53 protein-coding genes (1 of these 53 running past the window's edge) are annotated in these 56,973 nt (G+C 56.9%); 24 read left to right on the top strand and 29 right to left on the bottom strand.

Annotated elements, in window-relative coordinates:
- Positions 1-204 precede the first annotated feature (204 nt).
- Positions 205-408: a cold-shock protein gene (locus AC1Z3O_RS24745; RefSeq protein WP_483518502.1), complete on the top strand. Its 204-nt coding sequence runs from the start codon at positions 205-207 to the stop codon at positions 406-408.
- A gap of 459 nt (positions 409-867) precedes the next feature.
- Here AC1Z3O_RS24745 and AC1Z3O_RS24740 read toward each other — a convergent pair whose 3' ends face one another.
- Positions 868-1,914, bottom strand: a complete 1,047-nt coding sequence (locus AC1Z3O_RS24740) for a hypothetical protein (protein WP_483518501.1) — start codon at positions 1,912-1,914, stop codon at positions 868-870.
- A 500-nt stretch (positions 1,915-2,414) separates the two neighbouring features.
- Here AC1Z3O_RS24740 and AC1Z3O_RS24735 point away from each other — a divergent pair, with 500 nt between their 5' ends.
- Positions 2,415-3,080 carry a glutathione S-transferase family protein gene (locus AC1Z3O_RS24735; RefSeq protein WP_483518500.1) on the top strand — a complete coding sequence of 222 codons (666 nt, stop codon included), beginning with the start codon at positions 2,415-2,417 and terminating at the stop codon, positions 3,078-3,080.
- A gap of 81 nt (positions 3,081-3,161) precedes the next feature.
- Here the strand turns inward: AC1Z3O_RS24735 and AC1Z3O_RS24730 are convergent, their stop codons facing one another.
- Entirely contained in the window at positions 3,162-3,938 is a 777-nt protein-coding gene (locus AC1Z3O_RS24730) for an alpha/beta fold hydrolase (protein ID WP_483518499.1), read from the bottom strand.
- A gap of 420 nt (positions 3,939-4,358) precedes the next feature.
- On the opposite strand from AC1Z3O_RS24730, the gene AC1Z3O_RS24725 reads away from it, so the two are divergent.
- Together AC1Z3O_RS24725 and AC1Z3O_RS24720 are read left to right on the top strand one after the other, a co-directional pair.
- Complete coding sequence (locus AC1Z3O_RS24725) at positions 4,359-5,057, top strand: CoA transferase subunit A (protein ID WP_483518498.1); 699 nt, start codon at positions 4,359-4,361, stop codon at positions 5,055-5,057.
- 24 nt (positions 5,058-5,081) lie between these two features.
- Positions 5,082-5,720: a CoA transferase subunit B gene (locus tag AC1Z3O_RS24720; RefSeq protein ID WP_483518497.1), complete on the top strand. Its 639-nt coding sequence runs from the start codon at positions 5,082-5,084 to the stop codon at positions 5,718-5,720.
- 707 nt (positions 5,721-6,427) lie between these two features.
- Here AC1Z3O_RS24720 and AC1Z3O_RS24715 read toward each other — a convergent pair.
- On the bottom strand, positions 6,428-7,417 hold the full coding sequence (locus tag AC1Z3O_RS24715) for a GlxA family transcriptional regulator (RefSeq protein WP_483518496.1): 990 nt from the start codon (positions 7,415-7,417) through the stop codon (positions 6,428-6,430).
- Positions 7,418-7,626: 209 nt separating this feature from the next.
- On the opposite strand from AC1Z3O_RS24715, the gene AC1Z3O_RS24710 reads away from it, so the two are divergent.
- From AC1Z3O_RS24710 to AC1Z3O_RS24690, 5 genes are all read left to right on the top strand, one after another.
- Positions 7,627-8,322 carry a M24 family metallopeptidase gene (locus AC1Z3O_RS24710; RefSeq protein WP_483518495.1) on the top strand — a complete coding sequence of 232 codons (696 nt, stop codon included), beginning with the start codon at positions 7,627-7,629 and terminating at the stop codon, positions 8,320-8,322.
- A gap of 165 nt (positions 8,323-8,487) precedes the next feature.
- Positions 8,488-9,285, top strand: coding sequence for an NAD(P)/FAD-dependent oxidoreductase (locus AC1Z3O_RS24705; protein WP_483518494.1), 798 nt, complete (start codon positions 8,488-8,490; stop codon positions 9,283-9,285).
- Complete coding sequence (locus AC1Z3O_RS24700) at positions 9,260-9,643, top strand: hypothetical protein (RefSeq protein WP_483518493.1); 384 nt, start codon at positions 9,260-9,262, stop codon at positions 9,641-9,643. The genes AC1Z3O_RS24705 and AC1Z3O_RS24700 overlap by 26 nt, the downstream gene beginning before the upstream one ends.
- A 309-nt stretch (positions 9,644-9,952) precedes the next feature.
- On the top strand, positions 9,953-10,765 hold the full coding sequence (locus AC1Z3O_RS24695; RefSeq protein ID WP_483518492.1) for a metallophosphoesterase: 813 nt from the start codon (positions 9,953-9,955) through the stop codon (positions 10,763-10,765).
- A 26-nt stretch (positions 10,766-10,791) separates the two neighbouring features.
- On the top strand, positions 10,792-10,989 hold the full coding sequence (locus tag AC1Z3O_RS24690) for a DUF1289 domain-containing protein (RefSeq protein WP_483518491.1): 198 nt from the start codon (positions 10,792-10,794) through the stop codon (positions 10,987-10,989).
- A gap of 128 nt (positions 10,990-11,117) precedes the next feature.
- Here the strand turns inward: AC1Z3O_RS24690 and AC1Z3O_RS24685 are convergent, their stop codons facing one another.
- The 3 genes from AC1Z3O_RS24685 to AC1Z3O_RS24675 all read right to left on the bottom strand — a co-directional run bounded on the left by AC1Z3O_RS24685 (position 11,118) and on the right by AC1Z3O_RS24675 (position 13,413).
- The gene (locus AC1Z3O_RS24685) at positions 11,118-11,519 is read right to left on the bottom strand and encodes an NlpC/P60 family protein (RefSeq protein WP_483518490.1); all 402 of its coding nucleotides are present in this window, start codon (positions 11,517-11,519) and stop codon (positions 11,118-11,120) included.
- Positions 11,520-11,525: 6 nt separating this feature from the next.
- On the bottom strand, positions 11,526-11,873 hold the full coding sequence (locus AC1Z3O_RS24680) for a C40 family peptidase (RefSeq protein WP_483521967.1): 348 nt from the start codon (positions 11,871-11,873) through the stop codon (positions 11,526-11,528).
- Between the two features lie 310 nt (positions 11,874-12,183).
- On the bottom strand, positions 12,184-13,413 hold the full coding sequence (locus AC1Z3O_RS24675; protein WP_483518489.1) for a class I SAM-dependent methyltransferase: 1,230 nt from the start codon (positions 13,411-13,413) through the stop codon (positions 12,184-12,186).
- 516 nt (positions 13,414-13,929) lie between these two features.
- Here AC1Z3O_RS24675 and AC1Z3O_RS24670 point away from each other — a divergent pair.
- The 5 genes from AC1Z3O_RS24670 (at position 13,930) to AC1Z3O_RS24650 (ending at position 18,651) form a co-directional block, all read left to right on the top strand.
- A complete protein-coding gene (locus AC1Z3O_RS24670; protein WP_483518488.1) occupies positions 13,930-14,913 on the top strand; it encodes a GlxA family transcriptional regulator in 984 nt (327 codons plus the stop codon).
- Positions 14,914-15,508: 595 nt separating this feature from the next.
- On the top strand, positions 15,509-16,177 hold the full coding sequence (locus AC1Z3O_RS24665) for an SLAC1 family transporter (protein ID WP_483518487.1): 669 nt from the start codon (positions 15,509-15,511) through the stop codon (positions 16,175-16,177).
- Entirely contained in the window at positions 16,161-16,499 is a 339-nt protein-coding gene (locus AC1Z3O_RS24660; RefSeq protein ID WP_483518486.1) for an SLAC1 family transporter, read from the top strand. Before AC1Z3O_RS24665 ends, AC1Z3O_RS24660 begins: the two co-directional genes overlap by 17 nt.
- Positions 16,500-16,689: 190 nt before the next feature.
- Entirely contained in the window at positions 16,690-17,649 is a 960-nt protein-coding gene (locus AC1Z3O_RS24655) for a GlxA family transcriptional regulator (protein WP_483518485.1), read from the top strand.
- Positions 17,650-17,682: 33 nt separating this feature from the next.
- Positions 17,683-18,651 (top strand): hypothetical protein, encoded by a 969-nt coding sequence (locus AC1Z3O_RS24650; protein ID WP_483518484.1) that lies wholly within the window; start codon positions 17,683-17,685, stop codon positions 18,649-18,651.
- Between the two features lie 671 nt (positions 18,652-19,322).
- Here AC1Z3O_RS24650 and AC1Z3O_RS24645 read toward each other — a convergent pair.
- The 4 genes from AC1Z3O_RS24645 to AC1Z3O_RS24630 form a co-directional block, all read right to left on the bottom strand.
- Positions 19,323-19,565, bottom strand: a complete 243-nt coding sequence (locus tag AC1Z3O_RS24645; RefSeq protein ID WP_483518483.1) for a hypothetical protein — start codon at positions 19,563-19,565, stop codon at positions 19,323-19,325.
- Positions 19,566-20,169: 604 nt separating this feature from the next.
- The gene (locus AC1Z3O_RS24640) at positions 20,170-20,925 is read right to left on the bottom strand and encodes a DsbC family protein (RefSeq protein ID WP_483518482.1); all 756 of its coding nucleotides are present in this window, start codon (positions 20,923-20,925) and stop codon (positions 20,170-20,172) included.
- A 60-nt stretch (positions 20,926-20,985) separates the two neighbouring features.
- A complete protein-coding gene (locus tag AC1Z3O_RS24635; protein WP_483518481.1) occupies positions 20,986-22,236 on the bottom strand; it encodes a dicarboxylate/amino acid:cation symporter in 1,251 nt (416 codons plus the stop codon).
- 260 nt (positions 22,237-22,496) lie between these two features.
- Positions 22,497-23,456 (bottom strand): GlxA family transcriptional regulator, encoded by a 960-nt coding sequence (locus AC1Z3O_RS24630; protein ID WP_483518480.1) that lies wholly within the window; start codon positions 23,454-23,456, stop codon positions 22,497-22,499.
- A gap of 1,506 nt (positions 23,457-24,962) precedes the next feature.
- On the opposite strand from AC1Z3O_RS24630, the gene AC1Z3O_RS24625 reads away from it, so the two are divergent.
- Entirely contained in the window at positions 24,963-25,409 is a 447-nt protein-coding gene (locus AC1Z3O_RS24625) for a CBS domain-containing protein (protein ID WP_483518479.1), read from the top strand.
- Between the two features lie 95 nt (positions 25,410-25,504).
- Here AC1Z3O_RS24625 and AC1Z3O_RS24620 read toward each other — a convergent pair whose 3' ends face one another.
- Both AC1Z3O_RS24620 and AC1Z3O_RS24615 read right to left on the bottom strand, forming a co-directional pair.
- Positions 25,505-25,891 (bottom strand): hypothetical protein, encoded by a 387-nt coding sequence (locus tag AC1Z3O_RS24620; protein ID WP_483518478.1) that lies wholly within the window; start codon positions 25,889-25,891, stop codon positions 25,505-25,507.
- Positions 25,892-25,907: 16 nt separating this feature from the next.
- Positions 25,908-26,273, bottom strand: coding sequence for a hypothetical protein (locus tag AC1Z3O_RS24615; RefSeq protein ID WP_483518477.1), 366 nt, complete (start codon positions 26,271-26,273; stop codon positions 25,908-25,910).
- A 369-nt stretch (positions 26,274-26,642) separates the two neighbouring features.
- On the opposite strand from AC1Z3O_RS24615, the gene AC1Z3O_RS24610 reads away from it, so the two are divergent.
- On the top strand, positions 26,643-27,446 hold the full coding sequence (locus AC1Z3O_RS24610) for a TSUP family transporter (protein WP_483518476.1): 804 nt from the start codon (positions 26,643-26,645) through the stop codon (positions 27,444-27,446).
- 130 nt (positions 27,447-27,576) lie between these two features.
- Here the strand turns inward: AC1Z3O_RS24610 and AC1Z3O_RS24605 are convergent, their stop codons facing one another.
- Together AC1Z3O_RS24605 and AC1Z3O_RS24600 are read right to left on the bottom strand one after the other, a co-directional pair.
- Positions 27,577-28,473 (bottom strand): alpha/beta hydrolase, encoded by an 897-nt coding sequence (locus AC1Z3O_RS24605; RefSeq protein ID WP_483518475.1) that lies wholly within the window; start codon positions 28,471-28,473, stop codon positions 27,577-27,579.
- Between the two features lie 435 nt (positions 28,474-28,908).
- Complete coding sequence (locus tag AC1Z3O_RS24600; RefSeq protein ID WP_483518474.1) at positions 28,909-29,652, bottom strand: MOSC domain-containing protein; 744 nt, start codon at positions 29,650-29,652, stop codon at positions 28,909-28,911.
- Positions 29,653-30,059: 407 nt separating this feature from the next.
- On the opposite strand from AC1Z3O_RS24600, the gene AC1Z3O_RS24595 reads away from it, so the two are divergent.
- Positions 30,060-30,386, top strand: a complete 327-nt coding sequence (locus AC1Z3O_RS24595) for a DMT family transporter (protein WP_483518473.1) — start codon at positions 30,060-30,062, stop codon at positions 30,384-30,386.
- A gap of 407 nt (positions 30,387-30,793) precedes the next feature.
- Here the strand turns inward: AC1Z3O_RS24595 and AC1Z3O_RS24590 are convergent, their stop codons facing one another.
- From AC1Z3O_RS24590 to AC1Z3O_RS24580, 3 genes are all read right to left on the bottom strand, one after another.
- Positions 30,794-31,396, bottom strand: coding sequence for a hypothetical protein (locus AC1Z3O_RS24590; protein ID WP_483518472.1), 603 nt, complete (start codon positions 31,394-31,396; stop codon positions 30,794-30,796).
- A gap of 110 nt (positions 31,397-31,506) precedes the next feature.
- Complete coding sequence (locus AC1Z3O_RS24585) at positions 31,507-32,427, bottom strand: tripartite tricarboxylate transporter substrate-binding protein (RefSeq protein ID WP_483521965.1); 921 nt, start codon at positions 32,425-32,427, stop codon at positions 31,507-31,509.
- Positions 32,428-32,486: 59 nt separating this feature from the next.
- On the bottom strand, positions 32,487-33,116 hold the full coding sequence (locus AC1Z3O_RS24580) for a DJ-1/PfpI family protein (protein ID WP_483518471.1): 630 nt from the start codon (positions 33,114-33,116) through the stop codon (positions 32,487-32,489).
- A gap of 165 nt (positions 33,117-33,281) precedes the next feature.
- Here AC1Z3O_RS24580 and AC1Z3O_RS24575 point away from each other — a divergent pair, with 165 nt between their 5' ends.
- Entirely contained in the window at positions 33,282-34,319 is a 1,038-nt protein-coding gene (locus AC1Z3O_RS24575; protein ID WP_483518470.1) for a GlxA family transcriptional regulator, read from the top strand.
- Between the two features lie 150 nt (positions 34,320-34,469).
- Here AC1Z3O_RS24575 and AC1Z3O_RS24570 read toward each other — a convergent pair whose 3' ends face one another.
- Entirely contained in the window at positions 34,470-34,925 is a 456-nt protein-coding gene (locus AC1Z3O_RS24570; RefSeq protein WP_483518469.1) for a carboxymuconolactone decarboxylase family protein, read from the bottom strand.
- A 10-nt stretch (positions 34,926-34,935) separates the two neighbouring features.
- A complete protein-coding gene (locus AC1Z3O_RS24565) occupies positions 34,936-35,376 on the bottom strand; it encodes a cupin domain-containing protein (protein ID WP_483518468.1) in 441 nt (146 codons plus the stop codon).
- Between the two features lie 411 nt (positions 35,377-35,787).
- Between AC1Z3O_RS24565 and AC1Z3O_RS24560 the strand changes: the two genes are divergently transcribed.
- From AC1Z3O_RS24560 to AC1Z3O_RS24550, 3 genes are all read left to right on the top strand, one after another.
- A complete protein-coding gene (locus AC1Z3O_RS24560) occupies positions 35,788-36,489 on the top strand; it encodes a response regulator (RefSeq protein WP_483518467.1) in 702 nt (233 codons plus the stop codon).
- Positions 36,490-36,495: 6 nt separating this feature from the next.
- Positions 36,496-37,791: an ATP-binding protein gene (locus AC1Z3O_RS24555; RefSeq protein ID WP_483518466.1), complete on the top strand. Its 1,296-nt coding sequence runs from the start codon at positions 36,496-36,498 to the stop codon at positions 37,789-37,791.
- A gap of 106 nt (positions 37,792-37,897) precedes the next feature.
- A complete protein-coding gene (locus AC1Z3O_RS24550) occupies positions 37,898-38,698 on the top strand; it encodes a MipA/OmpV family protein (protein ID WP_483518465.1) in 801 nt (266 codons plus the stop codon).
- A 424-nt stretch (positions 38,699-39,122) separates the two neighbouring features.
- Here AC1Z3O_RS24550 and AC1Z3O_RS24545 read toward each other — a convergent pair whose 3' ends face one another.
- On the bottom strand, positions 39,123-40,013 hold the full coding sequence (locus AC1Z3O_RS24545) for a LysR family transcriptional regulator (protein WP_483518464.1): 891 nt from the start codon (positions 40,011-40,013) through the stop codon (positions 39,123-39,125).
- Positions 40,014-40,251: 238 nt separating this feature from the next.
- Between AC1Z3O_RS24545 and AC1Z3O_RS24540 the strand changes: the two genes are divergently transcribed.
- The 3 genes from AC1Z3O_RS24540 to AC1Z3O_RS24530 all read left to right on the top strand — a co-directional run bounded on the left by AC1Z3O_RS24540 (position 40,252) and on the right by AC1Z3O_RS24530 (position 43,185).
- Complete coding sequence (locus AC1Z3O_RS24540) at positions 40,252-41,253, top strand: ornithine cyclodeaminase family protein (RefSeq protein WP_483518463.1); 1,002 nt, start codon at positions 40,252-40,254, stop codon at positions 41,251-41,253.
- Entirely contained in the window at positions 41,250-42,068 is an 819-nt protein-coding gene (locus tag AC1Z3O_RS24535) for a phosphate/phosphite/phosphonate ABC transporter substrate-binding protein (RefSeq protein ID WP_483518462.1), read from the top strand. Before AC1Z3O_RS24540 ends, AC1Z3O_RS24535 begins: the two co-directional genes overlap by 4 nt.
- Before the next feature lie 112 nt (positions 42,069-42,180).
- Positions 42,181-43,185: a Bug family tripartite tricarboxylate transporter substrate binding protein gene (locus tag AC1Z3O_RS24530; protein WP_483518461.1), complete on the top strand. Its 1,005-nt coding sequence runs from the start codon at positions 42,181-42,183 to the stop codon at positions 43,183-43,185.
- A gap of 424 nt (positions 43,186-43,609) precedes the next feature.
- On the opposite strand, the gene AC1Z3O_RS24525 is transcribed toward AC1Z3O_RS24530, so the two are convergent.
- From AC1Z3O_RS24525 to AC1Z3O_RS24485, 9 genes are all read right to left on the bottom strand, one after another.
- Positions 43,610-43,933, bottom strand: a complete 324-nt coding sequence (locus AC1Z3O_RS24525) for an H-NS histone family protein (protein ID WP_483518460.1) — start codon at positions 43,931-43,933, stop codon at positions 43,610-43,612.
- A gap of 1,794 nt (positions 43,934-45,727) precedes the next feature.
- A complete protein-coding gene (locus AC1Z3O_RS24520) occupies positions 45,728-48,226 on the bottom strand; it encodes an Hsp70 family protein (protein ID WP_483518459.1) in 2,499 nt (832 codons plus the stop codon).
- Positions 48,223-48,579, bottom strand: coding sequence for a hypothetical protein (locus tag AC1Z3O_RS24515; RefSeq protein ID WP_483518458.1), 357 nt, complete (start codon positions 48,577-48,579; stop codon positions 48,223-48,225). The genes AC1Z3O_RS24520 and AC1Z3O_RS24515 overlap by 4 nt, the downstream gene beginning before the upstream one ends.
- Positions 48,580-48,582: 3 nt before the next feature.
- A complete protein-coding gene (locus tag AC1Z3O_RS24510) occupies positions 48,583-50,685 on the bottom strand; it encodes a tetratricopeptide repeat protein (protein ID WP_483518457.1) in 2,103 nt (700 codons plus the stop codon).
- A 1,268-nt stretch (positions 50,686-51,953) separates the two neighbouring features.
- Positions 51,954-52,199: an AbrB/MazE/SpoVT family DNA-binding domain-containing protein gene (locus AC1Z3O_RS24505; protein ID WP_483518456.1), complete on the bottom strand. Its 246-nt coding sequence runs from the start codon at positions 52,197-52,199 to the stop codon at positions 51,954-51,956.
- Between the two features lie 35 nt (positions 52,200-52,234).
- The gene (locus AC1Z3O_RS24500) at positions 52,235-52,366 is read right to left on the bottom strand and encodes a hypothetical protein (RefSeq protein WP_483518455.1); all 132 of its coding nucleotides are present in this window, start codon (positions 52,364-52,366) and stop codon (positions 52,235-52,237) included.
- A 1,495-nt stretch (positions 52,367-53,861) separates the two neighbouring features.
- Positions 53,862-54,107, bottom strand: coding sequence for an AbrB/MazE/SpoVT family DNA-binding domain-containing protein (locus AC1Z3O_RS24495; RefSeq protein ID WP_483518454.1), 246 nt, complete (start codon positions 54,105-54,107; stop codon positions 53,862-53,864).
- Positions 54,108-55,587: 1,480 nt separating this feature from the next.
- Positions 55,588-55,926 carry a hypothetical protein gene (locus tag AC1Z3O_RS24490; protein WP_483518453.1) on the bottom strand — a complete coding sequence of 113 codons (339 nt, stop codon included), beginning with the start codon at positions 55,924-55,926 and terminating at the stop codon, positions 55,588-55,590.
- Positions 55,927-56,329: 403 nt separating this feature from the next.
- A protein-coding gene (locus AC1Z3O_RS24485) for a hypothetical protein (RefSeq protein WP_483518452.1) crosses the window boundary here: on the bottom strand, positions 56,330-56,973 show its 3' end. Its footprint extends 1,111 nt past the window's final position; only the last 644 of its 1,755 coding nucleotides appear in the window; the start codon falls outside the window, past its right edge — the gene reads right to left on this strand; the stop codon is at positions 56,330-56,332.

Raw genomic sequence — 56,973 nt, 5'->3', positions numbered from 1 at the left:
GCTACCAAGCCTGTGACGAGCGGAGCCCCCCGGCCCCTCTCGCAACCGGCGCTACGCCATCCTCATCTCTCTACCCAGAGGTAACCGCCTGCGTTCCTCTTCAGCTATGCTGGCAGTTCGGAGCGCCATACTGCAATCAACCGTATTGTGCCGGCGCTGGGATTTTGGGACCGGGTGTCTCATGCACCATATTGAGAGGACGAAATGGCGACTGGCACTGTGAAGTGGTTCAACAACGAAAAAGGCTTCGGATTCATCACGCCTGACGAAGGCGGACCGGACTTGTTTGCCCACCAATCGGAAATCCAAGGCTCTGGATACCGCTCGCTCGATGAAGGTGCCAAGGTCGAATTTGAAATCAAGCAGGGGCCAAAAGGCCCGCAAGCCTCACAGATTCGCAAACTATAGTCGACTACTTCCCTGCTCAGCCTGAACGACAAAGCCCTCCGCCAATGCGGAGAGCTTTTCTGTTTTCAGACGCGTGGTGCTCTGGGACGACATCATAGCGTTAGCTAGTTGGAGTGCCAGCGCCTGGCGAACTAAGACACTCCTTGCAGGTAACTTGGTCGCCTTCCTCCAGTTTCGGTGCCGGCTGAGGCCTGCTAGCTTGCCGAGCCCTGCGAGCGCCAGCTTTGAGAGCCCTTCGAGCCCCCGCCCCCGTCAACGCTTCCACCAACTCCTGCTTCGCTTTGGTCACAAACACAGTCGTATGCCTACACGCAATTGTAAGTGCGGGACTGTGTCCGGCGTTTCAGGAGGCCAGTGACCGCTTTGTATCCTTTCATTTCGCAGAGGCGCTGTCCGACGCCATGAATTTGGTTACTTGACGGCTGGAGCACCTAGTCTTGCGCCCGCCATGGCTCCGCATCAAAGTCGAATTCCCACCATGCCGGCTGTGATTAATGCGGCCCAGACGGTCGACGCGCAAATCAACGCCCATGTCAGACGGTCAGCGCGTCGCTGCGGCCATTCGTGGGCAAGCAGGACATTGCGCAACCCACAGGCGACATGGCAAAGAAGGAGAAACACGCCCAGGGAGTAATGGGGTATCAGGCGTACATTCCACGCGTCGTGAACCAGACCGATGGGCAAGCCCGTTGCCCACGCAAAGTCTGTTTCCGTCCCGAAGTGCCTCGCGAGTGTAAAGACAGCATTGATATGCGAGGCAACAAAAACTACGAGGTATGCGCCGGAGGCTGTCTGCACTGCCCCCAAGAGGTCCGAGCGCTGATTCAACTTTGGGCCCAAGAGACAAATTCCGGAGACGACGAGAAACAGCATCAGACCGATGATTGTGGGTTCGACGACTCCCGCGCGGTAGAGATTCCGAAGCACGACCATTACTGCCCTGTGCTCTGCAGGCCCGAGCAATCCCACCACATGGTTGCCCAGGTGTGGAATCAAAAAGGCGAGCAGAACCACCAGCGCCGCCACGCCATGCAAGACACGAGTGAGTCCAGTCGTGGCTCGTGGAGGAACCCAGCCGCCGCCGCTCGGCCTCTGGAACCAAACGAGCAGGAAACCGACCAGCACAGCCGCCCACGTTCCAAGCCAGACCTTCCTATCGGCCCCTTCTACCTTCATCAAGAACAGGAAGACGCCGATGATGACATAGAGCGGCGGCGACGCAATCGCAATATGGGCCAGCCGTCGAAGCAGCACGGCGCGCGGTGTTACAGGAGACCGCGCGAGGCACGCCAGACTCACAAAGGCAACGACGGGCACGCTGAAGACAAGAAGAACTTCAGCGACCGACAAAAGGAACTGGCGCTTCTCAACGGCTTGATAGAAGAACTCAAGGAACCATGGATATCCGAGCGCGAGCACTACGGGAACAAGGTGCCAGGCACTCGGCGCCCTTGAGCGAAAGTCACTATCTGTCACAGCCTTCATCTGTTCGGATTTCTGCGCCAAAAGGTTGGAGTTGGTATGAGCGCGAACTCCTCCCGCGGCATCCTCACTTCAAGAGCTGAAGCGAGTACCTGAGCCGCTGGAAAGGAACGTATGAATTATGGGAGTGGAAGATGCTTGGTTGAACGGTCGGAGATGCTACAGTTCCCGCCAACGTGCTAGTCGATGTCCGCCAATGGCTACTTTATGGCCGGATTCCGCATGATGCGAGCTCACCATGCGGAACGTTTCGACGATAAGTATGAGGAAGGCATCAAACTTCTGCGACGCGACCAAGAAATAGTCTCTTGAGTTGGTGGGCCACTCGTTCTTGTCTGCTGCGAGACGCTGATTTCGCTTCAGATTTCGGGCACGATGTCATCAGTCAACTCGCAGCAAGATGCATGTCCCTCTATGACTCCGATTCTTGAGGGTCACACGATTGTTCAACTGAAGCGGCGCGGCGGTCGTCCCAGGCCATTATCAGGGTATCTCCACGCGCTCATTTCCAATCGAAGCCAACTATGGTCAAGCTCTATCATTGTGTCAGCGCTCGCTCCTTCCGTCCTCTGTGGATGCTGGAGGAACTGGAATTGCCCTATGAGCTCATCATGCTGCCATTTCCGCCACGGGTACGCTCTCGGAGTTACCTGGACATAAACCCCTTGGGCACGATTCCTCTTCTCGTCGACAAGGAAACACGCCTAAGCGAGTCTGCGGCGATTTGCCAATACCTGTGCGCGATGAACGCGCCCTCTCCACTACAAGTCGAACCAGGTGAGGAAGGCTTCGGAGCCTACCTTAACTATCTGCACTTCGGCGAGGCGACGCTGACCTTCCCCCAAACCCTGGTATTGCGCTACTCTCGGTTCGAGCCGGATGACCGCCGCCTGCCGAGCGTGGTTCAGGACTATTCGAAATGGTTCCTAGCTCGACTTCGCACCCTGGAGCCTGTGCTTGCTTCACAACCGTTCCTGTGTGCCGGACGCTTTACTGCTGCAGACATCTCTGTGGGCTATGCGTTGATGCTGGCAGAACACCTCGAACTCAGTTCCGGTCTCACAACCGCTGTGGCCGCTTACTGGGAGCGGCTCAAGGGGCGCGCAGGCTATCTCCGCGCATTGCAATCGCAAGAGGCAGCAGCAATTGCTCAGGGGGTCCCCACGACCCCAGCACCACACACACTATAGATGGCGAACGGTTGAATCCATGCGTTGAGGCGCCTTGAGCATCAACGCGCCCGACATGGACTCCAAGGTCCATCAAAACAACTACGCAAGGAGACTATCGAGCGCCTGAAAATAGGCGCTTGGTTGCTCCACAACAGGGAAGTGCCCCGAGCATGTCAGCTCAATGAAGTGACTGCCCGAAATCTGCGACGCGCACGCCGAGCCTTCCGACGGAGGATTCATGCGGTCATGAGTCCCCGATATGACCGCCGTCTTTGCTGTAATCTTTGGCAATACGCTGCGAAAGTCAAAGCCCGCGAGCGCACCAGCCGCTGCAGCCATTTCCTCCTCCGACAGCAGAGAGCTCATCAGCTTGCTGATGTGGGCCTGCTTCTTCCTGGGTTCAATGAACGGGCCAAATGTGTACCCAAGGAGAAACTCTTGCCGTTGCCTGTGGGTAAGTGTCCCCAACTCATGCTTATGTTCTTCCAGGATTCGCGCAGACGATGATGTAGTGCCGTGGCTCTTGGTGACGACTAGAGCCAGTTCCCTCACTCTTTGCGGATAGGCACTCGCGAAGCCTTGCGCAATGTAGCTTCCCATTGAGGCCCCCACTACCGCGCAACGTTCAATGCCCAGGATGTCCAACATACATCGCAGGTCTTCCACATGGTCATCGAGGCTGTACGTCCCTCCGCGCGTTGACTTTCCGTGGCCTCTGGCATCGTATGCAATCGTGCGAAACCGTTTGGAGAAGCACATCACCTCCTCGTCCCAGCTTCCGAGGTTTGCTCCCAACCCGTGGATGAAAACAACGGGCTTACCTTCTCCTTGGTCATCAAGGTTCAGGTTCACTCCGTTTACGGCGATGCATTTCACTGGTGTCTCCCTGGACAGCTCGTCTATCGGTGGGTGTTCAACGAACTCCCCGTAGAGGTGAATTCTAGGGTCCGGATAGTGAGGATTCGTCGACCTGTCTCGGACTGACGACTCTTTGACCGAGTTTGCAAGAAGATTGAAGACTGGCATCTCAGAGTGCTTGGACAGTCTCGAGCCTGCTCCATAGCTGCCCATCACAAGACGCTGCACAAGCGCGAGAACCAGTGTCCGTAATCGACGCCACTTTGACCGAAAACAGCGTCGCGCCAGCCTTCAAGCCCTGGAGGGCTCGAATCATAATCAGTTAAGTGGTCGCAGAATTGAAGGGGGACTCGGCCCAGGAAGCCGGCTGCTTGCCGCGCTCCGCCCCAAAGTCCCTCGTCAAGGCCACATCTCAACGAGGTTAAGTAAGGAGCGGCAATGAACAAGTTATACCCCTCCGCCGCGGCTGCACTTGATGGAATTCTCAAGGACGGCGTCAGCATCGCTTCTGGGGGTTTTGGTCTGTGTGGCATCCCGGAAGCGCTCATCGGAGCGATTCGCGACAGCGGAGTTAAGAATTTGACGGTGGTGTCGAATGGTTGTGGCGTCGACGACTTTGGCCTGGGCATCTTGTTACCAAACAGGCAAATCCGGAAGATGATTGCTGCGTATGTTGGGGCCAATAAGGAGTTCGAAAGACAGTATCTTGCCGGTGAAATCGAGCTGGAGTTTACGCCGCAGGGCACGTTGGCAGAGAAGATGAGGGCCGGCGGCGCGGGTATCCCTGCGTTCTTCACTCGCACTGGGGTCGGAACGCTGGTGGCTGAGGGCAAGGAGCACCAGGAGTTCGATGGTGAGACGTACGTAATGGAAAGGTCCTTGCGTACGGACATCGCCATTGTCAAGGCGTACAAAGCCGACAAAGCCGGCAACCTGGTGTATCGCCGCTCGGCCCGCAACTTCAATCCCGTGTGTGCAATGGCGGGACGGATTACTGTCGCTGAAGTGGAGATTCTGGTCGAGTCCGGAGAACTCGACCCAGACGAGGTCCACACACCAGGCATCTTCGTGCAGCGCGTGATTCATAACCCGAGTCCGGAGAAGCGCATCGAACAGCGTACGGTGCGTGACAAGTAATCGACTACTGCAAGGAGATTCATCATGGCATGGACACGCGACGAGATGGCTGCGCGTGCAGCAAAGGAGCTACAAGACGGCTTCTACGTCAACCTGGGAATCGGCTTGCCTACCCTGGTGGCGAATCACGTACCTGACGCCATCGAGGTGTGGCTTCACTCTGAAAATGGCCTGCTGGGTATCGGCCCCTATCCGACTCAGGAGGACATTGACGCCGACCTCATCAATGCCGGCAAGGAGACAATCACCACCCTACCCGGCTCCGCCATCTTTCACTCTGCAGATTCGTTTGCCATGGTCCGTGGCGGGCATATCAACGTGGCCATCCTCGGCGCGATGCAAGTGAGCGAAGGCGGAGACCTTGCGAACTGGATGATTCCAGGCAAGATGGTCAAAGGCATGGGTGGGGCGATGGACCTGGTCGCAGGCGTCGGCCGCGTTGTGGTGCTCATGGAGCATACCGCGACACTCAAGGACGGCCGCGAAGAACTCAAAATCCTTCCACAGTGCAACCTCCCGTTGACCGGCAAGGGCGTGGTCGACCGCGTCATCACTAATCTTGGTGTGATGGACGTGACCGAAAAGGGCTTGGTCCTCGTGGAGACAGCTCCCGGGGTAACAAAAGCACAGATTCAGGAAAAAACTGGCGTGCCTCTGCACTGAGCCTTCATCAGCGCACAGCAAGGCGGCTCACGCAGAGAGAATCCGAGAGGCCTTTGGCGCCTGCGCTCCTCCCTCGCGCAGGCGCGTTTTGGCAACCATAGGGCCTGCTCTTTCACATGGTCACCCAGCAACTCCATTCCCCTTTTTCCGGCGAGTTACAGGTCAGCTCGCACGGCATGCCGCCCGGCCATCTCCGGCCCCCTGTCCAACCGATGAACAAGATTGTCCGCAAACGACCGGTTGGACTGATTGTCCAGCCCTTGTGGCCTCGGCAGACTTAGAGGTCAGCCACGTGCTAATCAGCGCATGCAACGCACACCACGAAAGCTACTAGTACTACTCCTTGCGCTCATAGTGAGCGTATTGCTGGTAGTGGCGTCGGTCGACACAACCCCGAGCGAGCCGCAATGGGTTTCAATGGACAAGGCCCCTCAGACTTCAGCCGCGGCAAGGCCGACGAATGTGGTCGAAATCTGGCAGTCGAACGTTCCAGCCCGGTCCTACCGCGAAATTACGCGTCAGCGAGTGATAGTGAGCGAGTCTGTTTGGGGAGGTGACGCGCTCCAACGAAATATCGCAAAACGTGTTCGCCTGGCCAAGGGCGACGCGGCTATTGTTCTCTCAAGTACCAACCGGACGGAAACCCGGCAGACGGAACAGCACATCTACCAAACGGTTACCCGCGAGGCTCACATTGCCATTGTCCGCTATCTATAGCCAGCTGAGACATCTCTGCGCCGGACTCTTCTGAAGTTCTCACGATACTGCTGCGCGGTAACTCCGAATCGCCGCTGGAACACCAGTCTCATCTGGTCTGGACTGCCGAAGCCACACCTGAATGCGACCGTCTTCATGGGCTCATCAGAGCTTTCGAGGAGCACACGTGCTGCGTCCAGTCTGGCACCCTCCACAAAATCCGCCGGCGTAATTCGAGCATCACGAACGAACACACGAGCAAAGTTCCGAGGACTCATCGACACCACGGCAGCAAGCGCCTCTACCGACAGCTTCTCTGTGAGGTTTTCCAATACGTAACGTTGCGCAATGCTAACCGGCGAATCCTCAGCCACATAATGCGTCAGATATGGGCTGAACTGGGATTGCCCTCCGCTGCGCTGCGTAAACACCACGAGGCGTTTGGCAACGTTCAGAGAAACTTCAGCGCCAACATCCTCGCTAAGGAGGAAGAGCGACAAGTCAATGCCAGCGGTAACACCTGCCGACGTGTAGAGCCTTCCATCGCTCAGGTAAATTCTGTCGGATTCGACCCTTGCCTCTGGAAAGCATTCCGACAGCCGACACGCGTCATTCCAGTGCGTCGTTACCCGCCTTTCCTTCAGTAAGCCTGCGTGCCCAAGTAAGAACGCGCCGTTGCATATGGAGCCGAATCTCTTCGAACGCTCCGATGCCGCTGCGAGCCACTTCGAGAACTCCGGGTCCTTAGCTCGCCGCGGCAAACAGGGCCCGCCAGCAACCAGAAGGAGGTCAAAACACTCCTTTGACTCCGGGTAGTAAAGATGCGGAACGATAGTTGCCCCATTGGAGCACTGCACCGAACCAGGCTCAGCACCCACAATCTTCAAGCTGTAATGCTCGGCCGGCATCAGGAAACGATTCGCCTCTGCGAAGACATCAAGTGGCCCGAAAACATCAAGGGACTGCACGCCTTGGAAGACGACTAAGGCTACCTCTCTCATGACATTGTCACCAATCTCGTTCGTTGCACCCACTGCTTCACTCGAATAGTGTCATGTGACGCGACTCCCGGAGCACCGTTGGCAGCATCCCCACTCATCTTGACCGGAATTGGTCGCAATGACTGCTGGAACGGAAGGCATCGTCTTCCCATAATTCCCTGCCATGAATGCGTTGCCATGGGGCTGCGCACCATTCCTGGGGAACGCAGATGACAGCAGTACAGGCAACTGAAGCGGAACGAGTCGGCCCATCCTTCTCTGTCGATGGGATGCTGCAAGCACGAACAAAGACGCGGCAGGCGATTCGAGAAATCTCCGCTCGAATTCGACCGGGTATGGTTGAAGAGGACGCTGTGGCTATGGCCAAGCAGGTGCTCACCGATTCGGGCCTCTCCTTGACCTGGCACCCGACTCGCGTTCGCTTCGGAACAAATACGACTCGGGCGATGAAACAGCAGTCGGAAGCAGGCATTGTTCTCGACGAGAACGATATCTTCTTCATCGACATGGCTCCGCGCTTCGACGCATGGGAGGGCGACGGTGGCGCAACTTTTACAGTCGGCAACAACGAAGAGCACGCGCGCTGTGCAAGGGACGCCGAGTCCCTCTTCCACGACGTCCGCCACTACTGGGAAGCGACAAAGGCAACAGGCCGAGCCTTGTATGCCTATGCAGAGAAGCGCGCCCGGGAGATGGGATGGGAACTCAACTTTGACCTTCCTGGCCATCGCGTTTCTGATTTCCCGCACGCAGCTATCCACACCGGCGCCCTGGCAGACGCGGATTTCACGCCATCTCCGATGCGCTGGATTCTCGAAATCCACATCCGTCACCCTCAGAAGCCCTTCGGTGCTTTCTACGAGGACCTCCTGTTGGCCGACGAGTATTACCCGAGCCAACGGTAAGACGGCCCAGCCAGCGGTTCCCCTTTGCTGACTTGCGGTCCGAACCGACAGACGGAATTTCTCGGCGGGTGCGAGGCCAGAAAGCGCGGTTTCGTATCTGCATTCTGACGTGCACCCGCGGGCAACAATCCCACAACCGCGTCATGCATTTGAGGAGGATTAGTGATGGATTCCATCATCATCATCGGGAGCGGCCTGGCCGGCTACTCGGTTGCCCGTGAAATCCGGCGGATATCACCAGAGCAACGCATTCTCATTCTTACTGAGGGCAGCGGTGAGTACTACTCGAAGCCCGCTCTCAGCAACGCCTTGGCTCACGGAAAGACCCCCGACCAGCTCGTCCTGGCTTCCGCCTCTGCAATGACGAAGCAACTCAACCTTGAGTTGATTCCTAATGCGAGGCTCACCGCTATCTATGCAGACGAGCACGCCATCGAAAGCACGGCTGGCAGGCTGACCTATAGCAAGCTTGTCCTTGCACAGGGTGCAACGCCCGTTCGCCTCACAATCCCGGGAGACGGAGCTGGCCATGTCATTTCGGTCAACAACCTGTCCGACTACAGACAACTGCGCGACCTCCTTCCTGGCGCAAGGTCCGTCCTGATAATTGGTGCGGGGCTGATTGGTTGCGAGTTCGCCAATGACCTCCTACATCAAGGCATCGAACCAATAGTAGTGGACTCATCCAATCGACCGCTGTCCAGTCTATTACCTCGCAAGGCTGGCGAGCGCGTAATGGACGAGCTCTCCCGGAGCGGAGTCGTATGGCGACTTGGTACTACCGTATCCAGCATCCACAAAAGAGAGGATGGCTACATGGTCAAGCTCTCGGACCACTCCGATTTGACCGTGGACCTAGTGCTTTCCGCCGTCGGCCTTCAACCAAGGACCGTGACCGCAGTCTCAAGCTGGGATGCTTGTAAATCGGGGAGTCGTGGTGAATCAATTCTGCCAAAGCTCTGAGCCGGATATCTATGCAATTGGCGACTGCGCAGAGTACCAAGGCGGTGCCGTTCTCCCTTACGTCGCGCCGATTCTGGCCGCGGCCAAAGCCATCGCAAGGACGATTTGCATCAAGCCAACCCCACTCGTGCTGCCGGCCCTGCCGGTAAGCATCAAGTTGACCTCTCATCCAGTCTCTGTCTACAACCCCAAACCAGACTCTTCCCTCTCCTGGGATGTAGATGACTCTGAGTTTGGTCTAAAAATGCAGGCTCGAGACACCACAGGAAGGCTCCAGGGCTTCGTGTTGACCGGCGAGCGTACTGAGGAGCAATCCGGCTTCATCAAAGAAATATCGACAACGCCCCCTGCCTGCTGACCAACCACGCGAATGCCAACGGGGAGCGTAGCTGGGTCAATGGCACAGTCCAGCTCATCGCGTCTCAACGCTCCCGCAAGTTTAGCAACAAGGTCGAAGCAATCGGCAACAAGCTTTCGTTCTGCACGACGCTCCGAGCTATGACAGAAGGGGTCAAAGACTGAAACGGCGCAAATGGCTGTATTTTGACCAACTTTGGCTCAATCCTGCGCTGACAGCCGGTCGGCGTGTCGGTATGCTGGATGTAGAGGCTACTTTTGCCGTGGGTAGCCACATCGACTAGGACTTACCTACCTCTGGCGCCCCAACATGAAACTGGCACTGCTCTCCGACCTTCATCTATCCGTGCATCCCATGCCAATGCCGGACACGGACGCTGATGTTCTGGTACTTGCGGGGGACATCTGGCGACCAGCCGAAGCAGTTGCGTGGGCGAAGCAAAGTGCGATTCCGTCAATCTATGTGGCCGGACACCACGAGTTCTATGGCAGCGACCTGGTTTCGACAATGAAGGACCTACGATGCCTGGCACAGGAAAGCAGCGTCCGAGTTCTTGAACAGGGCGAATGGCACTATAAAGGTGTTCGGTTCCTGGGATGCACGTTGTGGTCAGACTATCGCTTGTTCGACTCGGAGGAAGAACGCCTGGACGGATTGGTCGAGGCCCAAGAGATGATGCGCGACTTCTCCCGCATTCGCATCTCCCCAGAGTTTTCGGACAGGTTCACTCCGGCTGTCTCACAGATGCTCTTCGATTCGAGCGTGGCCTGGCTCGACCAACGCTTCCGCGAACCGCATGAAGGTCCAACTGTTGTGGTCACTCATTTCGCACCGAGTCGCAAGAGCATTAGTCACAAGTTCAAAGGCTCGTCGCTGAACGCCTGCTTCGTCTCTGCCCTGGAGGAACGAATCCAACGCTGGCAACCTAATCTTTGGTTGCATGGCCATACTCATGACAGCTTTGACTATGTGATTGGGCAGACCCGCGTTGTTTGCAACCCCCGTGGATATGCACGCAACGGCGTAGTCGAGAACCCGTCGTTCAATCCTCAACTCGTTATCAACCTAGACGACACCCTCCCCTCAAAGAAAGCGGCCGAGGGCGGCGTCTGCATCAATTGAACGCAACAGCCTTGCCGACGAACGACATGGACAAGCTTCATCAAGAACCAGATAGCCCGTGTATAGGATTGTGTACGACCTTGTTTGACCCAATTTGCAGGGGCTGCGGTCGGACCGCGTTGGAGGTCAGTCGATGGGTACTTATGAGTCCAGAAGCTAAGACGGAAGTTTGGAATCGGATTCGCAGCGAAGGGAAAGCTGAGCGCTTTCAAACCGTGCCCTAGCGCGCGGAGGCCCCTACCGGCCTTCCTTCTTCAACATGGCCGCAATGGCAGGCCATGCAGCATCTTCGTCCTACGGATTTCCTCAGTGTTGGTTAGTCTCCTACGCGCACGGAGATGGACAAGCCCTGTTACCTTGCCATCACCGATTGGGGGAGTCGCCTTACTCCACTGAGTATTGAGCGCCATCTGAAGGTGCGAATCGCCCCGTACTCGACGGTGCCGCATTTGCCGAGCACGTGGACAAACGCACCCCCGGACAACAGTACGCCGACATGTGAATATGATTTCATCTCGGTGTTGAAGTACACCAGGTCGCCCGGCTCTGCCTCGAAGAACTCCACGCTTGGGAGTAAGTCCGCGGCCAAGGCCCAGTCGGCGGGAACACGCCATTGTGACGAACGTTCCACCACGTGGCGAACGAAGCTGAATGCGCCAAAGCCCCCTTCAAGAGTTCCGGAGCCTGTCACACAGGGATGGCCGACCAAGCTTTCCGCATAGGCGGCAATGGCATCATTAGTCTGCAGAATCATTGAGTACTACGTCGAGCTAGCTACGCGCCTGGCTTGGTCGAAGCGCCCCTTCCAGTAGGAAGCTTCCATGCTGTCGACCCTGACGGCACCTCCGCGGGCCGGTGCGTGTACGAAACGCCCTTCCCCTAAGTAGACGCCGACGTGAGAGTTCGCTCTCCCAAGCGTATTGAAGAAAACCAGGTCCCCAGGAAGAAGGTCCCCACGATGCACAGATGTGCCGGCCCGCGCAATCTCCGCAGTTCTCCGCCCCACATCGAGTTGATACACTGACCGGAAAACGTACGCCACAAGACCACTGCAATCGAAGCCGGACTCTGGTGCGGCTCCACCAAACCGGTACGGAATCCCTATCATCATGAGAGCCAGGTCTTGTACTCGGTCAGCTGCGGCCGTTGCAATTCTCCTAGGCAGCGTTCCCTGATTTTCCTCCGCCTTCGCCTTTCCCGGCATCGAAATGCTTGCGACCGTCGCTACAACCACGCCGGCCCTCATGGCCCGTCGCATTGATACAAGCGACATCCCCGTGGCCAGGCGACGGCCATCTTGTTTAATCCATTGGCGCACGAAACTTCCTTTCTAGCTGCTCGATGGCAAGGGCCGATGCGCTTCGCGGTACCGTCTCGGTTGCCATCCGTCCCGAACCTACATCGCCGGCCATACACCATTAGCTCGATTGCCGGTACATGTACTTCCGCGACCAAGGAATGGAGGAGCTGTCGCGCCGCGCCTTTTGCCCAACGACCTGGAAGATGGCCACATTGTCGACGTGAAATGCGTACGAGCAGCCGGCCAAGTAGACACGCCATACCCTGTACGTCTTCTCGTCGACGAGTGAGCGAATCTCTCCTCGCTCCTCAAACCTCTTCGTCCACATTGCGAGTGTTCTCGCGTAGTGGCGACGCAGGTTCTCGACGTCAAGCGGCTCGATGCCTCCCTCCTGCATCGCCCTCAAGGCGAGGGAGATGTGAGGAAGCTCGCCATGAGGAAAAACGTACTTGTCGATAAACGTGCCCCCACCGTGGGGCGAATCGCCACTGCCAGCGTCGCTCGACGTTATGCCATGATTCATCACGACACCGTCGTCTGCCAGCAGCGAGCCGACCTTTGTAAAGTACGCTGGCAGATTAGCCAGTCCAACGTGCTCGAACATTCCGACACTAGTAATGCGGTCGAACGTGCCTTGCACATCCCGGTAGTCTTGCAGTCGAATCTCAACCAGATGCTCGAGGCCAAGCATCTTCACGCGTTCTCGCGCTAGTTGGTACTGATTCTCTGAAAGAGTAATGCCGACACATTTCACGCCAAACTTCTGGGCGGCGCGTATCACGAGGGCGCCCCAACCGCAACCAATATCCAGAAGCGTATGTCCAGACTGAACACGAATCTTGGTCAGAATATGGTCAATCTTCTTAAGTTGCGCTGCGTCCAGGGATTCGTTTCCGTCTGCGAAGTAGGCACAGGAGTACACCATGCGCTCATCTAGCCAATGGCTGTAGAACTCATTGGAGACATCGTAATGGTACTGAATGGAGGCTTTGTCTTCCTCCTTAGAATGTCCGAACTGGCGAACCGCCTGAGCGACCTTCTCCCACTTTCCTGGCTCCTCGGGGCTGAACTCCGCGAGGCGGTAGCCAACATCGATGATGTCGGCAATCTTCCCTTCTACGTCGATTCGTTCCTGGACATAGGCCTCTCCCAGCGTATCCAAGCTTGGTGACATCAGATATGGGAGCGCTTTGGCATCACGAACCGAAAGTGTCACTTTCGGATTCTGAAACTGACCAAGGTCGAATGAGCTTCCGGTCCAGAGTTTCAGGCGCACTGGTAGGTCCGCATCCCGCCTTACTCGCGAAATCCACTTCTCCAGCCCTGCATCAACCACCGCTTTTAGCATACAACGTCCTTCCTAGACCGAGGCACGTTCTGCATTTCCGAACAGAATTGCCCGCTATTTCCAACGGTGTTCACGCTCTGGGCGTGAACATTCGTGGCATGAGCCCTCGTAGCCAGGCATCAACAACGGCACCACAAGTCCTATCGGCTGCCAGCACATGCCACGTCTTGAGTAAAGAATTCTCGAGGGTGACGCGGTTCGGGTAAAGGTCGCTTATGCGGCGTGCTCCGCCAACCTTGAAGCAATATGTGCCACATGCCTGAGGTTCCACTTTGAGGACACATCGGCCGGGCCATACACGCCTTCAATTGCGGACTGAATCCAGGTCACGCTCCACGTCAGGAGCGCCTAGTTGGAACTGCAGCGGCCTTGCTCTCGCACGGCTTTACGACCTGCAGAAGACCGGTCTTGCAACCGTTGCAGACATTGAACGCTGATATACGGCCATAGTGGCCACAATGCTCGCTTTGGATAATAGACTCGTTATGCCAAATTCCTGAGCTGGAGTTAATAACTATGCACGTTGCGATTCTGGTATTTCCTAATGTCCAGCTACTCGATGTCGTTGGGCCGATGGATGTCTTCAGCGAAGCAGCAAAGCAGGCGAGGAGTAGCACCGCATACAGAATCAGCCTAGTTGGACTGAGCAGAGATGCTGTAATTGCGTCAAGTGGCGTACGTATCGTTCCCGACCTAACCATCGCGGATGAGTTGTCCGACGTGGACACACTCCTGGTACCTGGTCAGCAGGACCGCAGCGCTCTCGATGAACGCGACATGCCGTTAGGCTGGTTAGTTGAGCAATCCCGCCACATTCGACGCTTGGGTTCCATCTGCTCCGGTGCCAGCATCCTCGCGGCCGCCGGCTTGTTAGATGGCCGACGCGCAACAACGCATTGGAATCTGTATCGCCAACTTGCAGCACGGTACCCGCGTGTCCATGTCGTACCTGATAAGACTTGTATCAAGGACGGCCAAATCTACACATCAGCGGGGGTGACTGCGGGCATGGACCTCGCGCTTCAGATGGTGGAAGAAGACTTGGGAAAGTCAGTCGCAATACAGGTTGCACGGGCGCTCATCATCTTCCCTCAAAGATTGGGCGGCCAACTCCAGTTCAGCGACACCTCTTGCGGGATGCTGTCCCCAGTCCGCAATAGCATGCAGCAGTTGCAACAATGGGTGCAGCAGAATCTCGACAAGCCATTGACAGTGGAGCAATTAGCGCTCCAGGCTGGCATGAGTCTGCGAAATTTCATGGCAGCATTCGAAGACTATTCGAAGACAAGCCCTGCGGAGTTCCTTGAGACCACTCGAACCATAGAGGCAAGCAAGCTACTTAGGGAGACATCCTTCTCCGTCGCCAAGATTGCGTCGCTATGCGGCTTTCACGATTGCAGAGAGCTACGCTTCGCGTTCCGACGCCGTTACGGCACATCACCCTTAGCCTATCGCAGGGGTCTCATCACCAGCACCGGTTCGGCAGGAGCCCCGGACTAGCGCCATTGGCGGTGACGCGCACTAACCGCATAGGAACTGACGTCGTCCTATAGCAGGCTCGGACATCCTGTGACCAGTTTCCGTGCGTGATGCCAACTCCCCCTGTGCAGTGGTTCGTGAAGCTTCCGACGCGAGGTGAAAGCGTCATCTAAAGCGCGTCGTTCGACACATCCACACATACTCAGTTCTAGCAATTTCAGCCAACTCGGCTACCCGGCCTGGCGCGAGGCGTTCTCGCAAGAGCACCCTTGAAACATGCCGTATCAGACATGCGTCATTGTTACTCGACCCAGTATCACGGGGCAAAAGCGTGCCGGTGCGGCGTCGAGGTCCCTTGTCCGCTGGGTGCTGACAGCCAACACGTCGCGCTCAGGACGCACAAAGCGGCATTCTCAGCCACAAACGGTTCAATGACCGAAATGACCCCGCAAGTTGGCCGAAACTGACGCGCCGCCCACCTTTCAGTCGTACCACACCCCTCCCATAATTCAGCCAACCCCGCTGAGTAGCGCCGAGCACAAACCCAACCGAATTGTGCGAGGGGCCTCCCCCGGGGTAGCCAGCAGAAACCGACATATTTTCCTGGAGCTTCAAGATGAGTACAGCAGTGAGCCACTCGGCCGGGGCAGAAGTCAAAACGCACTCCGTCAAGTTCTTGCCGGTCAATCTATTCGGTGCCGTGATGGGGATTTCCGGCCTATCCCTCGCCTGGCGGCTGTCTCACCATGTGTTTGGCACATCTGCTGCCATCGCGGAAGGAATTGGGGTTGTAGCCATCCTCACCTTCTTGGCTCTCGCTATTGGCTACCTAGTCAAGCTCGCAAAGTACCCTGCAGCCGTGCAAGGCGAGTTTACTCATCCAATCGCAGGGAACTTCTTCGGCACCATTACCATCGGCATCCTCCTGCTTTCATCGGTTCTTGGGTTCTACAGTGAGACCCTGGGTCAGGTGGTCTGGGGAATTGGCACGGTCCTTACCATCGTTCTGAGCTTCATCATTACTTCCCGCCTGTTCAAGGGAAAACAGGACCCCACGCACGCCGCGCCCGCGTGGCTCATTCCCGGTGTGGCGACGCTGGATATTGCAGTCGCCGGTGGAACCATGCCTATGACCTGGGCGCATGAAGTCAACCTGTTTGCTGTGGCGGTAGGCACGATGATTGCCCTTGTCTTCTTCACGATGATTTTCTCTCGTGTCGTGCATCACGAGACCGCTCCCCAAAGGCATGGTGCCTTCACTCATCATCATGATTGCGCCGTTTGAAGTGGGCTTCTTGGCCTACGTGAATATCGCCCACCACGTCGACATGTTCGCCTCCCTACTTTTCTACTTCGGCCTGTTCCTGTTTATTACCCTATCGTTCAAGGTCTTCCGTCGTTCGATTCCGTTTGCTGCGTCGTGGTGGGCAATCAGCTTTCCGATGGCCGCACTGGCGAATGCAGCCTTGAAGTATGCAATGTTCGCGAACACCTGGCCTCTGACCGTTATCGCTGGCATCATCCTCGCCCTCCTGACGATTGCGATTGCCATCCTCTTCGTTCGCACACTGCACCTTCTCTTTAGCGGTCAACTTCTTCTCGGCTGACTCTCTACAGGTAGCGAAATCGGCGGGCCATCGGACTTAACCGTATGGTCTGCCGGAGAGAAATGGCACCCCAATCTTCATCCAAGAGACTCTTCTCGTCGCCGACCAGAGGTTCTTGAGCTGACACCGCGACCTTCGGCTGACGTGTTCATGACTAGACCGAAGCATTAGCCGTTACCCAAAGAAGACTATGAAAGTAGCTGTTCTTGCGTTTCCGGGGGTACAGATGCTTGATGTAGTGGGCCCGATTGACGTCTTCAATGAAGCGGCCAAGCAAGCAGGAAATCCCTGTGCGTACAACTTCGAAATCATCGCCCCAGAGAAAGGAGAGGTACGAGCTTCCAATGGAATGGTGTTCGTCGCCGACTCCAGCATCGCTTCAGCCAGCCAAGATATCGACACGCTTCTTGTCGCCGGCAGTCCAAAGATGAGAGCAATCGAGGAGCAAACTGACCTCCTCAATTGGCTCATTCACCAAGGCAAATGCGTCCGTAGGCTCGGTTCCGTCTGTTCTGGCGCATTTCTCCTTGCGCGGGCGGGTCTGCTGGATGGCAAGCGAGCGACCACCCACTGGAACGCCTCCGCGCGATTGGCCACAACCTTCCCTGCCGTGTCTGTTGAACCCGACCGCATATACATCAAGGACGGCTCCATCTATACGTCTGCTGGTGTTACTGCAGGCATGGACCTGGCATTGGCATTGGTGGAGGAGGACTTCGGGCGGGGCGTCGCATTGAAAGTCGCCCGTGAGTTCGTCATGTTTCTCAAGCGTCCTGGCGGACAATCACAGTTTAGCGCCCACCTTGCTGCTCAAACCGCAGAGAAGAGCGTAATCCGGGATGTACAGAACTGGATACTTGAGAACATCAGTAGACCTCTTTCCGTGGACCACCTTGCACAGCACGCAGGGATGAGCACTCGGAACTTCGCGCGAATGTTCAAGCGCGAGACAGACACGACCCCGGCCGATTTCGTCGAAGGCGCTCGATTAGACGCTGCGAGACGCATGCTCGAGGAAACGTCAAATCCACTAAAGAGAGTCGCCGCGCTCTGCGGCTTCGGTGACCCTAACAGCCTGCGACGTGCGTTCACTCGGAGATTAGGTGTAACGCCCGCGGACTACAGACGCCGCTTTCGCGCTCTTCCTTAAGAAGAGCCTTCAAGGCTGACGCGAGAATTGTATATGGTCAAGCATAAGGTGTTCATAGACGGAGTTGACACTCCGATTGGTCTTACGGTGTGGGAGCTTTTGTGGAATCGACCGGATGTTGAGCTGTCGTGCTACGAGCCCCTCGTCCACGACGGAAGCGTATCTCGCATCGACTTAGCCCGGGACGCCGACTTCGTTTTCCTCTGCGCGGATGTCGGCACCTCTATCGAACTGATAAGAAATCTCCACGTTTCGACCAGGGTCATCGACACCAGCGGCGCCTATATGAGCGGAGCCGATGTCGCGTGCGGACTTCCGGAGCTCTTCAGAGAGAACACCGCGCTTATATATAACGCACGGGTGGTAGGGATACCGAACGCCGTTGCGACGGCATCCATCGCGCTCCTACACCCTTTGGTTGAATCGGGGTATCTGGACCCAAGCGCACCTATCAGCATCCATGCGGTTCAGGGATTCAGCGCCATGGGTGCAAGTGGGAACCAGATTGGTTCTGAGTCTTTGTCCGCACGCGAACAAGCCGTACTGAGAACACTCCAAACGACCTCGTTCGACCGTGTCCTAAGGGAGCTTGACAGGTGGACCCGCCCACCTCGCGCCATACAGCTTGTCGCCAGCATCGGCAACTTCGCGCGTGGCACAGCTGTTCACATTCCCCTCTTCCAGGCCAACCTGGCCGCGGGCAATACGCTGGAGAACGCCTACTTGCTGCTGGAGCGCTGGTACGTGGATTCGTGTCACGTCAAGGTGAAGCGGGGCAACGCCTCTGCGGAGGGCATCACTGTCGGGGACACGAATCACACAAACCTTCTTGAACTGTTCTGCATGCCAGGCAGCTCAATTGAAAGCGGGCTGCTTGCAGCGCGTCTCGACAATCTTGGCCGTGGGTCGGCCAGAGCGGCGGTTCAAGCCTTGAACATCATGCTTGACAAGAGAGCAGACTTCTCCCTGGACGGCTGCTTGCCGGCGGAATGCAAGCGATGAACCATCCAAGTCCGTACCCAAAGGGTTGCGACTGCCGTGGTAGTGGTCTTGCTGTAGCAAACGGAAGCGGGCTAGCACCCCGGATAGCCCAGTGGTTGAGCGTGGATTTCTAAGTATGGGTCTACAACTACATTTAACGGAGAACGAATCAGACTCGCCCGGCTACAACCGTCTTAGCATCTGTGCTACGAGAATCGTTACCGAGAAAGAGTATCGACTGATTACGCAGGGGGTCAGAACGGCAACGGAGGTCATGCATCTCGAGGCGTTGCCTCTGTCCTCAGATGGCTGCCTGTTCCGTTGGCGTATTTCATCAGACTACCGGCTCGCCTACGCACACGCCTTCCAATCCGTGTTCGAGTTCTTGGGCATTGCCTTAGTTATTCGTTCAGCCCCGTTGTGAGATTCCCAAAGAATGGCCTATTGGCAATCCGAATGACGCCGAGCGTGCAATACTAGTGTTGCCGACAGAGCCTACCGTGGACGGCCAGGTATTCAACGAAAGACGCAGAACTTTGAGGAAGTGAGTACCCGCCGAGCTTAGGTGTCTCGGACGAGAGATGCAGGTGGCAAAGCCCGCCTGCGAAGCCGCCTCACTGGGACATGGTGTGCCCATGTGAAGCGGCTCTGGCTAGCCAATGCCTACTGCGACGTCGCCGCAAGAAGTACTTCTAAGCCTGCCGGAACTCAGCGATTGGGGCATGCGGCTGAATTTCTAGCACTTTGCCATCGATGACGAGGCTCGGCAGTCGCTTCACACCCATATCCTCTACTGTGGCAACCAGCTCGCGTTGTTCTTCAAGGTTGATTACCGTCAGCGAGTACCTATCGTTGTCAAACAGCCCTAACATGGTGTCCACCACCGAGAGGCAGACCTTGCAGCCGTCGTGGTAAAGCGTCGCTTCGCGTTTCATTATGTTCTCCAGATTTCGTACCTGCCAGGCGTCCACACCGCCAATGAAGTGCGAGCCCGCCGACCACTCCATTATGGGTGCCCCAGACCATGGCGCGAGACGCCATGCTGATACCTTTCACGCCAAATCTGCAGCAGATTCCGCCTCCTGTAGGTGTCGCGACTCCGCCGCGCCCCACGGTTGGGGAAATGCAGTCGATATTCGGAGTAGAAGGAAGGTTCCCAGTTCTTTGGGAAGGAACGGCCGCGCGAGTGAAGCGTAGTGTGGTCCCAAACGGCACAGGAGCCATCTTCGGCAATCGATGGCCCCTGTTCGATAGAGACTGCTCGACGCGGACTCGCGAGTATCCAGTTAAGTTGGACTGCAAGGTACCCACGAGCGCGATGCTGCAATGAGTGCGCCCCGTCTACGTCGGTAGACAACACACTGCCACAAGAGATTAAGACAACGAATAAGCCCTACTACGACTAAGAACTACAGATTGTTGCAGCACTCTTCTCTTGGACCAGGAGTTTTTTCCAATGTAGCAAGACGAGTTTATGCCTTCGGGTACGAGCACGCGCAACCAGGCTTTGGAGGCGCCCACTCCTCTACACCCCACAGCTCACTTCTTGGCCACCTCGGCCAGCTTCTGCTCAATCGCCCCCGAGTCCGCGGCACCAGACAGCCTACTCCCGTCAGCAAAGAACACTCCCGGAGTACCTGTCACATTCAGCTTTACCCCCAATGCGAGGTTCTCCTCCACCGGAGTCTTGCACGTCGTCTTCCCCTTTGGGGGCGTCTTCGAGAGCATCCAGTCCTGCCACGCCTGAACTCTATCCGCCGAGCACCAAATCTGCTTCGCCTTAGTCTCAGAATCTGCAGACAGCACCGGGAAGAGGAATGTGTAGACCGTTATATTGTCCAACTGCTGAAGCGTTTTCTCCAGCTTCCTGCAGTATGGGCAGTTTGGGTCGGAGAAGACTGCAATCTGCCGGCTGCCGTTCCCTTTCGTCCATCTTATGGCGTTTGTCAGCGGCAAGGATGACCAATTGATGCGGTTGAGCTCATTCACCCTGGCGTCCGTCAAGTTCACGCCCGTCTTTGTATCAATCATGGCGCCATTGATGACGTATCGAGCCGATGCGTCCGTGTAGACAACTCCGCTACCGATGCTGACCTCATAAAGACCTTGAATAGGCGTAGTTCGAACACTATGCAGTTCCGCACGGTCGCCCAGCATCTTCTTCATGGCCTCCGCAATACGGTCCTGGTCCCGTTCCGGACCCGCTGACGCATTTTTGGTGAGCAGCGTGCTGGCCACGGCCAGACCCAACGCCAACAGCCAAACCATCTTATATCGTGAAGTAGATGACACCATTCTCGTAGACCTTTATTGACTGATATCTAGGCAGCTTCTCGGGATTGGAACAGTTGCGGTTCACCTGGACGCTGGAGGCCATCCGCGCTTGAGGTCACCCTCGCTCTTGGCGACCACCGCAGTCGCAAGCGTATTCCCCAAGACGTTCGTTGCCGTGCGCGCCATATCGAGAACCTGGTCGACGCCAAGCACCAAGAGAATCCCAGCCTCTGGCAGCTTGAACATTGGAAGAACCGCCGCGACCACGACCAGCGATGCACGGGGAACCCCCGCCATCCCCTTGCTAGTCACAAGGAGAACGAGAAGCATCGTGATTTGCTGCGTGAGCGAAAGTTGAACACCGTACACCTGGGCTACGAATAGCGCAGCGAACGACGTGTACATGATGGAACCATCGAGGTTGAACGAATATCCGAGCGGCAAAACGAAACTCGTGATTCGCTCCCCCACTCCAAAGTTGCCAAGCCCCTTTACCAGATTCGGATAGGCAGATTCGCTGCTCGCGGTAGCAAATCCAAGCAGCAAGGGGCCACGGATTTCCCCCAGAAGCCGAAAGACACCGCGCCCGAGAAACAGGTATCCCGCCCCAATCAGCAGTACCCACAACAGAACCAGGGACAAGTACACACTGCCCAGCAGCTTGGCATAGACGACCAGCACCCCAAGACCCTGAGTCGCAACGACAGCCGATATCGCACCAAACACACCGACCGGCGCAAACTTCATGACATAGTTCGTGACCTTCAGCATCACCCAGCCAAGGCCTTCAATAGCGTCAAGAACTGGTTTTCCAACTCCATGCTTCAGCGCCCCCACGCCCACTCCGAAGAAGACAGAGAAGATGACAATCTGAAGAATCTCGTTCGCCGCCATAGACTCTACGACGCTCTTCGGGAACATGTGGCTGATGAAGTCGCGCAGGTTCAACGAACCGGTCTTCAGACTCGTTGCGGCAGTAGCCTCAGGCAGGGGTAGGTTCATCCCATGACCCGGTTCCAAGAGGTTTGCCATGACCAAGCCTAGGAATAGCGAGACGATGGAAGCCACGAAGAACCAGACCATCGCTTTGACTCCTATGCGTCCGACTGTTTTCCCATCGCCCATGCCCGCGATGCCCGCCACCAGCGTAGCAAACACTAGAGGCGCAATAATCATCTTGATAAGCCGCAGAAAGACATCGCTAAGGATGGAGAGGTAGCCTCCAATCGCTTTAGCTACTTCGCCATCGTAGCAATAGTGAATCAACGCTCCGACAAGAACACCCAGCACCATCGACGCGAAAATATACAAAGCCAGCCTGTTAGATTTCATAATGGCACGACACGAAAACGCTTGACACACGCAGTCAGCACGCGTCAACGTCTCAGATAGACGAGAAGATTCTGAATTGGACCGTTGGAAGGACTTGATTGGCTTGCCCGTGACCGGAGCACGAGGCGCCTCATTGCTCGAGCTTCGATACTCAGAGCATGTGGTGCATTATTAGGCCTCTACCACCAATCCGAAACCCCGTTAGCCACACACTCTCTGCCAAACGAGACGCAGCTTCCGCCAAGCCGTCATGGAGGGCATCAGGCCGCGGTGCGGAATCGACTGCGATAGTCGGTAGGCGACACGCCAAGTCGGCGCATGAATGCGCGCCTGAGGCTATTGGGGTCTCCAAAACCTGAAATGGCGGCAACTCGCTTTAGCGGATTCCGGGTCTCCTCGAGGAGGCGCCGTGCAGCATCGAGACGCGCCCCCTCGACAAAGTCGGCCGGCGTCATGCTGCATTCCTGCTTGAAGAGCCTGGCAAAGTTGCGAGTGCTCATGCCGGCGTGAGCCGCTAAAGCATCTACTGAGAGCCGCTTGTTCAGATTCTCGAGTACCCAGTTCTGGACGTCCCGAATCGCGCTCTTCTCCGCGGTCTGGGCAGCGAGATGGGCGCTGAACTGGGATTGTCCTCCCGGGCGCTTCAGGAACATGACGAACTCCCGAGCTACCTTCAGAGCCGTTGCACGCCCGAAATCCTCTTCGACCATTGCCAGGGCCAGGTCCAGCCCCGCCGTGACGCCGGCAGATGTATAGATGTTTCCATCCTTCACGTAAATCATGTCGGGCTCGACTTTGACGTTTGGGAACATCCTGGAAAGCCGCGCCGTCGAGTTCCAGTGCGTCGTCACTCTTCTGCCATCCAACAGACCGGTATGAGCGAGAAGCAGCGCACCTGAGCAAACCGAACCCATTCGGCGTACCCTCTTCGCGTACTTGAGAATCCAATCCTTGATGGCCACGTCATTCTCGACGAGGTTGACCATCGGGCTTCCCGCAATCAGCAGGGTGTCGATATCGGGGCTACTTGTTTCGAGCGTCGCATCGGGTGTGATTTTCATCCCGTTAGATGCTGTAAGCGGCCCCCTGGTCGCCGACACAATCTCGAACTCGTATGCTTCCGGACTGCCGGCTTGCCTGGCGGCTTCGTGAAACACGTCGATAGGTCCCGCAAGGTCGAGCATCTGGACGTTGGGGAACACGAGCACGGCGATTTTCATGGCACATCACGTCTGGGGGGAACCTGGCCGAAGTTTAGGCAATCCGCGAATCAGTGCCATCGTCTTGGCTCAGGATGCAGCCAAAATGGCCGATTCTGCCGCCCAGCGACGCCGACAGCCAACACCCCAGATTCTGCTCTCCGCACATCTTGAGCCGACGCAGGGATAGGGAACCACCTCACACCCGGCTTTTGGACGCTCCCCCGATACGAAGCGTCACAAATATGCCTTACGCCACACAATCCTGTGTTCGAACGAGTGGCAGAATTTGCGTAACGACGCAGAAGGCGACGTGAACCGTACAACAGCCCATCGCCCGCGGCGCAGTTGCATACGAGGCGACGTTCGCAAACTCATCGTCACGCGCTGAGTCACAAAATGATGTCGCAGATGCCCTGGCGTCAAAGCAGACAAGTAACGTAGATGCGACACGCCGCGAAGAAGGAGCCGCACCAGCATACGCCGGCGCCAACCGAAAGTAGGCACCAGTTGTACGAGCGGGATAGTAAATCAGAGAACACGAGAACCGGCGCGCACTACAGCGGAGGAGCTGCAAAAGCTATATGCGTTCTTCGGCATCACTTGAGGTACCACACCGCGGGACGGCCTACTAACGATACCGGACGACCGCAATCTGGACCACTCGGCGACTCTCTGAAATCGTGCGGTCACGGTACCCTTGAACCGAGCCAAACGTGGAGCGCTCACTTAGGAACACCGCTGCATCACCTCCGGCCTCTCGGACACGCGACGCCACTCTAGATAGCAGTATCCGTTTACCTAGCCAGTCATCATCTGGGCTCACGACTGTCGTGTAGGCAATGATTTCATACGGGCCAGGCGGTTCACCTTGGGTCCATACATCAACCCCGTCCACGGACTCACGAGCACCACCTGCTCCATACCGTACCGCCGAGGCTCCTTCGTACGGAGTTAGCGGCGCCTGAATGCAGGCAGAAAGAACCAGCGATGCCATACCCAGCAAGAGCGCCAGCGTCATACCAGGACTTTTGAAACTCAACATATCTTCTCGTTGGATAACCACCGGATGCACAGCGACCACGTAGCTTTCGCCGTCGCACCATTCGCTCGCGGGGTGCCATCAGGCGCCGTCGCCGGAGAGACGAGTCTGCCTGGCAGCCACGTCGCCATGCCATAACGAAGGTCGCCTTCTGTCCGACTTTCCCAGGGTCCCTCTATCGGAACTCTCCGGCTGCACCACGCTAAACAGAGCGTCTTCATTCTTGCATTCCAGGCCTGGCACGTAAACGACGGCAGCGTGACGCAACCTGCCAACCATGACACTTATGCGGACAGACGGAGCGACCGCCCTGGCCTGCAATCTGAGAGCGACGCATATGCGAGTTTGCGAGCCAATTCACATCAACTTTCGGACGTGTGAACTCCAGGCGTGACGTTCATTTCTATACTGAAGGCCCTTCTGCGCTAAGCCAAACCTTAGTGGAATGAGCGCGCGCAGCTTATAACGTTTCAAAGGCAAGTAAGATGAAGGTAAGAGACCTACTGAATGGAAAGCCGGATGTCGTGACAATCGATTCCAGTGCTTCGCTTTCCACGGCTCTGTCACTGATGTCTTTTCATAAGATTGGAGCACTGGTTCTACGCAGCGAACACGGCTGCCCGGCCCGACTCATTTCCGAGCGGGATATCATCACCGCAATCTCCACTCAGGGCCGGGTCGTACTGGAAGAGTCTGTCCAACGAGTCGCCCCGGAGAATTGCATCCGATGCGAGCCCGAAGAGCGCCTACAGGATGTCATGCACACAATGAATCGTCTCCGCGCACGGCACATGCCTGTGGTCGAGAAGACCGGAGAGTTGATTGGAATCGTTAGCGTGGGAGACTTACTGAAAGCCCAGCTGGAAGAGATGACTTTGGAGAACAGAGTTCTGCACGACAGGGCTCTGATTTCTGCTCTCGTGAACTCGTAATCACCGTGCGCACTCCTGACCGTCGCCGACGGAAGGGGGTGCGCAATTCCTCGCATCGGTATCGCAATGGCGCCCACCTATGGTGGTCGCCCCTTCTAGCGGTACTTTATGATGAGAATGTCGACCACCAGGCTAGTCGCGGGATAGGTGATGCCGTCGACAACCTCCGTGTAGGACTCTTCTTCCTTCTCTGAAATCTTGATATAGCCATCGCCGCCACCGTCACGCACGGCACGGTCAATCATCCATTGCGCAAGCCGGCTCGACAGAGGGCCGTTCGGCAGAACGATTGAACGGCGCTCTAGCACGTCATATTGCACCCCGGGCCGTCCAACTGTCGCCCCCTCGCTCGTTGCATCGGGACGCAATTGATGGACAACCTTCGCTCCGCTCTCTGAACTTGGCACGAGCGTTATCGCGCTCGCAACTGGGCTCAGCGAAAGAGAGACTGCGAAAAGAAGAGTCAAGATAGCGTTTCTCATGTTCCTCATGACCAACTTAGACAGAGTGCACGATGCCGGAGGCACCTTCCTGTGCTCGCGCGTAACGCCCGACCTGCTCACCTACCACTCTTCGGTCTGCCCCAGACTTGTACTCATAAGGTACGCCCATCATATCGAACGCTGCTCGGACAAAAGCCAAGTGAGCTTTGCCTGCAGATGCGTGGACCTTCCACGCCAATGACGCGTAGTCATCTCCAGTCTCCCTTGATGACCGGATGATGGAATTTGCAGGCAGCAGATTCTCTATGCTGACTTTGGCTCGCACAAATCGGATGAACAGGTTCTGCGAGATGTCAGCTGAGCAACTGACCTCCAGAATGGCAAAGTCATCTACGACTTGCGATGCTCGCAACTCAATCATGATATCGGCTCCCGCGCTCCCACACTTTCATCTGCGCTTCATAGGGCAGAACGCCCCTCTCTTCTGCTGCAATGACCACGACCTGACTGCGTGGGAGTCTAGATGGAAACTGCATCGCCAGAACCGTCGTGTCCGTACACACGACAAGAATGGCCGTTCATGCCACTCAATGCCTTTTTCCCTGGCATGCAAGGCCGACGACCGCAGTTTTCCCTGCCCTCAGTGAGGCTGACACTCTAATGACTACCCCAGGAGAAAATCGGACAGTTCAGGCCATTTTGACTTCCCAAAGAGTCAGGTGTGTAGCGGATTTCCCCACACGAGCATATTGTCAACGTACCGGTTCGGCACATACAGGTACAGAACAAGATGTCGGCACTCCATCTTTTTGCGCTCTTGTTTGCCGTGGCACTCGCGAGCTACGCACAGGCACTGACAGGCTTCGCTTTCGGTCTCATCCTGGTCGGGATTGTTTCCTCATTGCACTTGGTTCCACTGGAACTCATTGCCACGACCGTAAGTATCCTAAGCATCGTGAACGGTCTTCCGTCCCTACTAAGGGGCTTCCGCAAAATCCATCTCAGGCTTTTCCTCCCTAGCTCCATATCTGCGGCATTGATGGTCGTCGCTGGCTTCGGGCTTAGCCGCCAAATCTCCCCAGCTTCTCTGCCTATCCTCAAGGCCATGGTCGGTCTAGCCGTGCTAGTGGTCGGTTTGCTGATGGCGCTGCCTGTGCGCCCCAAGAGCGATGTCTCCGGCGTGTTGCACTCTGCTGCCTACGGCTGCGTCGCAGGTCTAATGGGGGGTATCTTCGCCACCTCGGGTCCGCCTCTTGTCTATCATTTCTATCGACAACCAATTGCGGCCGAGGCGGTCAAGGTTACCCTGGTCGGAGTTTCGGTCGTCGCAGGGCTCAGTCGCCTTGCCATGTCGGCAGTTCACGGAGAACTCGGCTGGGACGGAATCATACTCGCCGCGCAGGCCTTGCCAATCGTCATGGCGATGGGGTGGACAACATCACGCTTCGCACCCTGTCTTTCTCAAGTTCAGAGGCGGCGCATTGCGAGTGCACTCTTGGCAATGACCAGCTTTGCGCTGATATGGCCATCGCTCGGAAGCGCACAGACTTGCGTGACAAGAATGGTTCCAAACGTATTGCACCTCGGTAGCTGAACTATCAGCTTCTTGAGCTGACTGAGCGCAGGAAGCTGGGCGACAGCGACGGTGACCGGCCTAAAAGAACGCCCCACTCTCCTTTGAGCCTGAAACAAGCGAGACCGGTCCGCCGATGGTGTGCGACGACCTAGTGTTCGAAAGAGCGGCGGATAAACTCACCCGCCTCTTCAATAGCAGTCTTGCCCTCCGGCAGGCGCGTATGCCACATGTGCCACTCGTGGAAAAGCTCTGGCCAAATCTTGAGGGAAATCTCGACGCCAGCCGCGCCCGCGCTGCGCGCAAACCGCGCGGAATCATCCAGCAGCACTTCGGCGCTACCGACATGCACCAGCATGGGAGGAAGACCCGCCAGTTCACCAAAGAGCGGTGACACCATGGGGTCTGCCGCGCTCCCTTCGGAACCGAGATAGTGTCGCGCAAACTCCTCCAGCCCCTTCAGGGAGACGATTGGGTCCACGCCAGCTTTGCTGGCAATGGATTCACCGCTCATCGTCAGGTCCAACCAGGGTGAAATGAGGAAGGCGGCTTTCGGTAGTACAGCGCCGACCTCCTTGCACAACAGCATCAGTGCAACCGCCAATCCGCCACCAGCGGAATCCCCTGCAAGCACAATCTGCGCATCCTCGCCGAGAGTTTCCGCTAGCCACAGATAGGCATTCAAGGCATCCTCAATTGCCGCTGGAAACGGATGCTCTGGAGCCCGGCGATAGTCCACAGCGAAAACGTTGCGCCCCGCCTCCCGAGATAGAGCAGCGGTCAGCGTCCTATACTGCTTTGGCGTGTGCATGACATACCCGCCGCCGTGGAGATAGAGAATTGCCTCGTTACTGGCGCCAGCCGGGGCCACCGACCAGGTTCCTGCAACCTCCTCTTCATCTACCATCATTGCCCAATCAGGAACCTCAAGCCCATCGTAAATGCTATCGGCATGGGCACGAATCTGCGCCACCGTCGCGTCCGCAGACAGTTTCGTATTCTGTTCCCTAAGGAACCTCACAATTTCCTTCAGTTGCTTTGTTGCCATCAATGCTCCTATCTGCGCACGCTGCATACCACCCGCCAGGGCATGTGCCTCCCAACGGACTCGACCAAGCAAGTCACGCTCGACAGGTCGAACGGCGAGCATAGGATGTTCCTATTTGAACTATCTGCCATATCGGCGACGTTCACGGCCACCGACGCGCCTCTACTCGCGCAGGAAGTCAGTTTGTCCGCAACGTTCCTAAGAATGTCCGCCCCGTTTAGTTTCGAGTCGCTAGGCTCATTGTGAACGGTCGGTTCACCGAACTGGCGGAGACGATGAGGAACTGGCTTTGGCAAAGTTCCAGGGCAGCCACGTCGCTACACTCACCTCCAAACAGCAAGAGGACCTGGCGAGCCGCAAACCTCAAGAGAGCCAGGCATCGAAGTGTCAGCCTGACGCTTCATCCATCTAGCAAAGCCCCTCGCCGAGCAGCCCTCAGATGACGTAGACATCTTCTCCGCGTCTGACAGACCCAGGCCTTACAACATGAGCGTAGACACCAAAGTAGCCTTCATTCTGTTCGCAGATGGACTGTAGAACCACCGATTCTTGAGGTAGGTCTCCTTGGGCAAACGTCGTAAGGTTGCATCGCCTCGTACGCTCCGTGATTCGAAGTATCACGTCTCCAACAGCGACTTCCTGGCCGACCCAGCCGTTCTCCACATAACCGTCGCCGGCAGATTCGATAACCAGGTTTGGCCTGAATCTCCGTGACTCCAGTCGTGTTGCGGGAGCCGCCGCTTGCAGGGCACGAAGGGACGACGTCGTGACTATGTGTACATCGGGCGCTTGGCGGGCCTCTGTCGTCGTTTGGCCTTCAGATGCACCCTCCCTCAGACGTCTCAAAGCCACTGCCCGACCGAACACTTGCGATAGGCGCCGGGGCGCCTCAACTGAGTTGGAAAGTGCCACGTCTCCGCTAGGGAGCGTGATAGCAACAGGTGGGAGAGCGGCACGAAGACGTGGCTCTTCAATATAGCGTGAGCGATATGAGAGCATGTCAGGCCACCTCCCAACATTCTTCGCGTTGGCCAGGACTCCCGATTCCACGTCCCACAGACCGAACGCTCTGTCCCCAAGGACTCCTTTCTCAGTCATCTCCGTGGAGTTCAGTTCTTCTCCAATCATCGACTTTACGGGATACCTCCAAATTGCAACCAGCCTACCTACAGCCGACATCGAACTTCTCCACACTGACTAACACTCGGAATCCTCGAACTTACGAAGCGTGAGGAGAGTAACGCCACGACAGGGATTGGGTCGGACGCAATTCAAGCTATTTCCGTCAATCTTCCGTCTGCATGCGCCGAGCGGGGACAGAACGGAAGACAGAGACACGTAACAAACACCGCCGGATGCCGCCTATCGTTCTGCGATGGCAGAGAAGGGCTGGATGTTGGCGCGTTTTGCACGCGCACACACTTTGATGTCGAGTCACCAATGACCGACAATTTGGCAAGCGCGAGCGCCATCAAGGCTGCCTCTCACGTTCGCATACCTTACTTTGACCTTGGGCGCCTTACCGCTTCAAGCTACTCCGAAGGACGTGGCGGTCGTTAGGCGCCCATCCTTACTGGAGATAGATTTTGTCCTGGACCCTACTCGCAATCGCTGGCTTCCTGGAGATTGCTTTCGCATTCGGTATGAAATGGTCTGCCGGATTCAGCCGCCTCTGGCCAAGCGTCTATGCAGTTGCGACCGGCTTGTCCAGCATTGTGCTGCTGACCATTTCATTGCGAGCACTGCCGGTTGGTACCGCCTATGCAGTGTGGACAGGGATTGGAGCTGCAGGCACCGCAGTTGTGGGGATGCTGTTTCTCGGAGAGTCTTCGTCACCCGCCAGAATTGCCTGCATTGCCCTCATTCTGTGCGGTGTCATTGGCCTGAAGTTGGCTGCCGGCGAGAGCACCTAAACTAGTCTTGCGCTCGATGCCGGCGCACTACAGGCGCTGGCACTAAGACAGAAGTCCGCGGCGTACCGATAACGCTCACCGCTGCGGACTGCTCAGGACGCTCCAAGGCATGAAGACCGCCCGCGCGCCTGCATTCACCGAGACCCTGCACAACTTGCCCTGTTCCCTCTCGGCTTGCCCTATGTCGACAGGCTGATAGACAGCGCGGACTCTATTGCCTCTTTGCTAGTGTTCCCGGCCGCGACAACCTGCATCGGTCCGTCCATCATGACGCGAGACGTGTCCGAAACTTCACTCTTTATGGCCTGATTTGCAGCATAAAAACTGAGCGCACTCCGAAGCCAGCAGCTACTTTGATAACGTGGGAACGCCGGGGGACCGCTTCTCGCACAACGGGTAACATCTGCCTACGAGCGGACAGCATCGATGAGAGAAAGCACAGCTTCACCCGCTTTCGAAATTTCCCCGACTGCAGGCAAGGACTGCATCAATGCGCCAACAATGATACGAGAGGGGTTCGGGCTTTCGCATTGCTCCTTGACGGCGTCCACAAGTTCCAGCGCATCGCGTCGCCCCTCCCGAGTCAATCCTCCTCGGTCGATAGCTGCGGCCAGTTCCTGAAGCGCGGCCTGAAGAAACGAACCCGTGCCGGCGACAAAGGCCGCTCGGTCAAAAGAGTTCACGTTGATTCGTGAGTTCGCACCATTGAACCTGGAGGACGTACTTCCTAGCTTCCCAGGCCTGGACAGAATATCAAGCTTGTGGACGCTCATCTGGTAGCCAGCCGGAATGCCGGGGATTCCTTCGTGGAAGCCCGGGTCCAGAACGCGATACGAATCCTCTGCACCGTTTGACCTTGTGCAAACAGCCACGTCGCCCGCTTCAATCAGAGGCGACTTCCCGGCCATGTCTATTCGGCTCGTCTGAACACTAGCCTTCAGCCCATCAAAGCGCTGTCCGTCAAACTTTACGATTGAGATAGTGTCAGTTTCAAAGTCAGAGAATGGCATGGAAGTTCTCAAGGTTAGACCGCTCTGCTCAGACATACCGTCGAAAGTCAGGTGTGGTTCGGGTGACTCGGAGTGGGCTCCTATACGCTGGGCGGGCCCTGCTTCCGCGCTCACTGCACAACGTACGCACTTTGTTGCATAAGGCTCCTTATCGTCCGGGAAGCATCTGCAAGTCGTTGAGCATGTTCCGTTGGACTGCTCGGGGCCACCGTCATGGCATATGTACGCAGCTTTGCACCCACATCAGGCATTGAAAGCACCGTCTGAATCGCAGCGTTGTACTGTGCAACGAGGGAATCAGACATCCCAACCGGTGCATAGACACCGAGAACGTCCGTTGCTTCCAGGCCTGGAAGTCCGGCCTCGGCAAAGGACGGCACCCCTGGCAGCAAGGGAGTTCTTCGCGTGACCGCAAGAATGCGCAGGACTCCCTTGTCCAGATAGGGAAGAAAGTCCGAAACTCCCGAGACGGCCGCTACGACCTGACCACCGAGCAGGTCCTGAACCATCGGCGCGGCCCCTTTGTAGGACACCGGGACAGTGTCCACCCGAAAAGAACGGGCGATTGTCCCTGCTACGAACTCCGGCGCACTGGCGGGTGCCGGCACACCAATACTTGCCTCCTTTGGGTGGGAGCCTAACCACGCTTTGAGTTCGCTCAAAGTCTTCACTCCCGACTTCCCATGAACCGCCAGCGCAAGTTCAAAGCTAGCTACCGTACCTACCGTACGGAAATCTGTACTCGGCACGAAACCTGGCGATTTCACTGTTAGCGGCACGGTGACTACCGTGTGTGTGTTGCTCAGAAACAGGACGGAGCCATCTGCGGGTGCAACCTTTAGCGCCTGGGCAGCAATCTGCCCGCCTGCGCCGGGGCGATTGTCGACCATTACGGCCCTTTTCAGCACCGCAGCGAGTCGCTCTGCCATTATGCGAGCGACGACATCCGCAGGGCCGCCGGGAGGGTAGCCCACCAACAGCCTGATAGGCCTGCGAGCATCTTGGGCCACTGCTTGCAGCGCACCTGACATCGTCGTTACTGCGAGGGAGGTGTGCAGCAGGCGCGCCAAGCAGCGGCGACGGAATGGATTCATGATGCCCCCCGCTCAATCGATTCCCACAATGTCTGCCGCCCAGCCAGCACAGCCCGCCGGGCTTCGATGATTGGAGCTACCTTCTCCCGCATTGCCTGGACCAACTCTGCAGGAGCCTTGTGTGGAGTCCCCGTGTCGAACGGTGGTTGCGGGTCATACTCAGCAAACAACTGAACGCCTTTGGCAACATCGGCGCTGCTCGCAAGCTCAATAACCTTCAGCGCACAGTCAATCCCCGAGGTCATTCCAGCCCCGGTAATGCGATTGCGGTCCACAACGACGCGTTTGTCTACAGCGATAGCTCCGGTTGCAGGCAGTAGCTCATGTGAAGCCCAATGGCAGGTGGCTTCATAGCCCCGAAGCAAACCGGCCGCGCCCAGTACCAGAGGGCCAGTACAAATTCCTACAATCCACTGCGCGTGCTCAGCCTGCTCTGACAGGAAACGCAGGACTTCCTCGTCCTGCAGCAGTGGACCTATCCCTGGGCCACCTGGCACCACGAGCATGTCGAGTTGCCCGCACGAATCGAAGTCGTGAGTTGCGCGGAACTCCCATCCCAGCTCGGTACGAAGTGGCTGAGTGTGCTTCCAGACGAGCTTCAGACTGAGCGTCGGGAATACGCACAAGCAGGTCTGCCGGCGCCACATAGTCGATGGCGGTAATGTCCGGGAAAACAAGCATGCCAATGTTCACTGTCCCTCCAATTTTGATTTAGTCCTCTAGGTGGACCTAGTGTAGGATTCCTTCGCATGTCTTTCCGGACAACGACCCCACGATTTCCGCCAGATTCCATGCAGACCACCATCGACCGGGCGGCTCGCGCTCACCAAGTCTGGTTTCTTGTCTTTGACCGCTTTCAGCTCCTTGATGTCAGCGGACCGCTACAGGTCTTCGCGACAGCGAATGAGGAGATGCTGTTTGCGGGGCACCCCTGTCGCTATCAGACACAAATCTGTAGTCTCTGCGCCGGCTCGGTCAGCAGCTCCAGCGGAGTCGCAATGGCGACCAGACAGTTGCCTCGGCGCCTGGCACGTGATATCGACACAGTCATAGTTCCCGGTGGGCCCGGCGTATGGGAGCACGGCAGGAGCTGTGGCCAGGACGAACTGGTGGCCTGGACGCGGCGCGCGGCGCCGTACATTAGGCGATTGGCGTCTGTCTGCACGGGAGCGTTTGTACTAGCGCGGTCCGGCCTTCTTGACGGCCGGCGAGCGGTGACGCATTGGGCTGCCTGCGAGCAGTTGGCAAAGCTGTATCCCGCGATAGACGTTCAGCCAGACGCCATATACTCTCGCGAAGACCCCTACTGGACTTCCGCCGGAGTCACCGCTGGCATTGATATGGCTCTCGGCATGGTGGAAGCCGATATGGGGCGCGACATTGCAATGGCGGTCGCCAAGAAGCTGGTGGTTTGCTACAAGCGGCCCGGGGGCCAGTCTCAGTTCAGCAGCGCGCTATTGGAGCAAACAGCCGGCGACCCACGCATTGCAGAACTCAATAGCTGGATAAGAGGCCACTTGCGCCGCCCATTTACCGTGGAGCAAATGGCTGAACGGCTTGGCATGACCCCTCGCACATTCGCGCGATTCTTCCGGCGACAAACCGGAACCACTCCAGCGCATGCGTTGGAGCGGATTCGGCTTGAGCACGCGTGCCGGCTCGTTGAGGCCGGCCGCCTCTCGATTAAGGCTGTGTCAAAGGAATGCGGCTTTTCTTCCGAAGAGATTATGCGGCGTAGCTTTCTACGACACCTCCGCGTATCGCCCTCCGACTATCGCCAGCGCTTCTCGGGCACGGCACGCATCAGCAACCCACCCACGCCAGCCTAGTTTTCTGCGCTCGCTCCCAGCTTGGAGTGTCCCTACAGATGCCGCTTCGAGCTGCCCGAGTCATGGCAACTTGCCCAGCGGCAGGCACCGCTTCTGAACGCGCGGACGTCCGCGATGGCTTGGCAGTCATGAAATGCCAACCGCAAGGCTCTACCCCTCCAGTGCGGCTTGGGGCGTATTTCGGAAGCTAATCGCCATACGATTGTAGGCGTTCATCAATCCGATGGCGATAGTGAGGTCTACGAGTTCCTTCCCGTCAAACACCGCACGCGCGGCTTCATAAGCTTGGTCGGGCACACCAGTCTCTGCGACACGCGTCACCGATTCGGCCCATGCAAGGGCCGCACGCTCACGGACATCAAAGAGACTTCCACCCTCCGCCCATGCTTGTACCAGGGCGATTTTCTCGGTTCCCACCCCTTTCTTCAGCAGGCCACGTGTATGCATATCGAGACAGTACGCGCAGTTGTTTATCTGCGAGACCCGCAGATAAACCAACTCGAGCAGGACTGCGGGAAGGTTGCTCTGCATAACGTAGCCGTAAGCACCGGCAAGAGCTCTGACGCCTGCCGGCGCAACCTGCTTGTAGTCGAGACGCTTGCTCATGTAGTTCCCCTTATTTGACCGGGACGGTCAGCGCGTGGTCGTCTGAATCGACGACGAACACCGCCAGCACCTTTGCTGGCTCGGTGTCGCTGGCGTTGCGGCCGACACGATGGAGAGCACCGGGCGGTTCGTAGAAGCTCTCGCCAGCGCGATAGACCCGCCCATCATCTAGCTGGGACTCGATGGCGCCCGAGATGACATAGCCGTAGATGAAGGCCGACTTTGCATGCACGTGTGATGGCGAAGCGCCGCCCGGCGAGTACTCAACAAGCACCGCAATCAATGACTTGCCGGGAATGCTTGAAATCGCATGCTCGAACTTTGGCGAAACTGTTTCGCCGACGACATGCGCTACAGCAGGCATTGTGATGCCCAATGCGATGGCAGCACAGACTGCGCCGAAGGTGGCTCGGATGGTCATAACGCTGATTCTCTTCTGGAATTCCTGCATTCTGACGCCCTGTCGGGTCCGGAAGAAGAGCCAAGAACGAACAGTGTGCGCCAATCTCGATGCACAACACGCCACCACTTCGCTCAACGCAACGTACCTACTGACAGCCTTTCCTGGCCAGCCGACAACTGCTTGATTTGCCGTGCTCCGATGATTACCGGACGGCATATCGGAAGTGCCACCTAGCGCGCATCAGCCTGACGGCAGCTGCCACCTCGCGGTAGCCAAGTCCTGCCATAGTTGGCTCAATGTCAGCCACAGATGTGGGCGACGACACACGGCAGCTTTCCCCTATCCGATGGGACCTCTATGATGCTCAACTCCGCGACGTGGGGCTCTGTGAACCCCCGCTGGCCCCGCTCGCTTCTGAAGTTTGCAAACACGAGCACAACCTAGACGATGGATTGGGAGATGAACAGCCCGAAGCGCAAGCTTCTGCTCGTCGAGGACGACGATAGGCTCGCGAAGCTAATCTCTGAGTATCTGCGAGATTTTGACTTTGACACGACCACCTGTAGTCGTGGGGACGAAGCCGTAACAGCGTATCAGAAGTCAAAGCCAGAGTTGGTGATGCTTGACCTGATGCTCCCCGGCCTGGACGGAATGGAAATCTGCCTTCGCTTGAAGCAGATTTCCTCGGTTCCTATTCTCATGCTAACAGCGCGCAAGGACCCTTACGACCAGATTGTCGGTTTGGAGTTAGGCGCAGATGACTTCGTAGCCAAGCCAGTGGCTCCGCGCGTCCTACTGGCTCGGGTCCGAGCGCTACTCAGACGTAGCGAACAGAATCTTCTCATTGGCCAGGATAGCTTGAAGATTGGTGGTCTGGAGATTCATATTAATGACCGCCGTGTCACCTGGCGAGGGGAGACGGTCCCGCTTCGCACCAAGGAGTTCAACCTGCTTCTTGTGCTCGCGCGCCGAGCAGGAACCGTACTAAACCGAGACCTTATTCTCAAGGAACTACGCGGCTTTGGCTTTGACGGCTTTGACCGCTCCGTTGACAACTACGTCCATAGGCTCCGAAAACACTTCGAAGATTCATTAGATGAGCCGGAGCGCATCAAGACAATCTGGGGGCAAGGATATCTGCTGAGCCCTTCAGCCTGGTAGCAGGCCATGCGCCGATTCCTGGTCCGACTGTACATCTTCGTCCTGCTTGCAACCTATTCCGCCATCGCGTTGGTGGATTTCGGCCTCCCGCGGGTCTTCCATAGTCAGTACACCCAGATGCAGCGTGAAACCATCCAAGGGTACGCTGAACTACTCTCTCAACGCATACTTTCTCGTCCGTACGCTGAGTGGCCGCGTGTTGTTGAAAGCTTGAACCTGCGGAGTCGAAACAACATCCAGCTCGTATCGATTCCTCCTACGGGCGTCACAGACAGCCAGGACGTCGCAGATTTGCTCAATGGCCTACCAATCTTCGCGGCTGACGGCGACTCGTTCTACCTGCGTCTTGGTTCGACAAATCTTGCGGCTCACATTCATAGAACCAAGTTCAGTACGCAGGGGGTTTTCTACACTGCCTATGCCGCCCTGGCGGCGCTCGTTCTTGCCGCCAGCTTGCTATGGGTACGTCGCCATTGGGCGGAACTGGATTCGCTAAGTTCGGTTGCTGAGGAGTTCGGGAATGGTGACCTCTCCGCTCGCTCGCAGCTCCCTCGGACGTCGTACGTCTCAGGCCTTGCCCAGCGATTCAATCAGATGGCCGAGCGCATCCAACTGTACTTTGAAGAGCAGAAGCATCTTATGAACGCTGTGTCGCATGAGCTTCGCACTCCAATTTCTCGCGTGGCCTTCGAACTAGAGCTACTGAAATCATCCACTAACTCAAAGGAAGTCCGCGCGCGAGCGGACGCAATCGCTGACGACATCAAGGAACTGGAATCGCTCGTAGCCGAGATACTTGAACTTCGCCGCTTCGAGCACCTGTTGCCAGGCTCAACACGGTCGCCGTTTGATATGAAAGCCATCATCGCAACAGCGATTGAGCAAACGAGAGCTGCAGCCACTGGGGCCGTCATTGTGGTTACTGCAGAGTTCGATGGCGCTCTAGACCTGGACGGTGAACCGGCAGCCATTGGGCGCGCGCTTACAAATCTCCTACAGAATGCAATTCGCTACGCCAGCAGCAAGGTAACCATCTCCGCGCATGGAACGCACAGCCATGTCATCGTCTCCGTCGACGATGATGGCCCAGGAGTCCCCTCAAGTCAGCGGGAGCTTGTTTTCCAGCCCTTTCAGCGCCTTGACCGAAGTCGCGACAGGCGTACTGGCGGCCACGGACTCGGTCTCTCTATTGTCATGCAGGTCGCAAGAGCACACGATGGCTCAGCGCTATGCGAGCGGTCCTCTACATTGGGAGGAGCTCGCTTTGTAGTCTGCGTCCCAAAAGCGCGTGCGGACGGCTAGCGCGCCCAGGTTTGACAACTGGAGACAAATCTCCACAAATTCATGACCAACTTCGAGAGGCTTCATTCGTATAGTCGGCTGTCGTATCAATCCGCCTGTACATTAAATGCGCAAGCTTCTAGCACTCCTCGGCAGCTGCACCTTCGGCTTTGCTGCCGCATCCACCGTAGACAATCAGACTTGGAGACAACCCTCAGCTTCTGCCACGTCTTACAGCTTGGGCATCGCTGTTGGTGCCGGACCGCGATATCTGGGAAGCAAGGACTATCACGCTGTCGCGCTTCCGGTCTTCGGAGTGGCGTCGCCGAACGGGCTCTTTGCAACCGCAACTGAAGGTATCGGTGCCCGTTTCACTTCGTCCAGCGGCATCTTCGGCAGCGCTGCGCTGACATACGACCCGGGACGAACTGACGAGAACCGGACTGGTCTGCAGGGCTCGGACCATCTGCACGGGATGGGTGACGTCAAAGGCTCCGTTGTCAGTGTCTTCCGACTGGGCTATCTTCTAACGCCACAGCTTTCACTCACATCGACCTTGAGAGTGCCGCTCACGCACCGCGAACGAGGCATCACCACTCGCACAGCAATCGAGTACAGCTTTATCAGGACTAGCCAGGACGTTGTGTCATTGAACGTCGGTGTGCTTGCTGGAACCCACAAGTACAACCAGACATTCTTTGGGGTAACTGGCACTCAGGCGTTCGCCTCCGGCTTCCCTGAATACTCGAACGGCGCAGGCATATATGGTGCAGACTCGAATCTCCTTTGGACGCACAAGGTTTCGCCCAACTGGGCCGTTACCAGCGCCGTTTTTGTGACCAGCCTCGTTGGCGATGCTGCTAGAAGCCCAGTTGTTCAGAGGCGTCTGGGTCTCTCCGTGCTGTCAGCGGTTAACTACTCGTTCTAGACAGCTCCGGCCCACGCAGAGTTTGCTTGGATACGCTTGCCCGGCTTCATTCGTGCCCTGCGGGGGTGATGGGCAAAGCAACGCTCGCGGCGGTGGCGACTATATGAGTTTCCGTCTACTTCCGGCCGAAACTTGGCTATCCGCGGGGTCGGCATAGGTAACTAGTGTGATGCATCGACCCTCACCCACCCATACCATCTCGCACACAATGTGGCTCGTCACAAAAAAGCTCAGACCCGACGGCGTGTCTACGCGCCCTTTCCTGGCTCGCGCCCTCCGAACTCCTCCGGTCCCCAACACGTTGTAGGCCCTTTGTCGTGGTCGCTGGAAAATAAGCCATTGGAGTTCGTCATAGGCTCATGGCCTGCGTGGCCTGAGTCGGCTCCCTCGCCCCTGACTTACACAATTTGCGGCCATAAGCCCACTAACCAACCTCTGCGATTTCCCTCAGCGTGTCGATAAACGCGAGTGAAAGCCGAGATAGCGGCTCAGTCTGGAGATGAAAGATGTGCACCGAGGCATTTACCTTGGTGCGTACCGGCACCGCGACAATATCCGGCCACCTCTGCCCGAACACAGTCATGGCGTCGACCAACGCAATGCCTGCGCCAGCTTGCGCCAGTGCTCTAGCCACGTGCGCCTGCTCAACCTGTACCCGCATATCGGGCTGCGCCCCGTCCCTGCCGAATACCTCATGCACTAGCAGTCCGAACGGCACATCTTGTCCATAGCCAATCAGGTCCTCCCCGACCAAATCGGATGGGCGTACCCAGGCGCGAGTGCTGAGCCGATGCCCCGTCGGGATTAGCGCCACGATGGGGTTCTTCACCAACAGTCGGGACTCCAGATTCGGATGCACTAGCGGCATGTTCGACACGGCTGTATCAACCTGCCCGGAAAGCAGCGCACGCAGCATGTTGCTAGGAATCTGCGTGCGTACGACAACGCGCACTGCGGGATGCCCCTTGCGGAAGGCGGCGATGGCACGGGGCAGCACCGTCTGGCCCAGGTTCGGGCTGCACGAAATGCGGAGGGTTCCGGTCCTGTTGGAGGCCAAATCTTCAGCAATCTCGTTGACGCGCTCCACTCCCTCGTAGACAGCATTCACTTCGCTCAGCAGTCGGCGTGCCTCCGGCGTCGGATGCAGCCGACCCTTGCTTCGCAAGAACAGCATCAAGCCAAGTCTCTGCTCTGTGTGCGCCAGTAGCCGGCTGATGGCAGGTTGCGAAACGTAGAGCAACTTCGATGCACCACTAATCGACCCCGTCAGCATCACTGCACGGAACACCTCGATTTGGCGGAGGTTCATTTTCATAGCATTAACACAATGTTAATGGTTGCCAATATATAAGCATACGACAGTTAACTCCCCCGCACCTACACTGAGCGCTATCGGTACCCCTTCAAGGTGGCGTCGTTAAGCGAGGGAGTACTCGGTGCACCGGGGCGAAGCGCGTCAACACGCTGGGTGCCGCCATCGGATTCATAGCCCGCGAGGCCGTACGCATCGCGCCAGTAGCAAGCAGAAAATTTACGGACAAACAGGAGACCATATGAGCGACATCCATCTCACATACATCAACGGCAAAGACATCGCCCAGCTGGGAATGACTGACGAAGAAATCTTGGAGGCAGTCGAGCAGGCGTTGGTGGCACAAGGAAACGGCCAAACCGTAATCGAGCCGCGGGTGCACTTGATGCCTGACCCTGCATTCAATGGCCACTTCAACGTGCTGCGTGGATATGTCGCTCCGCTGGACCTAGCCGGTGTAAAAGTCGTGGGTGACTTCGTCGACAACTACAAACATGGCCTTCCGTCGGAGATGGCAATGTTGAATCTGTTTAATCCGCGCACCGGTGTGCCTGTGGCGATGATTGATGCCACCTTCATCACTGATGCACGGACTGGCGCGCTGACCGCCCTTGGTGCCAAACATCTGGCGCGACGTAACAGCAAGGTGCTTGCTCACATCGGCGCGCGCGGCACCTCGTACTGGAACATCAGGCTGCTGGATAGATTGTTCGACTTTGACGAAATCCGTGTGCATTCGCGGCGGCCGGAGAGCCGTAGTGCATTTGCAGCACGCCTTGAACGGGACCTGGGCAAGCGCATCGTAGTGACCGAGGACTGGGAGTCGTGCGTGCGCGATGCCGATATTGTGGTGGAAGCTTCGCGCCTGGAGAGTCCCACGCCATTGCTGAAAACGAAGTGGGTCAAGCCAGGCGCCTTCGTTGTGCCTTACGGCACCATGAGCGCGGTTGAACTGTCACTAACTGACATCATGACCAAAGTCGTCGTGGACGACTGGGGCCAGTGCAAGGAGGGCAAGTTCGGCTCGCTGCGCGCACACGTTGAAGCCGGCAAGCTTTCTGCGCAAACGCTCTATGCGGAACTCGGCGAAATCGTGGCTGGGCGCAAACCGGGCCGGCAGAGCGACGACGAGACTAACCTGTTCTGGCATCGGGGTCTGTCGCTCAGTGATATCGCACTGGGTCATGCCATCCTGAAGAAGGCCGAGCTGCGCGGACTGGGACAGAGGCTGGTCTACGCATGATATCCAGCGCACGCATGTACGCCGTCTCTGCGCCAGTGGCGCAGGCCTGGGAAGCACTGTTCAACCGTGTGGCGGAGCACGCCGGAGTTGAGTTGGAGTACGTCGAGCACGCCGCCCCCGCGCCAGTTAGCGTGCTATGGGCGCGGCCTGACTGCGGTTGCGTCTTCATGTGCGGCTACCCGTACGCCAGCGCAACAGCAGGGCGACAGTTGCTTGCAGCACCAGTACCTGCGGCGCAGCGGTACCAGAACCGTTCGGTCTACTTCACGGAATTCATTGTGCGCACGGACTCGCCCGCGCAATCGCTCGAGCAGACCTTTGGCAGCAGGCTCGCGTGCATGTTGCCCGAGTCAAACTCTGGCTACAACGCCCCAAGACATTTCCTGATGCAGCGGGCAGCGTCCGGCACGCCCACCCTCTATCGGCCGGCCGCCAGAATGACCCCAACGCCTCGGGAAACCATTGAGGCGGTGATAGGCGGTCAGGCCGACGTTGGCGTGGTCGATAGCTATGTATTGGACTTGCTGCGTCGCCACGCGCCCGAAGTGACCGCGCAAGTTAGAACGCTGGCACAAACCCAGGCCTTACCAATTCCGCCATTGATTGCGTCTGCACAGGTCGACGCAGATTTGTGCAACCGCATCCGAGATTCACTGCTGGAGATACATCATCACCGACATGCAGACTGCGCTAATGGAGTTCCTTGGCTTGTCGCACTTTGTGGCCGTGCAACCATCGGACTATGCATGCCTACCTGCACTCGCACAGGAAGCGGACCGAGCTCGCTTTTCCCTTACAGAGGCCGAGATTGCTAGCTAATCCGAAGAAACACGGCAGAAGCAAACCGCTACAACGTCGATAGCGTACCCCGGGTGTCGAGACTCATACCCACACCTTCGTACGCGACAAACTGAGAAGGACTTTGCAATGAACCTAGTCAGCAATCCAATCATCGACAATCTCACCAAGCGTTGGCTGCTCGCATGCGCACTTGCCTGCATGCCTTGGCTCGCCGCTGCACAGGGAGCAACTCACAGCTATCCGACCAAGCCGGTACGCGTGGTCGTGCCATTCGCAGCCGGTGGTCCTGCCGACGCGCTTGCTCGAGTCGTTGGTGAGGGCATCTCCAAGGCTATTGGCCAAGCCGTGCTTGTCGACAATAAGGCGGGTGCAGCGGGCACTATCGGTGTTGACGTGGTAGCGAAAGCCGCGCCTGATGGATATACGCTCGCCATCGTCCCCGTGGGCAACATCGCTGTTAATCCAGCCCTGATGCCCAACTTGCCGTACAAGCCCGCCGACCTCGCGCCGGTAACCATGCTTGCCACATCGGAGAACGTACTGGTGGTAAATGCCGCCACCCCCGTGAAGTCGTTAGCTGACCTGCTTCGCTTGGCGGCACAGAAGCCCGGACAACTGACTTTTGCCTCGCCTGGCGCCGGCAGCCAGGCACATATGGCGGGTGAATTGCTGCAGCGGGATGCGAATATCAAGCTAGTCCATGTTCCCTACAGGGGTGTCAGCCCTGCCATGACCGACCTGGTCGGCGGCCAGGTGACGATGATGTTCGCCCAACTGTCTGCCGCCCTCCCCTATATAAAGAGCGGGAAGTTGCACGCGTTGGGCGTGGCAAGTTCTAAGCGCTCATCCGTGTTGCCCGACGTCCCCACCATCGCTGAGCAGGGCTTTCCCAAGTTCGAAGCGGTGTCATGGTATGCGCTGATGGCGCCGGCGAGCACTCCCAAAGACGTGTTGCAATACCTCAGCAAGCACGCGGATACGGTGCTGGCTGAACCCACGCTGAGGGAAAAACTTGCCGGACTCGGTATGGAGGCCGCCGGGGGTACACCAGAACAGCTTGCTGCCACCATTCAGAGGGAGAGCACACGCTGGGCGGGATTGGTCCGCCAGCGACACATCACTATCGAGTGAGCGTTAGATTCCCGGAGGAATACCGGAAAGCAACAGTTGTGTCACGGCGTCAACACGGCCGTCTGCCAGGTACGCGGTCGACCGCGACACTTGCATATTGCGTTCCGGGGCTTGGTCAGCGATGAATCCAACCAGTCCCGGAACGCTCAAATGGGCTCTGACTCTTGGTTACGCCTACCCACTTTCAGTTCTTCTGCGCGTGATTGCCGTTGTGATGCATGCGGTTCGCATGGGCCTTTTCGTGGCTCGCACCCTCCGAACTCCTACGGTCCCCAGCACGTGGCAGGCCTTTGTCGCGGTTGCTGGAGAACGAGCCATTAGAGTTCGTCATAGCCTCATGGCTTGCGTGGCCTGAAGCGGCCCCGCCGAAACCTCGAATTGCAGGCCAAAAGAGCCTCTCAGTGTGCAGGCTGTGCGCTGCCTCTCAGGCCTCTGGAATCAGAAACTTCGACCGATTTTTGCCAAGCCATGCCGGCGCGCGACCGCGTCCTGACCAGGTCGCACCGGTCTTCGGGTCCATGTATTTCGGCGGCAGCCCGGGCTTCGCCTTCGGCGCAGCGTTCGCCTTGCCGACACCAACCGGTCGTCCACGGCGACGCTTGGTGGCAATGTCATCGACGGTCAGTTCATACTCCGCCATCAAGCTCCGGATTGTCTCGATGACGCCAGCAACTTCAGTTGCGCGAACTTCCGCGAGCTGGGCCTCGAGCGCTTCCTTTTCTGCCATGAGCTGTTTGTAGGTTGCCATGATGTCTCCATTCCTTAAGCGGTCATTTCTTATCCTACATTGTTCACCAACAATTTTGCTACTTTCGCAAATCCAACATGCTGAATCACTATTAAGTCAGTACTGAAGTTTCGTCTCGGGAATGCTGGGCTTCCGCCCCCCTAGGCAAGGCATGCAGACGCCTCTTTGTCATCGGGCAGGCGTTCTGCTCGGCCGACACCTGGGCTGCCTGGTCCGCTTTGTCATCTCCCTACCAAATCAGAGACATATGCCGAGCGATAATGTTGTCAGCGACGACTCAGCGTCGGAGCGTGCCAACGTGCGAGCGCCTGCCGGAATGGCCGGCCCAGCAAGGGGTCTCTGCCCCCTATACCGCGTTATATCGGGGGGATAATTATCCGAATCTGGATAACTGGAGATAACGTTCTTCGTTATGTGCCGAAATCGGCACCAAGCCGCCCGCTCCCGGTTGCCTCACGACCGACGCCAGATGTCTTATCGTGCCACCTCAAAGGCCCGAGCAGGTCCAGTGGAAGCCTCACCAACTGGTTCGCAGGCAGCGGACTCTGACCAATCGTCGTCGGCCCGGTCGATAGCCATCCAATTTTCAACGTTGCGTGCCTTGACAAAGCACCGAAACCGCTCAAATCGTGAGAGCCCCACCCACCCCACGGGGTCCTCGCAGGTGTCCAAGATGTTGCCGAAGAGTTTCTCAGAAAGGCCCTCGCCCACCAATCCGGAGGCTGTAGCCTGCGTTCGCTACAGAGACGCAGAGGGCCTTACGTGGGATGGCTACGGCGACCTACAGAATGGCTTCAGCGCGCGATGAATGCAGGTCCAGTCCGCCGACCATTTCAGCGTTTCGTGAACACGGCAGTCCGACTAGCAGCTACCATAGTTCTTACGACTGCTCGCTGTAATCGTGTACGTACCTCCACGAGGTCCTGTAGCACGCTTGCCCTGACCCCGTCGTGCGAGGCGCAGCCAAGGCATTCGCCGCTCGGCTTGGAGGTGTGCGAGAAGCATCAGGAGCGACGAGATTCGCGCTCCCACCGCCGCGGTGACAGTGGTAGTCATCCGTCTTTCGATTGGTGGTGACACCCATTGGCATCTAGGCCTCCGGCGCGTACACCGAAGCGGAAAACGAGACAAGACACAGAAAGACAGTGACGACGCTGTTGGCGGCGGCCTGAAGACTGCGGACATATGCGGCAGGCAGTGTGCTCATGAACCCTGTCCCGTGGTTGTTATTTTGGTGCTCTGACGCAGCTCGTCGTCCGCCTCACCGATACGGTTTGATTGTCGAATCGCCCGCGTTGCGGAACCATCCCGCCATAGGGTAGGCGTTGACGACTCTCTCGCCTTCATCACGGAGCGCAGCCAGGAGGAAACTGCCTTGACGGACAATCTTCCGGCGACACGCAGCCGTTTGAAGCTGGGCAGTCATGTTGAGCTGGCGAACGGGAGCATGCCGGGAAGGAGAACTCGAGTTAGCCGATGACTTCGAACAATTAAATTGTATCGCTTACGGAGCACCACAAGGGTTGTAAGCGCGCCAACCCCGAGGAGTATCCCCAGCACAAGCGACTCAGGCATAAAGATGCAATTAGGGTTGCCACGCCGCGACAGAGTTACTCCCAACCCTTCGACCACCAACTTGGCATAGCTCAAAGGTGCCCATAGGCCAGCTAATGATGTTTAGGTTGCGCTCGAAGCAGTCCAGAAAGCACAGAGGCCAGATAGCCCTCGTCAACGTCTGGCCAAGAGTTAAAGCAAGCTGAGCCCTCAAGTAGGCAAGAGCCCAGTCTCGTCTTGTCAGACCAACCCTGTGAACATGCGTATATCTTCAGTGTCTTGGTGTTCGGCAGGCACTAAGTCCCAAAGTCGCCCCATGATTTGGCGTAGTTCGTCCCAGTCTTCGCGAGCAATGGCGCGCTTGCCGCTCTCGGCCAGTTGCGTCGCCTGAATCTGGTCGTTCATCGCAGGACGTTTCTCATTCAAATGGTTGAACATGCCTTTGAGAAAATCCGGAACCCGCACCAAAATTGCCCACTGAATCTGCTTTAGGCTTGAGACTTCTGCCTGAAGCTTCTCTGGGTTGTTTGAGTTGATGAATGTTTGTTCACGACTAATAATGTCTTTGAGTTGGTTACGCTCGCGGTCGTTCCCCGACTCATTGACAAGCTGCGCGCACTCCGACTTGGCCATCAGATACTCCCTGCGAACGAGTTCGATGCGTTTACCGGAAGTGAGTTCGTACATCTCGCGAGCGAGTTCGCGCTTCTTATTATCGAGTTGGTATTTCTTGTCTGTTACATCGTCGTCCGTGAGGTCGACGACTTCTTCCATAAGGTTTTGTACACTAGCGAGCGCCCTCTCTAGACCTGTGACAAGGTCTCGCTGGCCGTTCTTCTGGGCGTCCTCGATTTCCTCCTGCAACTTGATTTCCAGTTGTAGGGTCTCGCTCGCCAACACGGCAGTGGAGACGTTGCGGCTTTTTGGATTGAATACCTGCGAAAACTCTTGGTCCGTACCGTTGAGGTACGCGCTCACGGTCAAGTCGCGCGACTCGGACATGGAGATTTTCAGGTCCACCTCCGTGCCTTTGATAAGGTCACGAGCGATTTGCTTGCCGGTGATAAGCAGCATGCCGAGAGGCTTGTTTGTGGAACAATGGCGGTTGGATGGGCCTTCAACTACCATGATGCGAATTTCGTCAGTGGAACCCCTTATAATTGTGCGCCCGACTTCCTGGGTCTTTTTTGTCTGGGCCGGCAGCACCACGTTCTTGTTGAAGAGCGGAACGAGGCGAGTATCGTTAGCGGATACGTTATCGATAACCAGGCAGATGTCTTCGGGAAGCATCTGCCCTGCAATGCTGTAGCGTCCCTGAGCGATTTGAATTGCCCCCACGTCGAGAGGAACAGGGGAGCCCTGCGCATCAAAAATCTTGAAAGCAAATAGGTTGTAGGCGCCTTCGCGCAAAGGCAGGTCTTCGAGCACCCGCGCGCCAAGCTTCTTCAAGCCGCTATCGAAGGAGCCATCGTCGGAAACGATGCGGTAGTGCATGCCTTCGGTGACGCCATCGATTTTGGCAGTAAAGGGCTCTTCTAGGTCCTGTGAGGTCTTGTTGTAAGCGGTACGAATTTTCAGGGGAGAGTTCGAATTCTTGACTTTCCCCTCGTCCGCTTGCGTCTTCTCCTTGGAGCCTGCAAAGTACGCCGCGCCAACAGCAATTGCGTTGGTCGGGTCGATGCTTGTGTTCACGCTGATGCCCATGACTTCCTGCACGCGTTTGCGCACGTATGGGATGTAGGTGGAACCACCGACCATCAAGATGAACTTCAAATCACTCGGCTGCAACGAGTTGCGAGTGAGGATTTTCCTCACCATCTCGATGGTGCCCTCAACCATATCCTTGATGACGGCTTCGAAGTCGCTGCGAGTGACGGTGATAATGGCGTCGATGGTGTTTCCATCGTCATCTTCAACATTGATGGTGCCCAAGTCGATTTCAGTTGAAGTTTTCGCGGAGAGGTCGACCTTCGCTTCTTCCGCCTTGCTCAGCAAGGTGTACCAAAGTTGGTTGTAGCGCCCGCTCTGGCTCTTCATTTGCCCCAGCAGGTCTTCGAACTTGCCGCGGCGGGTGAGTTCTGGGACGACCAGCTTCTCGATGAGCAGGGCATCAAAGTCGGTCCCGCCAAGGTAGTTGTCGCCCTCATGGTCCATTACCGTGAGCTCACCTTCGACGATGCGCACAAGAGCTGCGTCAAACGTCCCACCACCGAGGTCGTACACTAACCACTGGCTGTTCTTCAAGTTGATGTTCTTTTCCTTATTCGCGTAGGCAAGACTTGCGGCGATAGGCTCCTGCAACAGAACCACATTCTTGAAACCCGCCAGCATGCCGGCCTCCTTTGTCGCATTGCTTTGCAATGTGTCGAAAGAAGCAGGAATGGTGATGACCGCAGAGTCGAGTTCCTCACCCGTTTGAACGAAGGTTTTGAGCTCTTTGAGTACGAAGGCGGAGAGCTCAACGGGCGTCTTGGAGGTGCCAAGCGACTTGATTTGGAAGCTCTCCGAGGTACCCATCTTGCGCTTGAAGCGGCTCACCACGCTTTTGGAGTCGCGTTGCAAATACGCCTTGGCTTGCTCGCCGATGAGGGTACGGTCGTTGCGAAAGCCTACGATGGAGGGCAACGACTCTTTGAAGCCGCTCGGGTTTTTGAACACTTCAACTTGTCCCTTTTCAAACTTGGCAATGAGGGAGTTAGACGTCCCCAGGTCGATGCCGAAGTTGATGGTGTTGCTCATTGCTCTGCCCCTTCTGTCTTGGACTTGACCACGACGATGCCTTTTTGAACTACCCGCGAAAAGCTCTTGTCACCTACGCGAATTACAGGCTTGATGACTTCGGTGACGACTAAGTTCTCCGTGCTTTCGCCCGATATGGAGGCTTCCAGGTCCGCTCTGGTCTCGTTGAATGGCTGCCCCATCGGGTCTTCGTAGAAGACGTTTTGACTTGCAAACGTGTCCTTGATGCGCTCGACATTGCGCTGAATGCTCGCTGGGTCGCCGTGCAAAGCAAGCTTACGTTCAATCTCATAGAGATGGTTTAGCGTGTGCAGAACGAACTTCGGCAGTTCGGCAATTCCGGGATGAGCCATGGCCTAGTCTTCTTTCTTGGATGCAAGAATGTGCAGAATGAACGCGTTATCGGTTGATTCGAGGGGCAAGGTTGCGGTCGCTTTGCTGTTGGTCATGTCGCGCAGGACGATGGTGCCGTTCTCAATCTTGGAGATAAGATTTTCCCAGCTGCAGAGAACTTTCTTATTCGAGAACCAGCCGCTAACTTCGAAGATGACACCTGAACCATTGACCTCAAGGTTTCCGACCCTCGTGGAAGTAGTGTTCTTGAGCCGCGCCTTGAAATTGGCAATGATGTCATCCATAAGGTAGTGGAATGCGGCATCCACCAGTTGACTCCAGACCCTCTGCTGCTCATTGATTTGGACCGAGGACCAGCACACCTCAATGTCGGTGCCCAGGTTGTCCTTGAATGCCATCCGAAAGCGTACAGTCTGAGGCGCGTTGCTTATGTAGACCATGCCCCAGCGGGCGGCGACGATGTCCGCAGCTGCCATCCTCTTTGTTCCATAGGTTACCCCAGCCTTGGTGATGTCTAAACTCACTTCCCCAAAGGTCAGGTGTGCCTCTTTTTTTCTTTCTTCCGCAATCTTTTCGTTGAGAGTATCTTCGTCCTCCCTCAGTCGGTGCGCCAGAGCTGACGATTTAGAGGCGGAGGCTCTCCCAAGATTGATAATAGCTTTGGCAGCCTCTGCATCGTATATCCTGTTGTAGATGTTGACCGACAATGTGCGCAGTAATTGGAAAATATTTTCGTGTGCTTCGTGAAACTCTGAAGGCAGGTGCGCCAACATCTGGTCGAGGTTCCCCTTTTTGAGCGCTCTTTCGACGTCGCCCAAGGTGACAAGGACTTTCTCCGAGTATTTGGCTAACTTTTGCAGTGGTTCGGAGAGACGCCCGATGGCGCGGTGCGCGCCTTCGAAGCAGTGCTCTTCGTCTTCCGGCAACACCCACCGACGACCATCGAATAGACATTCTACGACGTCAACATCCCCTTGCTCGATGGCCTTGGTCAAGACGATGTTGTACTGCTGTGCAAAGGGGGGGCTGACGGATTCGAGCACCAGCCTATCCACCTCGTGAGGCATTTCAAGTTCCTCGTCGTTGTCCTTTTTAACCAGGAAATGCTCAAGGTGCCCACGGGTGAGGAAGTCACAAAGGAGTTTGTTTTCGAATATGGCCTGATGGACGCCTCGCTGAGCTTGAGCGTTTAGCGATTCGCAAATCTCAACAGCATTCGACTTATCGATTACCAGGCCAGGCATCCATTCGAGCCTCCCATCTTCTAGCTCGATTTCGCGATATAACGCTTGCTTTGCTTTTTGCAGCGCCTTAGGGTTCGAGTATAGTTCCGAGGCATCCTCGGCATTTAGCAGGGAAAGTGGATTGATGTAGTGCTTATACCAATCGTCTTCGTTCAGATAGGGTTGGCCTTTGAGAAGAATCCGCTCACGTAGGGAAAGCTGCTTCGGTAGCAATTTGTCAATAAGTTGCTGCGCGTCAGCACACCCAATTGCCACTGCCATGCGATACGCGTCTATGGCATCGGCATTTCTGCCAAGATTTTGGTACGTAAGTGCAAGATTATAATATGCATTAGCTCCCACCCATTCTCTGGTATAGCCCTCATAAGCCTTTGCAGCATCCAGAAACTCCCGCTGTTGGGTCAGTGTGTAGGCTAAAGCAAAATGCTCATCTTGGCTCAAGCCCCCAAGTTTCTGTAGTTTGCGCAATACCTCTAACCTTCTTTTGATGTCATTGGCACCATTTCTCTCCCGAAGGACGGCGGCTAGTAGTCTCAAACTGCGGACGTGCTCCGCATCCTGTTCGAGAGCAACCTCGTAAGAGTAAATCGCGTCATCGAGTCGCGCGGTCTTTTGTAGAGCAAAGCCGTACTCGCACCAACCGTCGGCAAAGTGGGGAGCCAAGTCCGTGACCTTACCCAGTGCAGAGATGGCAGCGGAGATGCCGTCTTTGGCTTTAAGCGACAAGGCAAGCTGCCACCAAGCGTTGGCATCCTCAGCGTCGATGGTGGTGGCCTTTCTTGCCGCGAGCACTGCTTCCTCCAAGCGACCCTCAGCTCGGAGCTTGACGGATTTTTGGGTACATTCTTTTACCTCGTTCATCGCGTGAAACTCCTTGCGCTAACCTGTCATTCGCGGGATTACAGCTCGCCTCGTTTTGCAGAGCCGACTCGTGAGGAGTTGGACGTAGAAGCGCGCGTGTAGGTCACAGTGACATGGGGCATGCTGTACTACATGCCGTCATCAATAATGTCAAAGTAGCGCATTACGCTAACTTGGTCAGAATCTGGGGTCGAAAAGGTGTAGAAGTAAGTCCCATGGCAAACATTGCGAAAACCACGGTACCCGAGGTGTTCACGGAGTTTCGTCCCGCAACCTTTGAACCAGGACGCTGCCCATTGCGCAACTCGACGTTGATGAGACCACTGTAGTTTGACGACTGGATGGTGAGCGTCACCTCGGAGTGGCAAGAGGCGTGAACGGCGGTGACAAGTCCCAGACAGAGAAGGGACGGCAAGGCGATGCGCTTTAACACGATTCCTCCCAGAAGCAGTGTTCTGTGTTCCATATTCCCCGCCCGAACTCGTGCGAATAGACGAAGCGCATAGCAACATCTCCCGCTGGACCATACCGTATACGGATGAATCGTATGTTACCAGTGTATTCCTTGGGGCTCCTTCGGCCTTCCGGCTGCAATCTCGAGCCCCCCCCCCATTTAGGGGTATTGCAATACCAGACAAAAGCCATGTCGCCAAAAAGGTGATACATCGCGGATAAACCGGCGGCCTCGAGGTAAGATTTCGTCCTCGTACCGAATCGAATCAAACCTTCGAGAAACGGGAGGGTGTGTCAAGTGCCCCACCTGTACGCACCCTTGCCTTCTCATGGTCAGGTTGGTCGGCACCAGACTTGAAGCATGCCTCCTACCACCGCAGCAAGCCCATACGCCTCTTCCATATCGTCAGCGGACTGTACGCTCTGTCGACGCACGGAGGAAGTGCAGATGAGTACGCGCGCGCTGCGTCAGCCGGAGAGTTGATGGCAGCGCTTCACGGGGCCTGCATGGCAAATGTGCCTGTGCAACGTTGACGGCCCGAAGTGTGCGTACTTGGGCTGGGCTCATCTTGGTCCGCTATTAGCAGAACTGGTGACAAGGGTAACTAGGGAAGCGGCTACTTGGGGCAGAGTCCGGGATTTCCGGCCGCGTGGGGTGAGATTCGATAGTTTGCAATGCGGTCTCACCGGCGCGCCTCGTGCGCCCTCTTCTCCGGCTGGCAACGCGCCATCGAACTCGGCCGCCTTGGCGACAAGGTTGCTGCCGGTTCCATTGTCCACCTTAACTTGGTGACCACCGAACCGGCAGTAGCCCATCAGTCATGCTCTTCGCCAACAGGAGGCATCTCCTCCCATCCCTTCACACGCGGAAGGCCCTCTGGCATTTCAGCCATGAGGTCCGCCAGCTTATAGCGGGGTCGGCCAGGCACCTCGACAGTCAACTTTCTGCCGGCGAGGTGAAGCTCCACTTGAGAGCCTTCCGTTAGGCGGTTTTGCTCGACGAACGCCTTTGGAACCGTTAGCACCAGTGACCTGCCGATTCTGCGTAAAATTCGAAGCATCGGAACCTCCTGCCTTTAACTGCCGGCCGCAGTTCTTACACATCCTGCGACTCGCCAGCCGGCCCAACGTACTCCTCGGATACGTCGACCGCCTCCTTGAAGCCCCAGAAGGTCAAGTAGCACTCCCACACATACTCGGCATCGTCGTCGTACTCGGGAGGACCCACCAGCGTATAGCGGCGACCGCTGCCAGTGACACCTGTCCGCGCGGCTGCATCGAAAGAGACGATGGGTGTACTAACGCGGCCGTCTTGGTCCTCGATGCTGAATCCAACGAAGTGTCGTTCGCCATCCGACTGTATGACGCGCCACCGCTCAAGCCAAATGACAGGTTGGTCGTGAACAGACCTTGTCGGCAAGATGGGCATGGCGGAACCGCCAGCATTCAGACGATGGAGAAGGCCGAATACGCTATCTGCCATCAATGACAACGGCTGCAGGCAACCCAATATTCACCGCTAACGTCTTGGGCCACCTTGACGCCATTGAAGAGCGACCAAGCTAGCAAAACATAGCAGGCATCCTCATGCACGGCACACCTTTCAGGGTGCGTGCGATAGGTACTCGTTGCTGATGTCCCTCGACTCGATAAGGCTATCGTCGAAGACCGAGTACGCTTGGACGAGCTCGCCCATACCATCAATTCCGGGTTCCCCTGACAGCACGTAGCGAAGCCCACAGGCGCTCACGCCAGCTCTTGTACTGCGGTCGAATGACACAATGGGGTTGCTGACAACACTTCGGTTGGTCTGTACGCAATGGCCCGCAAAGTGCCGGGTGTTGCGAACTGTCTCCAGCACACGCCATTGTTCGAGCGTAACTGTTGTTTCCAGGTCTGTTGACATATCGAAACCTCGTCGAATACAAATTGCCAGCAAGACTAAGATGACGTGCGTCTCTGCTAAGGCCGGTGCGATAGGAATCCGTGTCGACTCTTTGGTCCCGTCCATTCGTATGCGAGCACTTTATGACCACGCAGCTTCGCCGAGGCGGTCGGCTCGTAATCGCTACTGACGTCGACCACGACCCTCAGGTCCCAAAGGCGCTTGTAGTACTGCCATACGAAATCGGCCTCGTCGTCATAGCCGTGCGGCCCCAATAGCATATAAAAACGGCCATTCGTGGTGAGACCACCTTGGAGCGCCAAGTTGTACCCAGTGATTGGCGTACTGACGCAGCCAATGTCTTCTTCTACACTGCGGCCAACAAAATGCCACGTCCCCTTGTCCGTGCGCATGACACGCCAATGCACAAGCCAACGCTTTGACAGCGAGCGCCCCGCGTCCTTACGGCTTGCCGACATACCGACGCCCTCCAACGACGAGCGCTCGCCTGCGTGCCCGCGTCACCTCAGGGCGCCGCGCGGATGGGCTATGCGTCCGGCATCGGCAGCGCAAGCGCACAAGCGCAGTCAGTCCCGGTACACGCGGTAACGGGTCGGCAGCACATTGCCCTGTTGGGCAGATTGCAAGCAAGCGTGGGAAGAATCGTTGCCAGGATGTAGTTCTGCTTGTGTCGGCAACAGCTGATGCGCCGGTGAGGCGCGTGACTTGAGTCTAGGCCGTTTGCTGGGGGATGCAAGGCGAACTGGGCCAAGGCGCGTAGCCACCTCTCGGAGGGTGTCTACGACGCGTTCACGTAGAGCACCACCAACGTACACCGTCAGTAACGTGCTCGGTGCCGAAGTTCCTCCATGACAGACTCGGTCATTGGCATCCCCCCGCGCACTGACTCCAGTTCCCGCGCGAAGGCATTGCGGTCCCATCTGGCTGTGCGAATAGTGATACTGCCGTCCACAGTCATATTGGCCTGCACCCGGTCACCCACTTTGAGGCCTAGGTGCCGAACGTATCCGGCGGGGATACGTAGCGCAAGACTATTGCCCCATTTCACGATACGTAGCTTCATTGCCTCCGTCCCTGGATATACGTTTGTGCGCCGGAATGTGCTGCCGGAATTTGGTTATGCTTGTAGCGGCAACAGGTGATACGCCACTTGGACGCGTGGCTTGAGTCCAGGCCGACTACAACCGAATGCAAGGCCGGCCTGCGCGACTCACCGGTTACCGTCAATGAAGTCCTCCCAATCCCACAGGTAGGCACAGCCTGGCTCGGCCTCACCGGGCATCAGAGGGCAACTAGATTGCTCGATGTTGCGCTCAAAGAGCGAACGGGCGGGCTCCGGGATATCGCTCAACCGAACATATGCTAGGGAGCCGGCACGATGACTCGGTACCTCCAGAGGAGTCGGCCGACTAGGCAGTTCCTCCTTCCCGTTCATCGCCACGGTGACACATCTGGCAGCGAGGTCCCAGATGCTGGCAGCGTACCTCGGATAGTCCAGAAGCTGCCCCTTTGCCACCAAGCCAAAAGGTTCCTCGCTAAGCGCCACTGCGTAGGTACCCAATCGCCCGCCGTTGATGCGAGCGATATCGGCAGTGGCAATAACCCTGCGACCGCTTTCTCGGCCGCCAGGAAGTAACTCTATCGTAATACGAAGCAAGGCTTGCCTCCTGCATGGCTGGCAAACTCGGGACACATCCCGTCAGGGACTTCAAGGCACCGTACGCTCACGGAGGCTTCTACGCAGAATCTTTGTATTCAAACTCATCTGACGGGTACTCGCCTGTCACGTCCTTAGCGCCCGAAACCTTGTTATCCCAAGTTGCGATGAGCCAACAAAGCCTCCAGAGCCCACGGTCTTGGCCGGCGAATCCTGTCAGGGCGTATCGAAGACCGGTCTTGGTGACACCCACCCGGGTTTTGGCATCAAAGGAGACGATTGGAGGACTGACGCGATAAACGCCGCAGCTTCGCCTACAGCGGCCGACAAAGTGCGTGGTTCCACCGTATGTTTGCATCACGCGCCACTCTGTCAGGATTGCGTCTCCCGCAATATCATTCGGCATAGAAGTCCACGCAGACATGATTTCGCTCCTGGTTGCTCGGCAGGAAATGCTGCGACCTCACCGCAATGGCCGAAGGATTTCAGAGTGGTGCAGGCAGATGTCATGGAGTCTGCGCTTAGCCCCGTTCTGCCCTCGCGTACTCTCGTGCGAAAGAAACTCGGCGGTGACATCCTTTGTGGTTTGCAATCGCTCATCAAACACTGCACACAGCGAGATGAAGCGCTCGGCTTCCGCCGCGGCGCCAGGCTCACCGACCAATAGGAACTGCCTCCCATCGCTTGCAATGCCTTTCCTGGAGCCGAAGTCCAATCGAACAATGGGAGGACTCGCCCAGTACCCTCTAGTGTTCGAAAATTTGCCGAAAGCGTGTCGGTCGCCACGGTATGTCTCGAGCAACCGCCATTCCCAGACATAGCTCGGCTTCGGCTGAGCTGCCTGCGATGTAGTGACTAATGTCATGATGGTCCCTACCTAACGCCATCAGTGCTGCCTATCATGGCGAGGCTCGAGCGCAACGTATTCGCCGCTGACGTCCTTGGTCTCAGTGACGCGATTGCGCACAGACCAAAAGCTCCACACATGCAGAGCATCCTGGTCTATGCCGGGCTCCCCGGAGAGAATGTATCGCCTCCCACTGCGGGTGATGCCTGTTCTCGACTTGGCGTCAAAGGACATGATTGCAGAGCTCACCCTGCCTGACTCGTTCTCCACGCAGTAGCCGACGAAATGGCGCTCGCCGCGCTCTGTTTCATAGACTCTCCAACGACGGAGAGTGATGTCGGGCTGCTCATCGACGCCCGCAACTGACCAGATTGGCATGAGTACTTTCCTGCCGCGACAAGGCAGCATTCCGTCTGCTTGCTGCTCAGCTAGAGCCCAATGTCGCTTCAGTAGGCAGCAGCCTGTTGGCTGCAATAGTCCCTCCGAGGGCGAAAGCGCTCGGAATAGGCTACAGGTGCAGCACGACCGTGCTTGCAGGCCGCCGCACGAGCGACGCATTGAGCTAGCGGGGTGCTTCAGCGATAGTGCGTATGCAAACAAGACTGGGAGATTGTTGCCGAGGTGTAGTTCTGCTTCTGGTGGCAACGATGAGGCGCCGAGGAGGCGCGTGACTGCAGTGTAGGACGTTTGCTGATAGATGCAAGCGACGCAGCCGCCCAGCCCAGGGAACCGGGAACAGTTCCGATACGTCGTCAACTAGCCAAAATCACTGCTCCCTAGCCTACGCTTGTTTGCATAGCACCGCGCACCGAATGTTCTCCAGCGTAGTGATGAAGCTTTGCAGCAATTGTAATGCTTGCTGAAGTCCTGTCTGTGCTTGGTCTACTCCCGCTCTGGCAAATGCATCCGCAATCTTGCTGGTGCCCAAATGCGCGTCTGCGAGCCGTAGGTCGTAGATGCCAAAGAGCGGGGCCATAATCATTGCGGCCTGGCCTTCATCGAGCAGGCTCGCGAGCACCTTCTCAAGCGCCTTTAGCGAACCTGGTGGCTGTTTGCCGGTGGGGACCTCAATCTGCTTGAGCAACATGGTTGCATCAATGCTGTCCGCGGTGAGTCGAGCCAAGTCCTTCGCCAGTGAAAGCAACCCGTGAGGCTCTAGTCCACGGAAGCGATGGCATCTGCTAATGATGCTTTGAACGTCAGGATGCGGCCGAAAGAGGGGCCCGCCGAAACGCACCAAAAACGCCTCATCAATGCCGTTAAGCACACTCGCAATGAACGGCTCTGGCGCCTGTGTGTCTGCCGGCTTCGTGCGTATCTGCGAGTCCATGAGTTCCGTGCAAACTTTTCCCTCGGGACTGATGTTGAACCCAGCCCAAATGCGTTGCTCCCAATCATCCAGGGCACCAACATCTTTCGCATAGA

Source organism: Cupriavidus sp. 09_S30, from assembly GCF_056930435.1.
This window is presented reverse-complemented; position numbering and strand designations above follow the sequence as displayed.

Bases quoted from the DNA above. Each gene is read 5' to 3' on its own strand.
- AC1Z3O_RS24745 (WP_483518502.1), top strand. From the start codon at position 205: ATGGCGACTGGCACTGTGAAGTGGTTCAACAACGAAAAAGGCTTCGGA.
- AC1Z3O_RS24735 (WP_483518500.1), top strand. From the start codon at position 2,415: ATGGTCAAGCTCTATCATTGTGTCAGCGCTCGCTCCTTCCGTCCTCTG.
- AC1Z3O_RS24725 (WP_483518498.1), top strand. From the start codon at position 4,359: ATGAACAAGTTATACCCCTCCGCCGCGGCTGCACTTGATGGAATTCTC.
- AC1Z3O_RS24720 (WP_483518497.1), top strand. From the start codon at position 5,082: ATGGCATGGACACGCGACGAGATGGCTGCGCGTGCAGCAAAGGAGCTA.
- AC1Z3O_RS24715 (WP_483518496.1), bottom strand. From the start codon at position 7,417: ATGAGAGAGGTAGCCTTAGTCGTCTTCCAAGGCGTGCAGTCCCTTGAT.
- AC1Z3O_RS24710 (WP_483518495.1), top strand. From the start codon at position 7,627: ATGACAGCAGTACAGGCAACTGAAGCGGAACGAGTCGGCCCATCCTTC.
- AC1Z3O_RS24705 (WP_483518494.1), top strand. From the start codon at position 8,488: ATGGATTCCATCATCATCATCGGGAGCGGCCTGGCCGGCTACTCGGTT.
- AC1Z3O_RS24695 (WP_483518492.1), top strand. From the start codon at position 9,953: ATGAAACTGGCACTGCTCTCCGACCTTCATCTATCCGTGCATCCCATG.
- AC1Z3O_RS24690 (WP_483518491.1), top strand. From the start codon at position 10,792: ATGGACAAGCTTCATCAAGAACCAGATAGCCCGTGTATAGGATTGTGT.
- AC1Z3O_RS24685 (WP_483518490.1), bottom strand. From the start codon at position 11,519: ATGATTCTGCAGACTAATGATGCCATTGCCGCCTATGCGGAAAGCTTG.
- AC1Z3O_RS24680 (WP_483521967.1), bottom strand. From the start codon at position 11,873: ATGATAGGGATTCCGTACCGGTTTGGTGGAGCCGCACCAGAGTCCGGC.
- AC1Z3O_RS24675 (WP_483518489.1), bottom strand. From the start codon at position 13,413: ATGCTAAAAGCGGTGGTTGATGCAGGGCTGGAGAAGTGGATTTCGCGA.
- AC1Z3O_RS24670 (WP_483518488.1), top strand. From the start codon at position 13,930: ATGCACGTTGCGATTCTGGTATTTCCTAATGTCCAGCTACTCGATGTC.
- AC1Z3O_RS24665 (WP_483518487.1), top strand. From the start codon at position 15,509: ATGAGTACAGCAGTGAGCCACTCGGCCGGGGCAGAAGTCAAAACGCAC.
- AC1Z3O_RS24660 (WP_483518486.1), top strand. From the start codon at position 16,161: ATGATTGCGCCGTTTGAAGTGGGCTTCTTGGCCTACGTGAATATCGCC.
- AC1Z3O_RS24655 (WP_483518485.1), top strand. From the start codon at position 16,690: ATGAAAGTAGCTGTTCTTGCGTTTCCGGGGGTACAGATGCTTGATGTA.
- AC1Z3O_RS24650 (WP_483518484.1), top strand. From the start codon at position 17,683: ATGGTCAAGCATAAGGTGTTCATAGACGGAGTTGACACTCCGATTGGT.
- AC1Z3O_RS24645 (WP_483518483.1), bottom strand. From the start codon at position 19,565: ATGAAACGCGAAGCGACGCTTTACCACGACGGCTGCAAGGTCTGCCTC.
- AC1Z3O_RS24640 (WP_483518482.1), bottom strand. From the start codon at position 20,925: ATGGTGTCATCTACTTCACGATATAAGATGGTTTGGCTGTTGGCGTTG.
- AC1Z3O_RS24635 (WP_483518481.1), bottom strand. From the start codon at position 22,236: ATGAAATCTAACAGGCTGGCTTTGTATATTTTCGCGTCGATGGTGCTG.
- AC1Z3O_RS24630 (WP_483518480.1), bottom strand. From the start codon at position 23,456: ATGAAAATCGCCGTGCTCGTGTTCCCCAACGTCCAGATGCTCGACCTT.
- AC1Z3O_RS24625 (WP_483518479.1), top strand. From the start codon at position 24,963: ATGAAGGTAAGAGACCTACTGAATGGAAAGCCGGATGTCGTGACAATC.
- AC1Z3O_RS24620 (WP_483518478.1), bottom strand. From the start codon at position 25,891: ATGAGAAACGCTATCTTGACTCTTCTTTTCGCAGTCTCTCTTTCGCTG.
- AC1Z3O_RS24615 (WP_483518477.1), bottom strand. From the start codon at position 26,273: ATGATTGAGTTGCGAGCATCGCAAGTCGTAGATGACTTTGCCATTCTG.
- AC1Z3O_RS24610 (WP_483518476.1), top strand. From the start codon at position 26,643: ATGTCGGCACTCCATCTTTTTGCGCTCTTGTTTGCCGTGGCACTCGCG.
- AC1Z3O_RS24605 (WP_483518475.1), bottom strand. From the start codon at position 28,473: ATGGCAACAAAGCAACTGAAGGAAATTGTGAGGTTCCTTAGGGAACAG.
- AC1Z3O_RS24600 (WP_483518474.1), bottom strand. From the start codon at position 29,652: ATGTCGGCTGTAGGTAGGCTGGTTGCAATTTGGAGGTATCCCGTAAAG.
- AC1Z3O_RS24590 (WP_483518472.1), bottom strand. From the start codon at position 31,396: ATGCCATTCTCTGACTTTGAAACTGACACTATCTCAATCGTAAAGTTT.
- AC1Z3O_RS24585 (WP_483521965.1), bottom strand. From the start codon at position 32,427: ATGTCAGGTGCGCTGCAAGCAGTGGCCCAAGATGCTCGCAGGCCTATC.
- AC1Z3O_RS24575 (WP_483518470.1), top strand. From the start codon at position 33,282: ATGCAGACCACCATCGACCGGGCGGCTCGCGCTCACCAAGTCTGGTTT.
- AC1Z3O_RS24570 (WP_483518469.1), bottom strand. From the start codon at position 34,925: ATGAGCAAGCGTCTCGACTACAAGCAGGTTGCGCCGGCAGGCGTCAGA.
- AC1Z3O_RS24565 (WP_483518468.1), bottom strand. From the start codon at position 35,376: ATGCAGGAATTCCAGAAGAGAATCAGCGTTATGACCATCCGAGCCACC.
- AC1Z3O_RS24560 (WP_483518467.1), top strand. From the start codon at position 35,788: ATGAACAGCCCGAAGCGCAAGCTTCTGCTCGTCGAGGACGACGATAGG.
- AC1Z3O_RS24555 (WP_483518466.1), top strand. From the start codon at position 36,496: ATGCGCCGATTCCTGGTCCGACTGTACATCTTCGTCCTGCTTGCAACC.
- AC1Z3O_RS24550 (WP_483518465.1), top strand. From the start codon at position 37,898: ATGCGCAAGCTTCTAGCACTCCTCGGCAGCTGCACCTTCGGCTTTGCT.
- AC1Z3O_RS24545 (WP_483518464.1), bottom strand. From the start codon at position 40,013: ATGAAAATGAACCTCCGCCAAATCGAGGTGTTCCGTGCAGTGATGCTG.
- AC1Z3O_RS24540 (WP_483518463.1), top strand. From the start codon at position 40,252: ATGAGCGACATCCATCTCACATACATCAACGGCAAAGACATCGCCCAG.
- AC1Z3O_RS24535 (WP_483518462.1), top strand. From the start codon at position 41,250: ATGATATCCAGCGCACGCATGTACGCCGTCTCTGCGCCAGTGGCGCAG.
- AC1Z3O_RS24530 (WP_483518461.1), top strand. From the start codon at position 42,181: ATGAACCTAGTCAGCAATCCAATCATCGACAATCTCACCAAGCGTTGG.
- AC1Z3O_RS24525 (WP_483518460.1), bottom strand. From the start codon at position 43,933: ATGGCAACCTACAAACAGCTCATGGCAGAAAAGGAAGCGCTCGAGGCC.
- AC1Z3O_RS24520 (WP_483518459.1), bottom strand. From the start codon at position 48,226: ATGAGCAACACCATCAACTTCGGCATCGACCTGGGGACGTCTAACTCC.
- AC1Z3O_RS24515 (WP_483518458.1), bottom strand. From the start codon at position 48,579: ATGGCTCATCCCGGAATTGCCGAACTGCCGAAGTTCGTTCTGCACACG.
- AC1Z3O_RS24510 (WP_483518457.1), bottom strand. From the start codon at position 50,685: ATGAACGAGGTAAAAGAATGTACCCAAAAATCCGTCAAGCTCCGAGCT.
- AC1Z3O_RS24505 (WP_483518456.1), bottom strand. From the start codon at position 52,199: ATGCTTCGAATTTTACGCAGAATCGGCAGGTCACTGGTGCTAACGGTT.
- AC1Z3O_RS24495 (WP_483518454.1), bottom strand. From the start codon at position 54,107: ATGAAGCTACGTATCGTGAAATGGGGCAATAGTCTTGCGCTACGTATC.
- AC1Z3O_RS24490 (WP_483518453.1), bottom strand. From the start codon at position 55,926: ATGCCAATCTGGTCAGTTGCGGGCGTCGATGAGCAGCCCGACATCACT.